The 57,671-nt window shown below is 54.1% G+C and carries 52 protein-coding genes and 1 tRNA gene (2 of these 53 running past the window's edge); 16 read left to right on the forward strand and 37 right to left on the reverse strand.

All coding sequences use genetic code 11. From position 1 onward, the window contains the following. Positions 1–1,302: the 3' portion of a chloride channel protein gene (locus QP400_RS05775; RefSeq protein WP_004805291.1), read on the forward strand. It extends 510 nt beyond the left edge of the window; only the last 1,302 of its 1,812 coding nucleotides appear in the window; its start codon lies beyond the left edge, outside the window; it ends in the stop codon at positions 1,300–1,302. A gap of 46 nt (positions 1,303–1,348) precedes the next feature. On the opposite strand, the gene QP400_RS05780 is transcribed toward QP400_RS05775, so the two are convergent. Next, complete coding sequence (locus QP400_RS05780; RefSeq protein ID WP_004805293.1) at positions 1,349–2,566, reverse strand: class I SAM-dependent RNA methyltransferase; 1,218 nt, start codon at positions 2,564–2,566, stop codon at positions 1,349–1,351. Next, the gene (locus QP400_RS05785; RefSeq protein ID WP_004805297.1) at positions 2,566–4,533 is read right to left on the reverse strand and encodes an APC family permease; all 1,968 of its coding nucleotides are present in this window, start codon (positions 4,531–4,533) and stop codon (positions 2,566–2,568) included. The genes QP400_RS05780 and QP400_RS05785 overlap by 1 nt, the downstream gene beginning before the upstream one ends. Positions 4,534–4,667: 134 nt before the next feature. On the opposite strand from QP400_RS05785, the gene QP400_RS05790 reads away from it, so the two are divergent. Continuing rightward, positions 4,668–5,333 carry a potassium channel family protein gene (locus QP400_RS05790; RefSeq protein ID WP_004805298.1) on the forward strand — a complete coding sequence of 222 codons (666 nt, stop codon included), beginning with the start codon at positions 4,668–4,670 and terminating at the stop codon, positions 5,331–5,333. Beyond that, positions 5,334–6,035 (forward strand): potassium channel family protein, encoded by a 702-nt coding sequence (locus QP400_RS05795; protein WP_004805299.1) that lies wholly within the window; start codon positions 5,334–5,336, stop codon positions 6,033–6,035. Here QP400_RS05795 and QP400_RS05800 read toward each other — a convergent pair. The 4 genes from QP400_RS05800 to QP400_RS05815 are packed head-to-tail and all read right to left on the reverse strand — an operon-like array spanning position 5,980 to position 7,948. Then, positions 5,980–6,615: a DUF3159 domain-containing protein gene (locus QP400_RS05800; RefSeq protein ID WP_004805301.1), complete on the reverse strand. Its 636-nt coding sequence runs from the start codon at positions 6,613–6,615 to the stop codon at positions 5,980–5,982. The genes QP400_RS05795 and QP400_RS05800 overlap by 56 nt on opposite strands. Beyond that, complete coding sequence (locus tag QP400_RS05805) at positions 6,612–6,989, reverse strand: OB-fold nucleic acid binding domain-containing protein (protein ID WP_004805303.1); 378 nt, start codon at positions 6,987–6,989, stop codon at positions 6,612–6,614. The genes QP400_RS05800 and QP400_RS05805 overlap by 4 nt, the downstream gene beginning before the upstream one ends. Further along, positions 6,986–7,627 (reverse strand): DUF3710 domain-containing protein, encoded by a 642-nt coding sequence (locus QP400_RS05810; protein WP_004805305.1) that lies wholly within the window; start codon positions 7,625–7,627, stop codon positions 6,986–6,988. The genes QP400_RS05805 and QP400_RS05810 overlap by 4 nt, the downstream gene beginning before the upstream one ends. Positions 7,628–7,645: 18 nt before the next feature. Then, positions 7,646–7,948: a DUF4193 domain-containing protein gene (locus QP400_RS05815; RefSeq protein WP_004805307.1), complete on the reverse strand. Its 303-nt coding sequence runs from the start codon at positions 7,946–7,948 to the stop codon at positions 7,646–7,648. A gap of 193 nt (positions 7,949–8,141) precedes the next feature. On the opposite strand from QP400_RS05815, the gene sepH reads away from it, so the two are divergent. Further along, positions 8,142–9,014 (forward strand): septation protein SepH, encoded by an 873-nt coding sequence (sepH, locus tag QP400_RS05820; protein ID WP_004805309.1) that lies wholly within the window; start codon positions 8,142–8,144, stop codon positions 9,012–9,014. Here the strand turns inward: sepH and QP400_RS05825 are convergent. Continuing rightward, complete coding sequence (locus QP400_RS05825; protein WP_004805310.1) at positions 9,011–10,105, reverse strand: alkaline phosphatase family protein; 1,095 nt, start codon at positions 10,103–10,105, stop codon at positions 9,011–9,013. The genes sepH and QP400_RS05825 overlap by 4 nt on opposite strands. A 62-nt stretch (positions 10,106–10,167) precedes the next feature. On the opposite strand from QP400_RS05825, the gene QP400_RS05830 reads away from it, so the two are divergent. After that, complete coding sequence (locus tag QP400_RS05830) at positions 10,168–12,588, forward strand: DNA gyrase/topoisomerase IV subunit A (protein WP_004805312.1); 2,421 nt, start codon at positions 10,168–10,170, stop codon at positions 12,586–12,588. On the opposite strand, the gene QP400_RS05835 is transcribed toward QP400_RS05830, so the two are convergent. The 3 genes from QP400_RS05835 to QP400_RS05845 form a co-directional block, all read right to left on the reverse strand. Further along, positions 12,577–13,512, reverse strand: coding sequence for a GNAT family N-acetyltransferase (locus QP400_RS05835; RefSeq protein WP_004805315.1), 936 nt, complete (start codon positions 13,510–13,512; stop codon positions 12,577–12,579). The genes QP400_RS05830 and QP400_RS05835 overlap by 12 nt on opposite strands. 1 nt (position 13,513) lies before the next feature. Beyond that, positions 13,514–14,335 carry a GNAT family N-acetyltransferase gene (locus QP400_RS05840; protein ID WP_048707307.1) on the reverse strand — a complete coding sequence of 274 codons (822 nt, stop codon included), beginning with the start codon at positions 14,333–14,335 and terminating at the stop codon, positions 13,514–13,516. A 234-nt stretch (positions 14,336–14,569) separates the two neighbouring features. Next, complete coding sequence (locus tag QP400_RS05845; protein ID WP_004805318.1) at positions 14,570–16,684, reverse strand: DNA gyrase/topoisomerase IV subunit B; 2,115 nt, start codon at positions 16,682–16,684, stop codon at positions 14,570–14,572. Positions 16,685–16,814: 130 nt separating this feature from the next. Between QP400_RS05845 and QP400_RS05850 the strand changes: the two genes are divergently transcribed. Continuing rightward, the gene (locus tag QP400_RS05850) at positions 16,815–17,018 is read left to right on the forward strand and encodes a DUF7455 domain-containing protein (RefSeq protein WP_040314675.1); all 204 of its coding nucleotides are present in this window, start codon (positions 16,815–16,817) and stop codon (positions 17,016–17,018) included. A gap of 69 nt (positions 17,019–17,087) precedes the next feature. Here QP400_RS05850 and QP400_RS05855 read toward each other — a convergent pair whose 3' ends face one another. Beyond that, positions 17,088–18,332: an RNA polymerase sigma factor gene (locus tag QP400_RS05855; RefSeq protein ID WP_004805321.1), complete on the reverse strand. Its 1,245-nt coding sequence runs from the start codon at positions 18,330–18,332 to the stop codon at positions 17,088–17,090. Positions 18,333–18,474: 142 nt separating this feature from the next. On the opposite strand from QP400_RS05855, the gene QP400_RS05860 reads away from it, so the two are divergent. Continuing rightward, positions 18,475–19,530 (forward strand): polyprenyl synthetase family protein, encoded by a 1,056-nt coding sequence (locus QP400_RS05860; RefSeq protein WP_285462575.1) that lies wholly within the window; start codon positions 18,475–18,477, stop codon positions 19,528–19,530. Here the strand turns inward: QP400_RS05860 and QP400_RS05865 are convergent. Then, a complete protein-coding gene (locus tag QP400_RS05865; RefSeq protein ID WP_004805325.1) occupies positions 19,527–19,871 on the reverse strand; it encodes an Rv2175c family DNA-binding protein in 345 nt (114 codons plus the stop codon). The genes QP400_RS05860 and QP400_RS05865 overlap by 4 nt on opposite strands. A gap of 74 nt (positions 19,872–19,945) precedes the next feature. Here QP400_RS05865 and pknB point away from each other — a divergent pair, with 74 nt between their 5' ends. Further along, complete coding sequence (pknB, locus tag QP400_RS05870; RefSeq protein WP_004805326.1) at positions 19,946–21,961, forward strand: Stk1 family PASTA domain-containing Ser/Thr kinase; 2,016 nt, start codon at positions 19,946–19,948, stop codon at positions 21,959–21,961. Between the two features lies 1 nt (position 21,962). Here the strand turns inward: pknB and QP400_RS05875 are convergent, their stop codons facing one another. The 3 genes from QP400_RS05875 to QP400_RS05885 all read right to left on the reverse strand — a co-directional run bounded on the left by QP400_RS05875 (position 21,963) and on the right by QP400_RS05885 (position 25,446). After that, a complete protein-coding gene (locus tag QP400_RS05875; RefSeq protein ID WP_004805329.1) occupies positions 21,963–23,300 on the reverse strand; it encodes a class II 3-deoxy-7-phosphoheptulonate synthase in 1,338 nt (445 codons plus the stop codon). A 61-nt stretch (positions 23,301–23,361) separates the two neighbouring features. After that, entirely contained in the window at positions 23,362–24,582 is a 1,221-nt protein-coding gene (locus tag QP400_RS05880; RefSeq protein WP_040314676.1) for a pyrophosphate--fructose-6-phosphate 1-phosphotransferase, read from the reverse strand. A gap of 81 nt (positions 24,583–24,663) precedes the next feature. After that, the gene (locus QP400_RS05885; RefSeq protein ID WP_081499147.1) at positions 24,664–25,446 is read right to left on the reverse strand and encodes a lysophospholipid acyltransferase family protein; all 783 of its coding nucleotides are present in this window, start codon (positions 25,444–25,446) and stop codon (positions 24,664–24,666) included. A gap of 3 nt (positions 25,447–25,449) precedes the next feature. Here QP400_RS05885 and QP400_RS05890 point away from each other — a divergent pair, with 3 nt between their 5' ends. After that, positions 25,450–25,857 carry a hypothetical protein gene (locus QP400_RS05890; RefSeq protein WP_004805333.1) on the forward strand — a complete coding sequence of 136 codons (408 nt, stop codon included), beginning with the start codon at positions 25,450–25,452 and terminating at the stop codon, positions 25,855–25,857. Continuing rightward, positions 25,857–27,602 (forward strand): DEDD exonuclease domain-containing protein, encoded by a 1,746-nt coding sequence (locus QP400_RS05895; protein ID WP_004805336.1) that lies wholly within the window; start codon positions 25,857–25,859, stop codon positions 27,600–27,602. The genes QP400_RS05890 and QP400_RS05895 overlap by 1 nt, the downstream gene beginning before the upstream one ends. On the opposite strand, the gene trpD is transcribed toward QP400_RS05895, so the two are convergent. Next, positions 27,592–28,638 (reverse strand): anthranilate phosphoribosyltransferase, encoded by a 1,047-nt coding sequence (gene trpD, locus QP400_RS05900; protein ID WP_048707301.1) that lies wholly within the window; start codon positions 28,636–28,638, stop codon positions 27,592–27,594. The genes QP400_RS05895 and trpD overlap by 11 nt on opposite strands. Continuing rightward, positions 28,635–29,039 carry a response regulator gene (locus QP400_RS05905; protein WP_004805341.1) on the reverse strand — a complete coding sequence of 135 codons (405 nt, stop codon included), beginning with the start codon at positions 29,037–29,039 and terminating at the stop codon, positions 28,635–28,637. The genes trpD and QP400_RS05905 overlap by 4 nt, the downstream gene beginning before the upstream one ends. 197 nt (positions 29,040–29,236) lie before the next feature. On the opposite strand from QP400_RS05905, the gene QP400_RS05910 reads away from it, so the two are divergent. Further along, positions 29,237–29,860 carry a superoxide dismutase gene (locus tag QP400_RS05910; RefSeq protein WP_004805344.1) on the forward strand — a complete coding sequence of 208 codons (624 nt, stop codon included), beginning with the start codon at positions 29,237–29,239 and terminating at the stop codon, positions 29,858–29,860. 70 nt (positions 29,861–29,930) lie between these two features. On the opposite strand, the gene QP400_RS05915 is transcribed toward QP400_RS05910, so the two are convergent. The 4 genes from QP400_RS05915 to QP400_RS05930 form a co-directional block, all read right to left on the reverse strand. After that, on the reverse strand, positions 29,931–30,881 hold the full coding sequence (locus QP400_RS05915) for an FKBP-type peptidyl-prolyl cis-trans isomerase (protein ID WP_004805345.1): 951 nt from the start codon (positions 30,879–30,881) through the stop codon (positions 29,931–29,933). Positions 30,882–30,901: 20 nt separating this feature from the next. Next, positions 30,902–31,255, reverse strand: coding sequence for an iron-sulfur cluster insertion protein ErpA (erpA, locus tag QP400_RS05920; RefSeq protein ID WP_004805348.1), 354 nt, complete (start codon positions 31,253–31,255; stop codon positions 30,902–30,904). A gap of 73 nt (positions 31,256–31,328) precedes the next feature. Further along, positions 31,329–32,345 (reverse strand): glycerate kinase, encoded by a 1,017-nt coding sequence (locus tag QP400_RS05925; RefSeq protein WP_048707299.1) that lies wholly within the window; start codon positions 32,343–32,345, stop codon positions 31,329–31,331. Next, the gene (locus tag QP400_RS05930) at positions 32,342–33,691 is read right to left on the reverse strand and encodes a dipeptidase (RefSeq protein ID WP_004805352.1); all 1,350 of its coding nucleotides are present in this window, start codon (positions 33,689–33,691) and stop codon (positions 32,342–32,344) included. The genes QP400_RS05925 and QP400_RS05930 overlap by 4 nt, the downstream gene beginning before the upstream one ends. Before the next feature lie 62 nt (positions 33,692–33,753). Here QP400_RS05930 and QP400_RS05935 point away from each other — a divergent pair, with 62 nt between their 5' ends. Further along, a complete protein-coding gene (locus QP400_RS05935) occupies positions 33,754–34,347 on the forward strand; it encodes a DUF3043 domain-containing protein (RefSeq protein ID WP_048707298.1) in 594 nt (197 codons plus the stop codon). A gap of 35 nt (positions 34,348–34,382) precedes the next feature. Here the strand turns inward: QP400_RS05935 and QP400_RS05940 are convergent, their stop codons facing one another. Beyond that, complete coding sequence (locus QP400_RS05940; RefSeq protein WP_004805355.1) at positions 34,383–35,396, reverse strand: quinone-dependent dihydroorotate dehydrogenase; 1,014 nt, start codon at positions 35,394–35,396, stop codon at positions 34,383–34,385. A gap of 17 nt (positions 35,397–35,413) precedes the next feature. Continuing rightward, a complete protein-coding gene (locus tag QP400_RS05945; protein WP_162488997.1) occupies positions 35,414–36,025 on the reverse strand; it encodes a hypothetical protein in 612 nt (203 codons plus the stop codon). A gap of 9 nt (positions 36,026–36,034) precedes the next feature. Here QP400_RS05945 and QP400_RS05950 point away from each other — a divergent pair, with 9 nt between their 5' ends. After that, positions 36,035–36,871, forward strand: coding sequence for a TrmH family RNA methyltransferase (locus QP400_RS05950; protein ID WP_040314826.1), 837 nt, complete (start codon positions 36,035–36,037; stop codon positions 36,869–36,871). Here the strand turns inward: QP400_RS05950 and QP400_RS05955 are convergent. The 4 genes from QP400_RS05955 to polA all read right to left on the reverse strand — a co-directional run bounded on the left by QP400_RS05955 (position 36,840) and on the right by polA (position 44,623). Beyond that, positions 36,840–37,595, reverse strand: a complete 756-nt coding sequence (locus QP400_RS05955; protein ID WP_004805361.1) for an HAD-IIB family hydrolase — start codon at positions 37,593–37,595, stop codon at positions 36,840–36,842. The two genes, QP400_RS05950 and QP400_RS05955, sit on opposite strands and share 32 nt — an antisense overlap. A gap of 188 nt (positions 37,596–37,783) precedes the next feature. Beyond that, positions 37,784–40,030: a S8 family serine peptidase gene (locus QP400_RS05960; RefSeq protein ID WP_082149285.1), complete on the reverse strand. Its 2,247-nt coding sequence runs from the start codon at positions 40,028–40,030 to the stop codon at positions 37,784–37,786. A 346-nt stretch (positions 40,031–40,376) separates the two neighbouring features. After that, the gene (gene rpsA, locus QP400_RS05965) at positions 40,377–41,849 is read right to left on the reverse strand and encodes a 30S ribosomal protein S1 (RefSeq protein WP_004805365.1); all 1,473 of its coding nucleotides are present in this window, start codon (positions 41,847–41,849) and stop codon (positions 40,377–40,379) included. A gap of 107 nt (positions 41,850–41,956) precedes the next feature. Then, the gene (gene polA / locus QP400_RS05970) at positions 41,957–44,623 is read right to left on the reverse strand and encodes a DNA polymerase I (protein WP_285462578.1); all 2,667 of its coding nucleotides are present in this window, start codon (positions 44,621–44,623) and stop codon (positions 41,957–41,959) included. On the opposite strand from polA, the gene QP400_RS05975 reads away from it, so the two are divergent. Then, complete coding sequence (locus tag QP400_RS05975) at positions 44,616–45,044, forward strand: PaaI family thioesterase (RefSeq protein ID WP_231288172.1); 429 nt, start codon at positions 44,616–44,618, stop codon at positions 45,042–45,044. The two genes, polA and QP400_RS05975, sit on opposite strands and share 8 nt — an antisense overlap. A 96-nt stretch (positions 45,045–45,140) precedes the next feature. Here the strand turns inward: QP400_RS05975 and QP400_RS05980 are convergent, their stop codons facing one another. Both QP400_RS05980 and QP400_RS05985 read right to left on the reverse strand, forming a co-directional pair. Beyond that, complete coding sequence (locus QP400_RS05980; protein ID WP_285462579.1) at positions 45,141–46,058, reverse strand: DMT family transporter; 918 nt, start codon at positions 46,056–46,058, stop codon at positions 45,141–45,143. A 531-nt stretch (positions 46,059–46,589) separates the two neighbouring features. Further along, a tRNA-Leu gene (locus QP400_RS05985) sits at positions 46,590–46,666 on the reverse strand. Positions 46,667–46,705: 39 nt separating this feature from the next. Here QP400_RS05985 and QP400_RS05990 point away from each other — a divergent pair. Together QP400_RS05990 and QP400_RS05995 are read left to right on the forward strand one after the other, a co-directional pair. Further along, entirely contained in the window at positions 46,706–47,317 is a 612-nt protein-coding gene (locus QP400_RS05990; protein ID WP_004805374.1) for an ANTAR domain-containing response regulator, read from the forward strand. A gap of 427 nt (positions 47,318–47,744) precedes the next feature. Next, positions 47,745–49,271, forward strand: coding sequence for a hypothetical protein (locus QP400_RS05995; protein ID WP_004805377.1), 1,527 nt, complete (start codon positions 47,745–47,747; stop codon positions 49,269–49,271). 359 nt (positions 49,272–49,630) lie between these two features. Here QP400_RS05995 and pyk read toward each other — a convergent pair whose 3' ends face one another. From pyk to pafA, 8 genes are all read right to left on the reverse strand, one after another. After that, positions 49,631–51,043 carry a pyruvate kinase gene (pyk, locus tag QP400_RS06000; protein WP_004805379.1) on the reverse strand — a complete coding sequence of 471 codons (1,413 nt, stop codon included), beginning with the start codon at positions 51,041–51,043 and terminating at the stop codon, positions 49,631–49,633. 9 nt (positions 51,044–51,052) lie between these two features. Then, entirely contained in the window at positions 51,053–52,003 is a 951-nt protein-coding gene (gene lgt, locus QP400_RS06005) for a prolipoprotein diacylglyceryl transferase (protein WP_004805380.1), read from the reverse strand. Continuing rightward, positions 52,000–52,800, reverse strand: coding sequence for a tryptophan synthase subunit alpha (trpA, locus tag QP400_RS06010; protein ID WP_004805382.1), 801 nt, complete (start codon positions 52,798–52,800; stop codon positions 52,000–52,002). The genes lgt and trpA overlap by 4 nt, the downstream gene beginning before the upstream one ends. After that, positions 52,797–54,062 carry a tryptophan synthase subunit beta gene (gene trpB / locus QP400_RS06015; protein WP_004805384.1) on the reverse strand — a complete coding sequence of 422 codons (1,266 nt, stop codon included), beginning with the start codon at positions 54,060–54,062 and terminating at the stop codon, positions 52,797–52,799. The genes trpA and trpB overlap by 4 nt, the downstream gene beginning before the upstream one ends. Position 54,063: 1 nt before the next feature. Further along, a complete protein-coding gene (gene trpC / locus QP400_RS06020; protein WP_004805386.1) occupies positions 54,064–54,897 on the reverse strand; it encodes an indole-3-glycerol phosphate synthase TrpC in 834 nt (277 codons plus the stop codon). 44 nt (positions 54,898–54,941) lie between these two features. Continuing rightward, positions 54,942–56,468: a chorismate-binding protein gene (locus QP400_RS06025; protein WP_004805388.1), complete on the reverse strand. Its 1,527-nt coding sequence runs from the start codon at positions 56,466–56,468 to the stop codon at positions 54,942–54,944. A gap of 91 nt (positions 56,469–56,559) precedes the next feature. Continuing rightward, on the reverse strand, positions 56,560–57,498 hold the full coding sequence (locus QP400_RS06030; protein WP_004805389.1) for an FKBP-type peptidyl-prolyl cis-trans isomerase: 939 nt from the start codon (positions 57,496–57,498) through the stop codon (positions 56,560–56,562). A gap of 3 nt (positions 57,499–57,501) precedes the next feature. Then, positions 57,502–57,671, reverse strand: the 3' portion of a protein-coding gene (gene pafA, locus QP400_RS06035) for a Pup--protein ligase (protein ID WP_004805392.1). The gene runs 1,183 nt beyond the window's last position; the window shows 170 of its 1,353 coding nt (coding positions 1,184–1,353); the start codon falls outside the window, past its right edge — the gene reads right to left on this strand; it ends in the stop codon at positions 57,502–57,504.

Raw genomic sequence — 57,671 nt, forward strand, 5'->3', positions numbered from 1 at the left:
CTGGCAGGAGTGGGCGCCGGCGCCGGAATCGCTGCCACCTTTAACGCGCCCCTGGCAGGAGCAATGTTTGCTCTAGAAGTGATCCTAGTAAAGTTTTCTGCCGAGACCTTCGGCATGGCCGTGGTGGCATCTGTCTCCGCTTCAATAGTTTCACACTATTTCATCGGCAATACTCCCGTGGTCGCGCTTCCTCAAAATTTGTCTTGGGACAGTGACATTGCACTGGCCCCCGCAGCAGCGGTGGGGATTCTTGCAGGCCTGGCAGGGCTAGCATTTTCAAAGATTCTGTACGCACTTGAGGACGCGGTGAACTGGGTTTATCGCGGTCCCGAATGGGCTCGTCCGGCAATTGGATCCGTGCTGCTAGGACTGGCCCTACTGGTCTTCCCTTACATGTACGGTTCTGGTTACCCCATCCAAGTGAATGCGCTGACAGGCAAATATACTATTGGGATGCTTGCCGCCCTGCTCGTTGCACGCATACTCTTCACCTCTTACACCATTGCAATCGGCGGTTCTGGCGGAGTCTTTGCTCCTTCCCTGTTTGTCGGTGCAATAACCGGAGCCATCGTTGGCGAGCTGATCTCTCCGGACGATCCACTATTCATCGGGACCCTGGGCGTAATTGGAATGGCCGCAGCATTCGCAGGGGCGGCTCGAGCACCGATCACAGCGGTTCTAATTATTGTCGAGATGACCGGGCAGTACGACCTGATCCTGCCCGTGATGCTAGCCGTGGTGATTGCTGTGGGAATTTCGCGATTCCTAACCCGCGAAACGATCTACACAGCCAAGCTATTTAGGCGCGGCGACACTCTTGACGAGCCGGTCGACCACACCCTTGTCGGTAGGCACGCTGCCAAGGAGCTGATGGAACCGGTGCCCCTCACACTCGATTCCGCAGAATCAGTGAAGTCTGCCCTAACCCAGCTTCACCGCACCGGGGAATCAACGGCCCTGGTAACCGACAAGGAAGGCAATTTTGTCGGTTTGGCGACCCCACTAGCCCTCAGTGCTGCGCAGGGAGCCGATGAGGATGCGGTAATCGGCGAAGCCCAACTCGATACTTCTCACGTTCTGTCAGCAGATCTGCCCTCGGAAGTGCTGTCCGTGATGCTAAATTCCCGCATGAGCGCGGTACCCGTGATCGAGGACGGGAAAGCTATCGGGTGGATTTCCCAGCGTGCGCTAGTCAGCAGGATGTATCGCGAGCAAAGGCGAGCAATCGCAGCGGGCAAACAAAGCTCGTGGGGTTCCAGGTGGCTCGAAAAGCACCCCGGCGCTCGAAAATACTTCCGATAGGCATCCGCTCCCAAGCTGGGGTGAGCACTGTCCAACTTGGACAGTGCTACTTTTCGAAGACGCTCACCTGCTCGACATGGTGAGTGTACGGGAACAGGTCAAATGCCTGCGCTCTCGTCCAGGAATAGCCTTCTGCAAGGTAGTAGCTTGCATCTCGGGCCATTGCTGCGACGTCGCATGCAACATGCACAATCTTCTTCGCTCCCGCGGTTGCCATGGCATGGATCAGCTCGCGTCCCGCTCCCGCACGGGGCGGATCCAGCACGAAGGTATCTGCCTGCGAATTAGCCAAGGTCTTCGCATTTATGCGCGCTTGCACAACCTGCGCCTGCAAGCCCAACGCACGTAGATTCTTCTGGGCAGAAGTTACTGCGCTTCGTCCTCCTTCAAAGGTTTGCAGCGACTGCGCCCTATTGGCAAGGCCAACCGTAAATAGCCCGGAGCCGGAAAATAGCTCAATCACCCTCCCGGGATCTTCTCCTACTGCCTCCATAACCTCACTGAAAAGCAGGTGAGGCGCATTGACATGGGCCTGCCAAAAATCGGTGGCCATTGCCCGAAGAATTACTTCATCTTCCCCGCCGGGGTGCACAGGTCCACTCAGGGGATATTTCACCACCGGGGTTGCAGGCTCACCGTCCGGTCCCCAAACGTTCTTATTCGCAACAATCTTCGGAGCATCTGCGCTGGAGGCAACGACGCGTATACGATCACCGGGCACGAATTCCCACTGGTCTGTGCCGAACAGCCCAAGTGCGTTGATCTGCTCGTTTGCAAGGGGCATGGAATCAATTGGGACTAGTTCATGGCTGCCAGCCCTATACATACTGGCTTGCCCTTGTTCATTGACCTCAAACTCCACCCTTATGCGCTGGTGAAGTCCCTTAGAGGCACCCGGCTCTATCTGCATGTCTAGCTGCTTCAGAGCCGCTGCAGCATCACTGCCGCCTATTCTCCGAGTCTGATCGGCAATCACGGCTTTCTTCCATGCCATTCCCCCTTCGAGGGAGACATGCCCTAGCTCGACTCCGCCGATCCCCTCTTTCTCTGCCAGAGGCCAAATGTGGCTGATTCGCTCCGGAGAAGCAGACAGTACCTCCACTGTCTTTGCCCACGCTAGGTTCTTTTTAGACTTTAGAATCCGAGCTCTTACGCGCTCCCCGGGAATAGCACCGGAAACTAGAATGACTTTTCCATCTAGTCTCCCGATGCACTCGCCGCCATGGGCCGGGCTTTCAATCTTAAGTTCTACAATGTCGCCCATTAGGCTTCTTTCCTACTTTGTTCTGGGGGATTAATGGTGGAGTTGGCGCCCGGCTTAGCAACGTGGTCATAGGCACCAGTCAGCTGCCAAGGGACTGTCGCCATCACTACACCTGGGACAAATTGTAGGCGCACGCGCAGCCTTGTCGCCGAATGGTTATGAAGCGCAGACTCCCACCAGTGTGCTACTAGGTATTCCGGGATATAGACCACCACGAGGTCCCGCGGGGAAGACTTGCGAAGGTTTCGCACGTATTGGACCACGGGTCCGGTTATATCTCGGAAAGGAGAGGCAAGCACGGTTAGTGGCACCGGCACTGCTGAGGCCTTCCACTGTTCCTTCAATCCCCTTGTGCTATCCGGATCAATGTCGACGGTAAGCAATTCTAAGGTAGAGGGCGATGTCGCCCTCGCATAGGAGATGGCGCGCATTGCAGGTTGATGCAGGTTCGATACCAGGACCACTGCGTGTACGCGTGAGGGCAAGGCCAATGCCCCCTGGTAGTCGGGAACTTCAAGCTCCTCATTTGCCGTCCGGTAATGCTTCCGTATGCCCATCATGATGGCAAACACCAAAGCCATAAGAAGCAATGCCATCCATGCCCCGTGGATGAACTTAGTGGCCATGACAATGATTAGCACCGCACCAGAAATCAAGAAGCCAATAACGTTCACGACCCGGGAGCGCTTCATGGCAGTCCTGGCATCGGCATCTGTAGATACCGACAGCTCACGGCTCCAGTGCACGACCATGCCCAACTGGGAAGTAGTAAAGGCGATGAACACCCCAACGATGTACAGCTGGATCAGGCGAGTCACTTGGGCATCGAAGGAAAGAACCAAGACAATTGCCCCGGTTGCTAGGACCAAGATGCCGTTTGAATAGGACAGGCGATCGCCACGATTGTAGAGCTGCCGAGGTAGGAAGGAATCCCGCGCCAGTACCTGCGCCAGCTGCGGAAAACCATTGAAAGCGGTATTCGCAGCCAGAACCAGGATCAGACCAGTGACGATAGTAACCAGGTAGAACATCGGCTTGGCATTGGCAAAAATGGTAGCTGCTAGCTGCCCAATGACCGGATCCACGCTGATCCCTGTGCCCACAGGCTTGCCGTTAACGAGTAGATCGGTAGCTGGGTTTTCAACTGACCGTACACCGGTCTTACCTGCTAGCAGCAGAATTGACATGAGCATAGCCGCCGAAATGGTCCCAAGTAGCGCTAGCGTAGTGGCAGCATTTTTCGACTTTGGCTTCTTGAAGGCTGGAACACCATTGGCAATCGCTTCCACCCCCGTCAAGGCTGCACAACCTGACGAGAAAGCGCGGAGCATCAAAATGGCTCCCCCGATGCCAACTAGACCAGCGGAGTATTGAGCCTTGGGCGCAATCTCATACATCGCGGTAGGTGCATGTCCGATGGATCCTGTAGCCCACTGGAATATACCTGTACAGATCATCGCGCCGATCGCTACCAGGTACAGATAAGTAGGAATAGCAAATGCCTTGCCCGACTCGCGCATACCGCGCAAATTAAGCAACGCTAACACTGCGATAATAAGCGAACCAATGAGCGCCTCACTGCCGGCTAACACAGGAAAAGTGGCGGATAGGTACTGTGCACCGGACGAGATTGAGACCGCGACCGTCAATACGTAATCCACCAGTAGTGCAGACGCTACTACTAGCCCGGCAGTTCCGCCCAGATTCTTTGTAGCCACTTCGTAGTCGCCACCGCCGGATGGGTAGGCTTTCACGGTCTGGCGGTAACTAGCTACTACCACCACCAACAGAACGACCACCGCAAGTCCTACCGCTGGTGAAAGCGCAGTCACGCCGAGCCCGGCAAAGGAAAGTGTCAGTAAGATTTCATCCGGCGCATAGGCAACCGAGGAGAGCGCATCCGAGGCAAAAACTGGCAGCGCGATCCTCTTTGGCAACAGAGTATTGCCCAGTGCGTCCGAACGCATGGGCCTGCCTAAGAGGACTCTTTTTATCCCGTCTAAGTATTGGGTCACGCCGATAATCTACACTCTTCCCAACGCAAGTGAAACAGCGCGGCATTTTGCTTTTGTTTTTGCAATCCCCAGGGTAGGTTAGAGCCGTGCATTTTGTGATCATGGGATCCGGCCGTGTTGGTGCGGCAATGGCAATAGAGCTTGACCGGCAAGGCCACTCAGTTGCCGTAGTCGATCAGAACCCCGCCGCATTCCGAAAACTCAAGAAAGATTTCTCTGGCCAGAAGGTCAAGGGAGTGGGATTCGATAGAGACACGCTCCAGCGTGCAGGTATCGAAGACGCGTATGCCTTCGCGGCAGTATCTAACGGGGATAACTCCAACATTTTGTCTGCGCGGGTGGCTCGTGAAACCTTCGGGGTAAAGCGGGTTGTTGCCCGTATCTATGATCCTCGAAGAGCTGAGCTTTATCAGCGTTTAGGGATAGCCACCGTCGGGCCAGTGAAATGGACCTCAAGAGCAATGCTGCGCCGCATGCTCCCTGACAACTCTGAGGTGATTTTTGCCGACCAGACGAACGGCATGGAGATCTTGCGGGCTCGCCCCGCCAAGATGTGGCTCACCCGGCCCCTAGCGGAGCTCGAAAAAGCGTTGGGGGTACGAGTCGCATATGTTTCACGCCTGGGAAATGCCCTTTTAGCACGCCCGGATTATGTGGTGCAGGAAAACGATGAGCTTTTCATAGCAGTACAGCACTCCAATCTGACAGACGTGTCCCATCAGCTTGCCAACGGTCAAAGTGAGGAAAAATAAATGAGGATCGTCATTGCCGGGGCCGGTTCAGTCGGACGCTCGATCGCGGCGGAGCTCCTGTCCCACGGCCACCAGATCACACTTATGGACAAGTCCTCCGACAAGATGAGGGTAGCCTCTGTGGCCGAGGCCGACTGGATTTTGGCGGATGCCTGTTCTCCAGATGCGCTCTCGCAGGCGAAGGTAGACGAGTGCGATTTTATGGTTGCCGCTACTGGCGACGACAAGGCAAACCTGGTCATCTCGCTTCTTGCCAAGTCCGAGTTTGGAGTCCCCCACACCGTAGCTAGGGTAAACAATCCAAAAAATGAGTGGATGTTCGATAAGACTTGGGGCGTCGATGTGTCGGTGTCCACTCCTCGCATGATGACCGCTCTAGTAGAAGAGGCCGTTGCTGTTGGTTCGCTGGTCCGGATCTTCTGGTTCCACGAATCAACCACTTCAATGTATTCGGTCACCATCCCCAAGGACGCCCCAATTCAAGGGATGCGCTGCAAGGACGTAGCACTGCCTCCAGATGTAGTTTTGGCAGCTATCCTTCGCGATGAAAGGCCGTTCAATCCGACTGACGATGACACGGTTGAGGCAGGCGACGAGTTGCTGCTGCTATTCGGTGACCGCCAGGGCCCAGATGTGTTGGCCGAAGTCAGTGCGCTAGTGGCTTCTCCCGCTTCAGATAAGGAGCCAGAAGACGCCAACTGAGGTAGGCGACCAAAATATATGGTGGCAAGCCAAGGGCAAGCCTAGCGCTGCCTAAGGCTGCCACCTGGTCCGCAAGGTACAGAGGTGTCTCTACTGCCAAGCGAAGTCCAAATAGAACTACCCAAAGCCATGTTGCCCACGCCCCGGCCCGCCTGAGGCGCTGTGATGCCCCACTGACCTTTTCTCCGCGGTACAGGCAGACCAGCGCTGTACCAAGAGGGCGACGCACAAGTATAGAAATTAGGAATATCCCGCCATATATGGCGTTCAGCCATAATCCGAAGGCGAAGAAATCTGCGGGATTGCCGGTGAGTAGCGCCCACACTAGCCCTATCCCCACTCCAGCTAGGCCAACAAGTGCCTGCCTTATTGATTGCCGCTGTACTAAGCGAGCAATGAGGGCTATAGCACCACAGATGCCAGATCCAATTAGCGGGGCCTTCAAGGAGAAGGTCAGCACGTAGACAATGACGAATACCAATCCCGGAATAACCGATTCGAGGGTACCCCGCACTCCCCCAAGAGCTGCACCAACCGAAAAATCGCCCTCGTCCGTTACTCCAGGTAGTCTCGCACTCATTTTGCGCTCGCCAGTAACGAGTAGGCAGGATTTACGATACGCAGATGGTCGCGGTCTTCACTGACCATTCCTTCCAAAACCATGTGCGCTCCCGGCGCAATGCCAGGAATGTCATCTCGGCCCATCCAAACGAGTTCAATCGTGCCGGTGCCATCTGACAAGGTTGCCGAGAGGTCAATGGCTCCCGGCCGAGCGGGATAGGTGACGGATGTCAACACTCCACCAATACGCACTTCGTTTCGAGCCGAAACCGAGCGAATAGCCCGAGTTCCAAGAGCCTCGGAGATAGCCTTCTCGTCTTCAGCACCAATGTCTACACGAGACTTCCGGACCTGGTTAAACTTTCCCTTCAGCCAGGTAAACACGTTAGTCACTGTTCCGGTTCGTTCTGCTCGGCAATCTGCTCGACGAGTTCGGCCGGCAAAGTTAGCAAGAGCCGATCCCCGGGAGCCTTCGCTTCCGAGCCGCGGTCTATCACAATCCCATGCAAGACCGAGTCAAGGCTTCGCCTGGCAGCTTCATCAGTAGCCGCAGAGCCAAGATAGCAAACCCGCAAGAGCCACCGCGGTCCCTCGACGCCGACAGTCAAAGACGGAAGCTGTTCTTCCCCTTCGGGCGGAGTAGCGAGGACGGCATCGCCCTCGGGCAAAGACACTTTCTGCGCCTTCCACCCCATCTGCGCGAATCCTTCCAGCATGGCCGGAGCAGACGCAGCCCAGGCTCCGCCAGACCGTGGAGCGGCAAAAACACCCAGTTCAAATGCCGCATTATTAAGAATTACGCGTAGGCCAATCAGCTGATTCTGGTGCGGTAGCGGATTTATCTGCATGCCCTGCACATACGGCAGCTTGATGGGACCAAAATCAACAAGTGGCTCGTCGCCCTCAACCTGCGAAATGTCGAAGGGGCCAACTGTCTTTGCTAAAGGAGCCGCATCTGCCTCCTGAGCTACTGGCTCAGGCGACACCTCTGCTTGGCTGACCTTCTTTTTCCGTCGCGAAAAAAGACCCATTGCATTCTCTCTTCAGTGTTAGTCTGCGCAGTCTGTGCAGACTGGTTGTCCATCCTCTTCGTATGCTAGCTGCGAAGTGTGGTGGACCAAAAAGCAAATGGAGCAAGTGAATTCGTCGTCCTGACGCGGAACGACCCTGACGGACAGTTCTTCGCCGGAAAGGTCAGCACCGGGCAACTCGAAAGATTCGGCAGCTTCGTTTTCATCCTGCTCGACTTCGGAAGAACCGGCAGCATCGGCACGACGCGCCTTTAGCTCCTCGATGGAGTCTTCATTGTTGTCATCATCGCGCTTGCGAGGGCTGTCGTAATCAGTTGCCATGAAGGGTCCTTTCGGTCCTACGTAGTAAATTGGGTGCGCCGGGATATTAGCACCTATTTTTGCGCTAATCTACTCCACTTTTATCCAGGTGCTTTAGACTCGCCGAATTCTTTGGTAAAAATACCCTAATTGTGTGGCAATATCGACGGTATCGAAGCATCGGTAACACTCACTGAGTAGGACGGTTTTTGCGATGGTTGATTTGGAAGTTTTGGGCGCTACCCCCGATGGAACTGCGGTTATCCTGACCGACAGCGAAGGGGCTCGCTACAGCCTTCCCATCACCGAAGAACTACGAATCGCAGTCCGGCGCCCTCTCCGCGACCTTGCCTCCACTAGCGGAATTTCAGCTAATAAAAAGATTCGCCCGAAGGAGATCCAGACTTTGATGAGGGCGGGCGTATCAGCAGCTGAGATCGCCGCCAACCATGACATGGAGGTCGAATCCCTCGAGCGCTTTGAAAGCCCGATCCTTGCTGAGCGTGCTTACGCAGCTGAACAGGGGCGCAATGCTCGCATTTCCCGCGAGGCCACAGCTCCTACTCTCGGAGAACTAGTAGTGAATCGCCTGGCGGCACGCGGCATAGACCCGGAGCACACCACCTGGGACGCTACGCGCAATCCAGGCGAGCCCTGGCACGTAAACGTCACATTCGTGCAAGACGCTACTGAGCACATCGCCACGTGGAAATTGAACCAGGCAGGACGCTCGGTAGAGGCTATTGATCAAGAGGCTACCTGGCTAACCGAAACTACAACGCCTGCAGGGCCGCAGCGGGGCGCAATCCCCCTGCATCCCGCGCCTGAACCAGCCGAAACCGAAGAGGTCGAACAGGTGCAGGGAACGGAACAGTTACTTGACGAATTGAACGCCAGACGCGGGCAGCGCGTAGAGCCCGCTACCGGGGAAGAGCCCGAAGACGAGGAAGATCCCGATGCTCTCCCAGGGATGGAGCATATCGAGTCTGCCCCGAAGCCTGACCGCGCCGAGGAACGTCCTGCCAAAAAGAAAGGTAGGCGCGCTATGCCTAGTTGGGACGAAATCGTGTTTGGAGCGAAACCCTAAAACGCTCTCAATACTGGAATGCGCATCTCCTCACTAGTAAGGGACCCGTGCACCCCCACAAGCGATCTAGCACCTTCAGAGTGTACTCCTCTTACGTAGCATACCCAGCGCCCGCGCATCCATACCTGGACTGATCCGGCAACCCCGTCGCGGACGGGGCCTATCGGAGATTCTTCGGCAGTGGTAACCCAAGCCCGCTCCGCAAGCCTTTCCCGCCAGCGCTCGACCGTTAGGATGGGATCCTCGCAGTGCAAGTGCAGCGCGCGTGGCTCCCCCGCTACTGCGTACACGCCCTCTAGGAGGTCTGGATACGCATCGGCTTCAATAGCATGGTCTTCATCAGTATTAACCATGCCATGGTCGGCAGTAACTACCAGGCAGGCGCCCTCGGGCAAGCTCCGACTCAAATTAGAAACTGTAGAATCTATCTCTTCTAATTGCCCTAGCCATGACTCGGAGCCCACTCCTTTGCCGTGCCCCGCATGATCCAATTCGGACCAGTACATGTAGACCACGTCAGCTCCTGCACGGAGCGCACTCAAAGAGCGTTTGGCAGTTTCGGTCAAAGACCGAGCCGGCAGAAAATCACTGCCGCGCAGCGCTGCTTTGGTAAGGCCAGAACCGGCAAATTTGGGTTTACCTACGAAGACCGCCCTCTTTCCGGCTTGCGCCAGTCGTTCGAAAAAAGTGGGCTGATCCTGCCATTCTTGGGGATTTTTGCCGTGGGCGAAGGTGATCAGGTTTTCTCGCCAGTTCCGCCCTGCCACTTCGTATCCTGCCATGCGGGTTTGTCCGGGAGTCTTGCCAGTAGCGAAGGACGTAATAGCAGCTGCGGTAGTGGAAGGCACGCAGGTTTGACAGCGCTGCACAGAATCGAGCTGGCGCATATTTCGCACATGCCCCCGGTAGTGCTCAAGCTGAGAAAGGCCCATGCCATCGACCAGGAAGAAAAGTACTTGCTTGCAGCCAGGCAGTAGCCAAGTGTCGTTTCCCTCCAAAGATTCCACTGCTGCGCTAAACAAGTCGTAAATACGAAAACTAGGGTAACCCGTACCCCAAGCATTACCTTGGCGCGGAGTGGAAATGGTCATTTAGCGCTCCTTTCCGGCGTGGGCTACCAACTGGCGATGGTAATAGTTCCGATAATAAGCCCATGAAGTCTCTAGAGCACGAAGATACTGACACCATCGTCGATATTGATGTTTCCCAGGAGATGCAGACATCTTTTTTGGAATACGCCTACTCGGTGATCTACACCCGTGCTCTCCCTGATGCCCGTGACGGTCTCAAACCTGTTCAGCGACGCATCCTTTACACGATGTCCAACATGGGACTACTTCCCACCAAAGGTCATGTCAAGTCCTCGCGAGTGGTCGGCGAAGTCATGGGTAAACTCCACCCTCATGGCGATTCAGCAATCTACGATGCCATTGTTCGACTTGCCCAGGATTTTACGATGCGTCTACCGCTTGCCGACGGGCACGGCAACTTCGGTTCGCTAGACGACGGGCCGGCTGCCTCCCGTTATACCGAGGTGCGCATGGCGGAGGCTTCCTTGGACATGGTCTCCAACATCGCTGAAGACACCGTAGACATGGAGCCAAACTATGACTCCACCTTGACTCAGCCCAGTGTTCTTCCTGCGGGGTTCCCGAATCTACTGGTGAACGGGGCCTCTGGCATTGCCGTTGGTATGGCTACCAACATTGCCCCGCACAATCTCGGAGAGGTTACCGCCGGCGCGCGCTATCTGCTGGCAAATCCTGACGCTACTACAGAGGATCTGATGCGGTTTATTCCGGGTCCGGACCTTCCCTGTGGCGGAATCATAGTTGGCCTGGATGGCATTCGTGATGCCTACGAAACTGGCCGCGGCGTGTTTAAAACCCGAGCGAAGACATCCATCGAGCGAGTCAGCCCACGTAAGCATGGGATAGTCGTCACGGAACTGCCCTACCTGGTAGGTCCCGAACGCGTGATTGAAAAGATCAAGGAAGGCGTAAAGCGAGGCCGCATCAAGGGCCTCTCGAACGTGTCTGATCTGACCGACAGGAATCACGGGTTGCGGATCGTTATCGAGGTAAAGAATGGTTTCAATCCGGAGGCTGTTCTCTCTCAGCTCTTCCGGCATACTCCCATGGAGGATTCTTTCGGAATCAATGCCGTCGCTCTTGTCGACGGCCAACCGCAAACGCTCGGCCTCAAAAAGATGTTGCAGGTCTTCTTGGATCATCGCATGGAGGTAGTACTGCGTAGGTCCAAATATCGCCTTAACAAGGCCCAAGAGCGGCTGCACTTGGTAGAGGGCCTACTGATCGCGGTCTTGGATATTGATGACGTCATAGCCATCATTCGTGCCTCCGAGGACGTAGCTTCAGCTAGGGAGCGTCTGAAGACGGCATTCGACCTCGACGACGTGCAGGCAGATCACATCCTGGCGCTGCGTCTTCGTAAACTCACAAAGTTCTCCCGGCTAGAACTAGAGGGCGAACGCGATGAACTAATGCGCGACATCGCTACTTTGCAGGAAATCATTGAGAATGACCAGGTCCGTAAGGACTTGGTATCCAAGGAACTTGCTGAGGTCTCGGATCGGCTTTCTACACCGCGCCGAACCCTTCTGCTGGAAGACGCAGGGGCTGTGGTCCCCACGGCATCGGCGAAGGCCAACTTGGATCTGGAAGTTGCCGACGATCCCTGTCAGCTCCTGCTATCTACTACCGGCCGCTTGGCCCGTGTCAGTGGCGAAGAGTCCGTAAGTCGCACGGGATCCCGATCTCCTCACGACGCGTTGGCTGCCACTCTCGGTACAACTGTTAGGGCCGAAGTCGGGCTAGCCACCTCTAAAGGCAGGATGCTCCGGTTTAACGTTCTGGATACTCCATCTTTGCCGCGCACCCAGGATGCGCCTTCTCTCAATGCCGGCATGCCGGCGGAATCATTGGTGGATCTGCAAAAAGATGAGCGCGTCATCGGTTTGGCATCACTCGACCCAAACTCCACGATCATGGGTGCTATATCACGGAGCGGTCAGGTGAAACGGATACGGCCGGAATATCCTGTTAGCAAGGATGAATGGATCTACATGGGGCTAGAAGATTCAGACGAGGTGTTATGCCTGGTACCCGCCCCAGATGAGGCCGACGCTGTCCTAATTTCCTCTACGGGGCAACTGCTTCGTACCCCCGGCCAAAAGATCCGCCCTCAAGGCACATCCGGACATGGCGTGGCGGGAATGTCCGTGCAAGACGGCGCAGTAATCGCCGGTACTTTCACTGCCGAGCAAGACGCGTTGGTTATAACCGTTGCTGCCCTGAGTACTGCGCTACCTGGCACCGGTCAAACTTCAGCTAAGGTAACCCCCCTCTCAGAATTTCCCACCAAGGGGCGCGGTGGCCAGGGTGTGCGCGCACAGCGTTTCCTAAAGGATGAGGACTGTCTTGAAGTGGCAGGGGTTCTAGCTGATCCGAGGGCGGTAGATTCTGCCGGTTCGCCAGTTGAACTGCCGGATATCAATCCAAAGCGTGACGGTTCCGGATCTCCGCTTTTGAACCAGATAGCCTCAATCGGATAGGTGCACCGTGTATGCCCTAGTTCGGGCAACCGTGCGGAACCCCAGCGAATGGTATAGGTCTAGGGCTCCAGAATCGTTTTCGGAACTGATGCCAGCTCCAATTGCATCCAGCCCGTCTTCGGCACACTGCTGCATCACCGCTGTGAGCAGTCTGCCTCCCACATTGGTCTGGCGCCACGGCTCGGCTACAGCAAATATGTCTACGTAGCATTCCTTCAGCCCAAGTGCCTGCCAGTCTTGCTTGTAGAGCGAGCACATTACCAGACCAGCTATTTGCGCCCTATCAGTGGATTTGTCTAGGGCAATAAAGGAATGCTGCTCCGAAAAGTGAGGGCGTCCTTCTTCCCATTCCTGTTCGCTAAGAGGGCTGGAGCCCCATTTCTGTCCCGTAACGTCGTTTACCGCAAGACGCAATTCATCATCTAGATCTGCGCTCCAGGGCACAATTGAGATAAACGGATCGGCCTGCAGCGCGGGGAACGAGTCTAAGCTAGCCCGCAGTTCATAGTAGGTCTTAGTCCAGGTAAAACCTCTTGAGGCCAGCACATCTACGAGCTCTGCCATTCCCTCGTCGACATGCATAACAACGTCACCTTCGTTGCCGCCAAGGAGTTCTTTTCCTGCCTGCAGTTGCAAGTCAACTATGCGCCCGCCCAACTTTTGCCTGCGATAGTCAGGATCTACTCCCCCAATGCAGAGCACCCGCGGTGGTTGAGACGGGCGAAATAGAGCATGGCCGAAAGCCACCAATGTCGCTCCTGCAAAAGCCCCAAACGCGCGCCATCGCTGGTCCGCCGCGAAATCGGCCTCTATCTCGGCACGGCTAGTCCGGTACGGAGGGTTATCGACATGCTGGATCCGCTCAGTTAGCTTTGCTACCTGAGCCGAGTCCTTGCTGTTTAGTTCCCTCCAGGTGATGGTCATGTCACAACTCGATCGAATAGACTTTCCTAGCGCCCACTTTTTCGAACTTCAACTGAGTGAGCATGGGATCTAGTGCCCATTTCGAGGCTTCGTCCAGTTCTAAGGCTATTCTTTGCCCACCTTGACGCGCGGCCTTATCGCAGATGACCGACATGAGCTCTGCAAGAGCCGCCCCCCTCTTCGGCTTTCTAGCGGCAGTCACCTGGCACTGCACGTCTGCTTCTTCCTGGCCAAGACGCAAGCCCTCTTCCTTGGTAACGAGCACAACTGCCTTCAGTTCGCCGTCCTCGAGCAGAGCTAAAGACAGATCTGTATCCATCCTGTCGCTTACCTGCTCTGCCCAGCCACGCACTTGGTCAGCAGTAGCTCCAAGAGAGGTACGCTCCGAGACCACAAACTTCATTAGTTCAGATTTTTCCAGTGAGGATGCTGGCACAATCTGCCCAGTTGCATTGGCGAAATCGGCAGGCAGCTCCTGCAGTGACCTGGATAGGCACAGCAAGGTCGACTTGGCCGAAAATCCGCCAGCAATGTACATCCGGCGCCGGTCCTGCAACTTCTCGTCTACCACGTTCAAAATCGAAGCTGGAGCATCAGAGAGGTCTCCGAAAACCTGCACCAGCAGCTGCCTTGCCCGAGCATCCTGCCATGCCAACAAGGCCCGCCCGATACCGCGGCCGCGCCAGGTAGGAGAAGTTACTGCAAACAGCTCGGCACGAGCAGGTAACTGATCTTTGTTTATCAAGGTAACCGCAGCAAATGCTGCAATGTCTCCACGGGCATCTTGCCCCACGATGGCATCCTGATAATCGTTCGGCTCCACGAGGCGCTCTAGCCTAGCCGGCGGCGTAGGCCGTACAACCTGGTCGTGGTTTTCACAAAAGTATACGAACCTGGAAAGCGCCGGCAGATCGCTGGCCGAGGAAAAACGCCAGGACAGCCCTAGGTGCGGGCCTGGTATAGAAGCCCGAAACGGCGGATGCACTCGATTAACTAATGGTTGGGACACGTCTCTCATTGTAATAGGTCTTTAGTCTTTACCGGAAACTCATATTGTTTAGGCATCAATGCGTTCGCGGTCGAACTCGTGCGAGCCCGCCACTATGAAATCGCGTCTAGGGGCAACGGTAGAACCCATAAGAAGCTCGAATACCTCTTCGGCTTTCTCTACTGCCTCTTCATCATCTAGCGTTACTCGCCGCAACGTCCGATGCTCAGGTTCCATAGTGGTTTCAGCAAGCTGATCCGCATCCATCTCGCCGAGTCCCTTGTAGCGCTGAATTGGTTCCTTATAAGTGCGCCCACGTCTCTTCAATTCAGCCAACTTCCGGTGCAGTTCAGCTTCGGAATACGTGTAGATGAATTCGCGCGGTTTGCGCCCCTTTGCCGCCACCTCAATGCGGTGCAGCGGAGGAACCGCCGCATACACTCTTCCCTGTTCGATCAGCGGTCGCATGTACCTGAAGAACAATGTGAGCAGCAGAGTGCGAATATGCGCCCCATCAACATCAGCATCCGTCATCATGACGATCTTCGAATACCGAGCCGCGTCAATATCAAAGCTCCGCCCAGAGCCAGCGCCTACCACCTGAATAATGGCAGAGCACTCGGCATTCGACAGCATGTCCGAGGTGGAGGATTTTTGCACATTCAAAATCTTGCCACGAATGGGAAACAGGGCCTGAAATTCGCTATTGCGCGCTACTTTGGCAGTGCCAAGTGCGGAATCGCCCTCGACAATAAAAAGTTCAGAACGCTCTACATCGTTGCTTCGGCAATCCGCCAGTTTGGCAGGCAATGAAGAAGTTTCCAGAGCGTTCTTACGGCGCGAGATTTCCTTCGAGACCCGGGCACTCACGCGCGCCCGCATCTCGCCTACAACCTTCTCGAGAATCGTAAAGGTCTGAGATTTATCCTCGCGTTTAGAGGAAGTAAAACGAGCTTTTAGGCCCTCCGTAACGATCTTATTTACCGCCCGGCGTGCCTGCGGGGTACCCAGTACTTCTTTAGTCTGCCCTTCAAATTGGGGCTCGGGGAGCGAAACCGTGACCACCCCGGTCAGCCCAGCTAGAACGTCATCTTTTTCGACCTTGCCGTCCTTCGCACCGACTTTCAGCTTTCGAGCAGACTTTTCTATTTGGGCGCGAACCACCTTGAGGACAGCCTGTTCAAACCCCGCCACGTGGGTGCCGCCCTTGGGCGTGGCAATGATATTTACAAAACCGCGAATGTCCGTGTCGTAGCCGGTACCCCACCTAAGGGCGACCGAGACGTGACAGTTACGTTGCCGCTCAATCGGTGCCAGGTGCCCAGTCTCAGGACTAATCTCTTGGACAACTTCCTGGTAAGGAAAATCCCCTTCTATAGCCCAGGTGTCACAAACCGGGGTGTCCTTGGCATTGAATTCCACAAAGTCGCTAATCCCGCCAGAAAAGTGAAAGGACTCCACAACCGGTTCCTCGCCGCGCTCATCCCTACACTCGATCGTCACCGTAGGCACTAAGAAACAGGTCTGCCTGGCCCTGTTCAACAGCTTTTCCCAGTCAAAAGTTTCAGTCGGCGGAAAGATTTGGAAGTCATCCCAAAAGCGCACCCGGGTGCCAGTGACTCCCCTCTTGGTTTTTCCTACCACATCAAGATGTGATCCCTCAGTGAATGGGGTGAACGGCGAGTTTGGGGTGCGCCCTTTTGAATCATCAAATACGCCCGGTTCACCCCGACGGAAACACATCTGATAGGTCTTGCCACCGCGATCGACCTGAACGTCCAAACGTGCCGACAGGGCATTAACTACCGAGGCTCCAACCCCGTGCAAGCCACCTGCTGCGGCATAGTTACCCGAATCAAATTTTCCGCCTGCATGTAGTTTCGTGTATACAACCTCAACGCCTGATCGCCCGGTGCCCCGGACCTCGTCCACGGGAATACCGCGACCATTATCAAAAACGGAAACAGAGCGGTCTGGGTGCAAAGTGACAACAATCTTGTCGCAGTATCCTTCGACAGCCTCATCGACCGCGTTATCTACGATTTCCCATACGCAGTGCATCAAACCGCGCCTGTCCGTAGAGCCGATGTACATACCTGGACGTTTACGCACCGCGTCCAAGCCCTCCAACACGGTTAAGTGTTGGGCATTATATTCCTGTTTCTTCTGTTCAGACGCACTCACAGAAGTAGTCTATTAGCTTAGTGACGTCATGGCCGGTAGCGACTCGAGTCCCACAGTTACCTGTTGCGCCTCTGGCGTAAAAGCGCCACAAAGTTGGAATCTGCCCCAAGACACCGTTCACAATAGGGGTATGGAAACAACAATCGAAAGAACCGAACAGACACAGACTTTCACCGCTGCTGATCGCTGCGATGCCTGTGGTGCTGCAGCTCAGGTTCGAGCGAACCTTATTTCCGGAGAACTATTGTTCTGTGGCCACCACGCCCGCCAATTCCAAGAAAAGCTGGTGCAGCAGGCGGTCAGCCTAGACGATCCTCAAGGTCTGCTGAAATAAGTAACCTTTGACTTATTTGACTTAAAAGTTTTGGGGCCCGCATTTGCGGGCCCCAAAACTATTTCAGTTCTAATCCAGGTAGTCGCGCAGAACCTGGGAACGGGACGGATGGCGCAACTTGGACATGGTCTTCGATTCGATCTGGCGAATGCGCTCGCGGGTAACTCCGTACACCTTGCCGATCTCGTCAAGAGTCTTAGGCTGGCCGTCACCAAGCCCGAAACGCATCGATACTACGCCCGCTTCACGCTCGGACAGGGTATCCAACACTCTGTGTAACTGTTCTTGCAGCAGGGTGAACGAGACGGCATCCGCTGGCACTACGGCCTCAGAATCCTCAATTAGATCGCCGAACTCGCTGTCGCCGTCCTCGCCTAGCGGAGTATGCAAGGAAATAGGTTCGCGACCGTATTTTTGAACCTCAACGACCTTCTCTGGAGTCATGTCCAGTTCCTTAGCCAACTCCTCGGGGGTGGGTTCACGACCAAGATCCTGCAACATCTGCCGCTGCACACGCGCCAGCTTGTTGATTACTTCGACCATGTGCACGGGAATTCGAATAGTACGAGCCTGGTCAGCCATTGCCCTAGTGATAGCCTGCCGAATCCACCAAGTCGCGTAGGTAGAGAACTTGTAGCCCTTGGCATAGTCAAACTTTTCGACCGCGCGAATCAGGCCCAGGTTGCCTTCCTGAATCAGGTCGAGGAACAGCATGCCACGGCCTGTGTAACGCTTTGCCAGTGAAACAACCAGACGCAGGTTCGCCTCTAACAGGTGATTCTTTGCATGCTGGCCGTCGATGCTTATTGCTCGCAGATCACGCATCTCTTTTGAAGTCATGGTCTGCGCATCCTGCTTCATCTTGTAATCGGCATACAGTCCCGCTTCGATGCGGCGAGCCAAGTCGACTTCCTCTTCAGCATTCAGCAACGGCACCTTACCGATTTGCTTCAGGTAATCCTTAACTGGATCAGCCGTTGCGCCCGCTACCGTAACCTGCTGTGCCGGCTCGTCACCCTCATCCTTTTCGGAAAGAGTGAAGCCGCTCTTTTCGTTGCGCTTCTTGCGACCGCGGTGAGCCTTCACTGCTGCCTTCCCGTGATGGGCCTTGACAGGCCCGTAATTCGGCTGGCCGGCCTGGGTCTTCTTTCCCTCTGCAGCGGGCTCGGCAGTAGCTTTTGCGGTGGCCTTGGTCTTCTTCTTAGCCGCTGATTTCTTTGTTGCTAAACCCTTGTTAGAGCTGGTTTTGCTGGTAGCATTGGCTTTGGAAGCGGATGCCTTGGAAGCGGTGTTCTTAGAACGCGAAGTTGACACGAATGCCCTTTCGTAAGCCAGTTTCCGCTATGCGGATGAAATCTCTATCTCTTCGCCATACGGCGTGCTAACACAATTATAACAACGAAAATCTCTTTGTCTTTCTGGGATCCCTCTAGCCAGGTACGATAGGGTGTTTAGCGTGACTTTTAATAGCCAGAAATTAAGCGACCTGTTAAGTGCAGAATTGGCTCAATGGAGGGCGAAGTGGCCTTCCACCACCGTTCTTAACGGTCTTGCCGACGGGCTTGTTCATTACACCAAGGGCGGAAAAAGATTGCGTGCCCGCGGAGTGCAGCTAGGCTTTTCGCTTGCAGACGGAGCCAGCCAGCTGGAAGATGCCTGCCTAACCGGCCAAGTTGCAGTAGAGCTGTATCAGGCCAGCGCACTAGCTCATGACGACATAGTTGATAACGCTGATTTGCGGCGGGGCGCCCCCTCCCTGCACCGTTTCTACGAGAGCTGGCACAAATCGCACAACTTTCGAGGCAACGAGCAGACATTCGGCCAGAACTGTGCCATTTTGGTAGGCGACCTGTTGCTCTCTCTTTCTCAGCAAGTAGCAAACAGGGCGGCAGATCTTGCTAATTCAAAGTCTGCGCGGGATACCTTCGCCCAGATGACTGCCGAGGTTGCTGTCGGACAGTTCCTCGACTGTGCGCTGGAGGATACCCCTGTTATGGACAATCCTGGCTACGCGCTCGAAGCTGCCCTTGACGTGGTGAAGCACAAGGCTGCCCGCTACTCGGTTGCCCTTCCTGTAATCTTCGGCGCGCAACTTGCCGGCGCCTCGGAAGCGCTAACCAACGGGCTCGAGAAGGTGCTAGAGCCTTGGGGCAGCGCCTTCCAGCTACGTGATGACCAGTTGGGGGTATTCGGCGATGATCAAATTATGGGAAAGGCGACAGGCGCAGACCTGATCGAAGGAAAGCGCACTGTACTCGTAGCTCTCACTCTAAAGCGGCTAGGAAAGAATGCCGAAGAATTTCTTGCTGCGCTGGGAACCGACCTATCCGAACGTGAAATCGACAAGATGCGACAGACTATATCCGCCTGTGGAGCCTACGACGACCACGAGCAGTTGATCGCCTCTTTGCTGCAGGATGGAGAGCAGCATCTTGCGCAGCTGGAATTGCCGGAAGCCGGCAAGGAATCGCTTCGCCAGTTCCGCAACCTACTTGTGAACCGGCAGGTCTAGAAAGCTAGCGAACGGGCGTAGGAATTAACTTGCTTCTTGCGCCCCTGCTTTAGCGCATCGATCGGGCGACCGACAAAAGTGTCATCGCCTTCCAGTAGCCAGGTTGTAGCCTGCACTAGATCCATTCCAGCATCCTGCAAGACTGTAAGTGTCCCGCTAAGCCCGTCCACCAGAGTCCACGATCCGTCCTGGAAGGACAGGAAGTCTTCTGGAATACACAGCACACCATTTTCGCTGCGTAGTGCCCCTACTCTCCCCTCGCGCACCGCCGAGCGCAGCCTAGAGTAAGGCACGGACAACATTTCGGAGACATCGGGCAGGGGAAGTAGTTTTTTGCTCATGCGCTTAAGACTACATTGCCCTCTGGGGCGTGTGTAAAGTTCGCCAGCGCGGTTTATACACGTAGAATGCAACCATGGAAGGACCTCGGGGGATCAAGCGCGCCGATTCGAAGAGAGCGCTGCATCTTCCATTTAAGGCCAACAAATCTAAAGGGGACACAAAGCCCCTTGCAGATGCGGAAAGTTCTGCCCCTTCAGCCCCGGCGGGCGATCCTCTAGTCGGCAAGATCGTGGACGGTAGGTACATGGTCTTGGACAAGATTTCCTCCGGCGGTATGGCAACTGTCTACAGAGCCCGCGACGAACGACTTGATAGGCCGGTAGCACTAAAAGTGATGCACCCGCACCTGTCCGGTTCTCCCGATCTAGTCGCTAGATTTAGACGCGAGGCAAGAGCTACTGCCCGGATCAATCACCCCTCGGTCGTATCTGTGTTTGACCAGGGAATAGTAAATGGTGCTGGCTATCTGGTAATGGAACTTGTCGACGGCACTAACCTGCGTGAGCGGCTTCGCGAGGAAGGCTCTCTTAGCCTAGGCGAAACGCTCTCCATTATCGACTCCGTCCTAGAGGCACTCGCTCCTGCCCACCGGTCAGGCCTTATTCATCGGGACGTGAAACCTGAAAACGTCCTTCTAACTAAAGATGGCAATGTTAAGGTTGCCGATTTCGGTCTGGCTCGTGCCGTATCAGATGCAACCATGGCCACCACCGGTTCCGTCCTCGGAACGGTCGCTTACATTCCTCCGGAACTAGTCACTTCCGGCGAGGCGGATGCTCGCTCTGATATCTACTCGGTTGGCATCATGGCCTATGAATTACTCACAGGTAAGCCACCTTATGTTTCGTCAAGCGCTATCGCGGTGGCTTGGTCGCACGTGCACGAGGACATTCCGCGCCTTTCCGACACAATTGAGTGGATCCCATCCGAGGTGGATGATCTGCTTTGCGCTCTTGCTGCCCGGGAACCGGCAGATCGCCCTCAAGATGGGGCTGCCGGAGCACACTACGTGCGTGAAGTGATTGATGCCTTAGATCCAGAAACGCTGGCAAAGAAGTACACTGTCCTCCCACAGCAAACCAAGGAAAAGAACAAAACAGAAGTTGCCCCGCGTTCTTCATCCACCGCAGCAATTGATTACGGTTCTGGCACTTCTGCGCTGCCGATTGGAGCAATTGATTCCCCCGCAACAATCCGCAAGTCAAAGAACTGGGCGGTAATCCTCGGGGCCATAGTGATCGTGCTGAGCCTAATTTTGGGCACCATCTGGTACTTCATCTATGGCCCTGGCAGACGCGTTGATGTTCCTAACGTGGTTGGGCTCCAGGATTCCACTGCAGAAAAGCTGCTTGTAGACACCAACCTGGATCCGAATAAGAAGGCAGAATTCTCGGACACGGTCCCAAGCGGCATTGTCATTTCTACGAAACCGTCAGCCAAACAAAAGGTGAAACCCGGTACCAAGATCGCTTTGGTTGTATCCAAAGGTGTGCAGATGGTGCCCCTGCCGGATGTAGTCGGAAAGTCCAAAGACGAGGCGATAGAGGCACTCAAGGCGGCTCCACTAACGATCGGAAAGATTTCCGAAGAATACTCGGGCACCGTTGCCAAGGACAAGGTAATATCTACCTCCCCTGCGCCTCCGGCCACACTTCGCCACCATACGAAGGTCTCCCTGGTCATTTCAAAGGGGCGCGAGCCCATAAAGATTCCTGATCTTTCAGGTAAAAGCGCTGAGGAAGCGGCCAAGGAGACTTCCCAACTTGGTCTTCGCGCAACCGTTACAGAGCAGCACTCCAATGACATCGCCGCAGGCAAGGTGCTCAGCCAGGATCCAAAGGCTGGCACTGACGCCTACCGGGGCGACCCAATCTCCTACGTGCTCTCGCTCGGGCCAGAAAAGAAAGAAGTTCCCAACCTTCGTGGCATGAAGATGTCAGAGGCAAAGGCCCAATTGGAAAAGCTAGGCTTCAAGGTTGAGGTGCGGGCCAAGCTCCTTGGCATTGACCCACACCGCGTATATGACCAAAGCCCGAAGGGCGGCAAGATGGCCAAGGTAGGCTCTACAATTACGCTGATCCACGTGTAGATCAGGAATTTAGCAGAGAAGCTACCTGGAAAGCCATCTCGAGGGATTGCTGATGATTCAGCCGCGGATCTACCAAAGTTTCGTATCTAGAACCCAGATCGGCCTCACCGACTGGCTCAGATCCACCGATTACTTCGGTAACGTCATCGCCGGTTAGCTCGACATGAATCCCACCCGGAATGGTGCCGAGGGCGCGGTGTACTTCGAAGAATCCCTTCACCTCGTCCAAGATTGTGTCAAAGCGCCGAGTCTTGTATCCACCATAGGTAATGGTGTTGCCGTGCATGGGGTCAGTTAGCCACGTATATGGACGTCCATCCGCCTTCACTGCCTCAACTAGTTTCGGAAGCTTCTCGCGGATATTCTCAGCGCCCATTCGCGTTATTAGCGACATGCGCCCAGGCTCGCCCTCTGGATTGAGCTTGTCGGTCAGGGCGAAGATGTCCTCCGGCTTTGCGTTCGGACCTATTTTGACGCCTATAGGATTCTTTACCTTGCTAAGAAGCTCGACGTGAGCTCCCTTCGGGTCACGAGTCCGCTCCCCAATCCACAACATGTGTGCCGACGTGTTGTAAAGATCGTCGGTACGGGAGTCGGTTCTGGTTAGCGCTGCTTCATATTCAAGTAGCAATGCCTCGTGAGCGCTATAAAAGTCAACATATTGCAATGCGTCAAAATCAACCCCGCAGGCTTTCATGAATTTAAGGGCGTGGTCGATCTCGGCCGCCAATTGCTCAAATTTCTTGTACGCGGGATTGGAAGTAAAACCGCGGTTCCATGCATGCACTTCCCGCAGATCTGCATAGCCACCCTGCGTGAATGCCCTAATCAGGTTAAACGTGGTACCGGAATGCGTGTAAGCTCCCAGCAGCCTGGCCGGATCCGGGGTGCGTGCTTCTTTCGTAAACTCGTGCGAGTTGACAGAGTCGCCGCGGTAAGACGGCAATGTAACCCCGTCGCGTTCCTCAAAGTCGCTACTACGCGGTTTTGCGTACTGACCGGCCATCCTGCCTACTTTGATGACGGGGATACCTCCCGCGTATGTGAGCACGATTGCCATCTGCAGGATTGTCTGCATCTTCAGGCGGACGTGGTCAGCGGTAGATTCAGCGAATGTCTCGGCGCAATCTCCGCCCATCAATACAAACGCTTCACCTGCGCCTGCCTGCCCCATCTGGGTCTTTAGCTTATCTACCTCGCCAGCAAAAACTAGTGGGGGCCGAAGCTCCAAATCTGCCAATACTGCTCGTAGGGCTTCTTCATCCGGATAGGCCGGTTGCTGCAGGGCAGGAAAAGCCCTCCAGGACTGTTTAGGATCTTCGGTAAGCATGCAACACATGATAGAGCGCAAACGCCCGCCTTATCGGAGTGTTCCGACAGACGGGCGCACGTGAGTAAAACTACTTTGCTAGTTTCTTGCCTCGGGGCTGGCCAATCTGCTCTAGCAGATCCACGTACCAGTCAACGTCCACATTGAAGGGCTTGCCGCCCTTGATGCGGGCGAAGTCGATGACTGACAGCTTGTCGTCATTGTCTTCATCATGACCGATAACGCCAGGTTTGCCTTCCTTAGCGCACTCCACTGCCAAGTCGCACATGGACTTGATTAGATCCAGGTCTTCCTTATTTGCAGCAGCCGAGCGAGAGAAGTAACCAGACTTCTGCACCATCACCTTTTCAGCGCCAATCCGCTTTGCAAACTGCTTGGCGAACCAATTGCCCGGATTGATAGTGTCCAGCTTTACGTGCCCGAAGGCGTCTCGCTGTACCTCTTCGCCGGCCTCTTCCAATTCGCGGACGATGTCATCTACACCAGCACCCTCCGACAGGAAAATGTTCACGTTTCCGAGCTCGTCCATGATGCCCTTCAGACGTTTCGACTCCGCATCAATGTCGATCGATTCCTCTGGGACGTAAACAGCATGAATGTCCCAGCGTTCCTTAGACAGGCCAATCGATGGCACCCAGTTGCGCTGATCCAAGCGCTCGCGGTAAACCTTGGCGGTCTGGGCAGTCAGGTAACCACAGTTACGGCCCATGACCTCATGAACAATGAGCATACGCGGGCTGACTCGATGTTCGCCGATGATATTAGCGGCGAAAGTTGCCCCCTGCTCAGCTGCAGTCCAAGCACCGAGCGACTGTCGGATCGGATATACGTCGTTATCGATAGTCTTCGGCAGCCCGACAACTGTCAGCTCATAATCGTGCTCGTGCAGATACTCCGCAAGATCAGCAGCAGTGGTGTTAGTGTCGTCGCCACCAATGGTGTGCAGTACGTCAACGCCATCATCCTTAAGCTTTTCGGCGGCATACCCAAGCGGCTCTACGCCCTCGGGAATAAGCCCTCGCTTTAGGAGGTCTTCCTTGTTAGTGAGCTTCACACGCGAGTTACCAATAGGCGATCCGCCAAACTCAGTCAGATGCAAGGCGTTCTTACGAGCCTCATCGTCGACCACAATGTAGTTCCCAGTTAGCAAGCCGTGGTAGCCATTCTGGTAAGCAATGATTTCAACATCTGGATTTTGCTTAGTGTAGTTATCGATCAGGTACCCAACGGCAGCTGACAGACAGGGAGCGAAACCACCGGCAGTTAGCAGGGCTACGCGACGCATAGTCATCAATTCCTTCCAAGAGATTTAATCTGTGTCACGGTCTATTGTAAAGGTTTTACGTTACTGGGCGCACACCGCCCATTTTTACTACTTCTGCTTTCCACCAGGCACGGGACCGGCAAATTTACCCTCTTCAGAGAGCTTGCGCTTTACATCAGCTGCGTACTTGTCCACATATTCTTGCCCGGAAAGACTCATTAGCGAATACATAATCTCGTCTGTGATTGCACGCAACACGAAGCGGTCGTTTTCTAGCCCCCGGTACCGGCTAAAGTCCAACGCCGGACCGACTTTGATGCCAACCCTGTGAGGGCGAGGAATCACAGTACCAATAGGCTGGGCCACGTTGGTGCCAATCATTGCTACCGGCACTACCGGAGCTCCCGATTCCAGTGCCATTCGGGCAACCCCTGTTTTACCGCGGTAAAGCCGCCCATCGGGGCTACGGGTACCCTCTGGGTAGATACCGAACAGGCCGCCCTCGTCTAGTCGGCGAAGCCCGGTACGCAAAGCAGCCTGCGACTTCTTGCCACCTGTTCGATCTACAGGAATAGTGCCAACGGCCCGCATGAAGCGAGCCACAAGCTTGCCTTTGACGCCTTTCCCGGTGAAGTAGTCGGCCTTTCCCATAAACACAACTTCCCGTTCAATCATCAAAGGCAGAAAGAACGAATCAATTACGGCCAGGTGATTGGAGGCCAAAATGGCGGGCCCCTCAGAGGGAATGTTCTCGGCGCCCTCTATCCAAGGTTTATAGACAATCTTTAGTATCGGGCCTAAAATCGCCTTCAGCAGTCGATAAAACACGTCTTTCCCTTCAAGTTCGCATCTGCCAGCTTTCACCTGTGGGTGGCAAGCGCTAGTCTTCATCGTATGACGGGAAAGCAAAACTTGGGGCACGGCGGGCCGGAAGACATGTCAAAAAAGGAATTAAATCGACGCTTCCGCGACATTGTGGAACAAATAGATATTTCCGATGCCCCCGGCATGGGAGTACAGATGGGCAAGAAAGCGCCCTCTCCTGGGGCAATGGCAATGCGCGGACCTCGTGATTACAGCCTCGAGGAAGAGCGTTTTACACCTCCAAGGCCCCAGGGGAAAATTAGCCTCTCTCTGCCTGTAATCATCTTCATCGCCATGTGGGCTATGGTTATTATCACAGCCACAATATTCTTCTTTATGGGAAGGACCATGCCTGCTTTCTTAGGTGGTGTCCTCATAGTTATTGCGCTCGCTACGCCGATCCCGCTTACTATTGCGCTGCGCTCCAGGCGAAGGTAATGACAGCCAGGCTATCGACAGAACTAGCGAAACTGCGCTCCCTAGATTCCACCAGTGGAGTTCAGTCCTCTTTTGAACAGATGGGCACCCCGCTCCAACAGGTTACGTTCGTAGTAGTTGACCTGGAGACTACAGGCATGGGCGCTGGTGCGGCAATCACAGAAATTGGGGCGGTGAAAGTGCGGGGCGGCGAAGTTCTGGGCGAGTTTTCGACGCTAGTAAACCCAGAGCAATACATTCCCCCCAAGATCACCGCTCTCACCGGTATCACAAATGCTGCTGTCAGCAGGGCACCAGTCATAGCATCGGTGTTTCCCACCTTCTTAGAATTCGCCTACTTCTCGGACCAGACTGTCCTAGTTGCACACAACGCTGCCTTTGACGTCGGGTTTCTAAAGAGGGCGGCATCTCGCCTCGCCTACCCCTGGCCTTCTCCGACAGTGCTGGACACCCTCGCTTTAGCCAGGTTGGTACTGCCCCGCCCACAGGTGCGCAATCATAAGTTAGGCACCTTGGCCGGGCTATTTTCGACCTCTACAATTCCTGATCACCGGGCACTGTCAGATGCCCGAGCAACCGTTGACGTGCTGTACGGACTGCTTGAAAAGGCCGCTCCTCTAGGCCTTACACATCTAGAAGATGTCCGTACTATTTCAAAGCCCGTCCCTTTGAAACGCAGGCGCAAGGTAGCGCTGGTACAGAATATTCCCGCCTGCCCAGGGGTGTACTACTTTCGTTCGCAGATAGGCGATGTCCTTTACGTCGGTTCTTCTAAGAACCTGCATTCTAGGACCCGCTCATATTTCACTGCAGGGGAAAACCGTGGTCGAATTCGTGAAATGCTGGATATAGCCGCCTCAGTCACCTATACGCGGACGCCTTCGGAACATCAGGCACGAATCCTGGAACTACAAGAGATCGCCAGACTTTCGCCTCCATACAACCGGGCCTCACGCAATCAGATGCGGCATTGGTGGGTCGAGCTCACAGTGGAAGAAGTGCCCAGGCTCAAAGTCACCCGTGTTCCTAAAGGGAAGCGAATGGGACCCTTCTCGTCCAGAAAGCGAGCGCAAGCAGCGTCTTTGATACTCTCTAGAGCGTCGCGACTACGGCAGTGCACCTCCCCTTTGCGGCGAGTAGCCCATCCCTATGCCAAGGATTGCTACCTGGCTGAGACTGCCGGTTGCACAGCACCCTGCCACGGATTCTCAAAGAAAGATGAAGAGGCAATCGTTGATGCGGCCAATCTCTTGGAGGGGCATCTTTCGACACTCGTTAGCTCTTTCATAGAAACTATCGGAGATTTTTCAGCCGCCGAGCAATATGAGGATGCCGCTATGGTCCGCGACGACCTAAAATCGCTTCTGGATGGTGCTTTTGCAAATCTTTGGACGAAATCGGTGCGCCGCTCCCCTAAGATCATTGCCGCTCGTAGGAGGCCGCAAGGAGGCTGGGAAATCTTAGGGTTTTCGCACGGAAGCCTGATAGCGAAAGCATTAAGCGCACCCAGGACTTCTCCCCTACCCGTCCTCGACTCGCTAACAAACATGTGGCCTGCAAAGGAAGATGAAGCGAAAACTTCGTTTTCCCGTGAGGAGCTATTGGCAAACTCTAAGTGGATTCTGCGGGAGGGAACCAGAATAATTTCTTGGCAAGGAAAAGACTCCGACCCCGCCTCCTGGGATGTTGACGGGGTCGGAAAATACTTAGGTTTGTACAAAAAACTTAAGCTGGCTACTTCGTAAGTTCAATCCACTTTTCCAAAAGCTCAGCCGGCTTGCCAGATTCCAACGTCTGCCTAGCAATTTGCAGGCCTGCCTTCAATCTATCGACCAGATCACCCTGGCTGACCTGTTCATTCAGACCATAAGCAACGATTCCACCTGCGGCATTCAGTAACACCGCGTCTTGGATCGGACCTTCCTGGCCGTCCATGATCTGATGGAAGACCTTGGCGTTGTGGGCAGGATCGCCGCCGCGTAGGTCTTCTAAACTAGCCTGTTGGAGTCCCAGCTGCGTCGTAGCGTCAACCTCGGAATATTCGACCTTGCCGTCTCGGATATCCCAGATCTGGTTTGGCTCAATTGCGGAAAGCTCATCCAGGCCCCGGTTGATGCCACGGAAGACCAGTCCACGCATTCCCCTGGCTGCAAATACGCCTGCTACAAGCGGGGCATTCTTTTCGCTCGCTACTCCCACCGCGCATGCCTCTGGTGCTGCCGGATTAGTAAGGGGGCCCAGTACGTTGAAAGCCGTTGGAATACCAAGCATCTTTCGGACAGGGGCAGCGAAACGCATGGACGGGTGGAATAGGTTGGCGAAGCAGAACGTAATTCCGATCTTCTTGAATACCTCAGCCACTTGCTTCGGGTTCAGGTTCAGATTGACACCCAGCGCTTCGATCACATCAGCAGCGCCACATGAAGAGGTCGACGCTCGGTTTCCGTGCTTTACCAGCGGTACTCCGGCTGCGGCGATGACCAGGGATGCCATAGTTGAGATATTTACGGTATGTGCCTGGTCGCCACCGGTGCCGACAATGTCTAAAACGTTAGTTGGCACATCGAGTGCCACTGCATGGGATTGCATCGAGTCAGCCAAGCCACGGATTTCCTCTACCGTGGCTCCCTTGGCGGCTAGCGCCGTTAGGAAACCCGCAAGTCGGGCGTCTCCGGCTTCGCCGGTCATTACCTGGTCCATTACCGAGTTTGCTTGTTCGTAAGTTAGGTCCTTACCGGCGACCGTTGTTGCCAGAATCTCTGGCCACTTCAATTCGTTCATTGTTTCTGTCTTAGTACTTCTGCTACTGCTTCTTGCATCTGTTTTGGATCAATAGGTAGGGGCACGCATGCCGCAGCTTTGGAAAAGTTAGCTAACCACTGGTCCTGGGGACGGGCGATTGTAAAAATAAACGCCGGGATGTGGTCTTCGTCAATCGTGTCTGCAATTGTCTTTGCCAGCACCAATCCAGAGGTTTTGGCTGTTTCACCGTCTAGTACGGCTACGGGGAATACTTTTTCTTCTACAGCCTCAAGAGCGGCTACGGGGGTAGCTACCTCATGCCAACGTACCGGGGGAAGGCCTTTGCCTGGCCTGTGTCCAACTGCCGTAATGATGGTTTCACGGGTTTCTTTGTCATCAGAGTAAACCAGCAGCTCCACCGGATTCTGTTCGCTAGCCATTTTCTTCCTCTCGCATACGACTGTGACGGACTGTGCCCGTAAAGAACATCTTAGTAGGAAACTTGCTGACCCTGCTTAACTGTCTAATGTTTAGTGACTGTGCGAGAAAAATATCCTGTTCACAGATAAGGTTGAATGTACCGGGCCTTTTGGCCCACCGGTTCATTCCGGAACTTCACAACGAATAGGAGGCAAGAATGGCCGAATACACTCTGCCCGATCTTCCCTATGACTATGCAGCCCTAGAGCCGCATATCTCTGGCAAGATCATGGAACTACACCACCACAAGCACCACGCCACTTATGTGAAGGGTGCTAATACCGCGCTAGAGAAGCTGGCTGACGCTCGCGACAAGGAAGATTTGGCCGCGATCAATCAGTTCGAAAAGGACCTGGCGTTCAATCTTGGCGGACACACCAACCACTCCATCTTCTGGACTAATCTCTCTCCGGATGGTGGGGATAAGCCCGAGGGCGAGCTAGCTGCTGCCATCGACGAGTTCTTTGGTTCGTTCGAAAAATTCAAGGCACAGTTCACTGCCGCAGCCACTGGCATCCAGGGCTCCGGATGGGCAATCCTGGCGTGGGACACCATCGGCCAGCGCCTAGTCACCTTCCAGCTATACGATCAGCAGGGCAACGTTCCCGTTGCAACCGTTCCACTATTGATGCTGGACATGTGGGAGCACGCCTTCTACCTTGACTACCAGAATGTCAAGGGAGACTACGTGAAGGCCTTCTGGAATATCGTCAACTGGCAGAACGTGGCACAGCGCTTCGAATCGGCTAAGACGAAATTTGATTGCCTGGTCAACCTGTAAGGTGTAGACCTACCGCATAAAGTTTTGGGAGGCACTTAGTGCCTCCCAAAACTTTATCTATCTAGCGACGTCACTTTGTAGCCAATTTACCAGTTAGGTCCAGGATCACGACGCGCGCATCCTGGGTAGCTCCCCCGGCTCCTTTGGCAGCAGGCATTTGCACTAGAACCCTTGAGCCAATTTTCTGGCCTAGGAATAGCTTCATCATGTTCGGATTGGTACCGATCGACTGCTGAGTATTTTGGATACCCCCCATTTCCCATGAGGATTGTGGGGAATCCTTGGGGCCATCCTTGCCAACAAGTTGGGCAGTGATGTGGTAGCCGACAATATCGTCAGCCTGGATCGGTTCTCCCTTGCCCTCATTCAGAACCGTGACCTGGAATTCAGTGGGTGCCTTAAACTCTTTGCTGATCTTGAGTTCCGGCTTTGTTCCTGGTTTGCCAGCTACAGACAGTCCCTTCCCCAGTTCCGGGTTTAAAGGCTTGGCACTAGCTAGTGCTGAAGTGTCAGTCATATTCGCCGAGTCTTTGATGTCTACGACAAATACCAGTGTAGATCCGGCAGGAATTGGACCATTTTCTTTGTCGCCATACCCTTTATCAGGCGGGATCACCAGCTGTACGCGGTCCCCCACGTGTTTTCCTGCTAGTCCTTCTTTCCACCCGGGTATCACCTGGTCCAGCCCAAAGGATGCAGGCCCTCTGTTGTTCTCCCAAGTAGAATCGAAGACCTTGCCGTTCCACAGCTGGCCGGTGTAAGAGGCAAGCACTGTATCTTTCTTGCCCACCTCATGCCCATCGCCCTTATGCAGTACACGGGTCTTCAACTCTTTAGGAGGCTGCCCTGTTCCCTTAGCAATTGACGGTTTCTGGCCAGCTTTCCCGGTGACAGCCGGAAAGCCCTTTTCAGCTTGAGAGCCGTCACCGGAAGAACAGGAGGTAAGGACTATAGCAATGATCGAAAAAACGGCGAGGATCGCCAGTAGCCGGTTGATTCCGGCAACGGTTCTGTTGCGCATATTTCCTAGTCTTTGTTGAGTTAGTGGAAGGACTGCCCGCACGCGCAGGAATTTGCCGCGTTCGGGTTGTCGATGGTAAACCCTTGGCGTTCGATAGTGTCTGCGAAGTCGATAGTGGCTCCAGCCAAATATGGAACCGACATCTTGTCCACGACTACCTCAACGCCGTCGAAGTTCCTGACTGCGTCTCCGTCGAGGAGACGCTCATCGAAAAATAGCTGGTAGATCAGCCCTGAACAGCCGCCCGGCTGAACGGCGACGCGAAGACGGAGGTCATCGCGGCCTTCCTGTTCTAGTAGAGAACGGACCTTCTGGGCAGCAGCCTCAGTTAGAGTTACCTCATGAGTGGGAGCCTCAGTTGCGCTCTGAGTCATACTTTCCTCCACGTTAGACATGTGCGGATGCACTCTTACCCCAATACCCTATGGCTTTTAGCCCAAAGTGTCGCTATGGATGTGACCAGGTACGCGCTAAGCGTAGGCCAACCTCACTAGCACTGAGCTCAGGGTGGCTAAAGATTGCATTTATTCCAAAGTGGGCGACCTCTGGCCTAGACAAAGAACATTTCTGCGGGACCATTACAGTTGGGATAGCTGCCTCTTGGCCGGCTTGCCCCACGTAGGCACTAAGTGAGGAAGCCAATACTTGTGAATGAATTTCGTCCTCGAATACTACTGCCAGGTCGCAACCATTTAGGACCGTGGGAATATCCTGCAGATTTGCGAGCCAAGAGGTGGCTCGCGCTAGCTTAGCTCCCATCAGGCGAAGCACCTCAGCGGCTCCTGCCCCGCTTCCCGATCCTTCTGCTGTGCCAACCGCCGAGATCAGGACGGCCTGTTGCAAGCTATGTTCCTCCAGTGAGCGAAGGAAGGCTGCGCCCTCCTTTACTCGCTTTTGCAGGCGGAGTGCCTCGGAGCGGTGCTCCCCGCGGAAATCACTTGCGGTACCGGACAGGCCCAGCAGTGGCCTACCATCCTCAGTAAGTACGGTTACAGGTACCGGGAGTCGTTCATACCCCGCTTTAGCGAGCTCTTCAAAAGCAGCTCTCCCTAGATCAACAGCGCACGCCGGACCCAAAGCCACGTATAGCTGCTCCGGAGTTAACTCCAGAGCGTGAACTAACGCAAGGCCTATCCCCTTCGAACCCGGACCAGACCGAAAAGCCTCCTCGTGACCGGCAGAACGAGGATTAGCTACACCGGCGCAGTCAATGTAGATCTTTCTTCCGCTTCGCAGACTCGGTACGGAGACGAGGTTACCCATACAGTCCTCGACAGCAAATGCTGGGCCTTCTTCCCATCCCAGTGCCTGCAGTCCCAAAGCAATCTGTGTCCCTCTTGGTCCCCCGACGAAAGGGACTACCTCGTCGCCAGGGGCAGCCTGCTTCCACCCAAAGACGGCGTCCGCGCAAACTTTACGCGGATCGCCGCCTTCGATGTTAGAAGAAAATACTGCTACTTTCACTTGGCTGTTTTTACAAGCAACAGTGCCTCGGCCAAGACAGCATTGTGCAGATCACCCAGGTGGACGGACTCGTCCTCGGAGTGAGCGTGGGATTCAGGATCCTCAACACCGGTTACCAGCACGTCAGCTTCCGGGAAAACAGAAGCAAAATCGGCGATAAACGGAATGGAACCACCCTGGCCGATGTTCACGGACTCAGTCTGCCAAGCTTCATCCAAAGCCCAGTGTAAGTCCTTAATTGCCTGCGAATCCGCAGCCTTGTACGACGGCCCCATCTCGTTGTTAGTAATTTCGATGTGCGCACCAAAAGGTACATGTTCACGCAGGTGCTTTTCGAGCGCCTCATTTGCGGTCTTTGAATCTACTCCCGGAGCAGTTCTCATAGAGATCCGGAAGGTCGTCGTGGGAGCCAAAGTATTGGAGGCAGTTTCTAGAGGGCGTACATCCCACCCGATAATGGAAATTGCAGGCTTCGTCCACAAACGGGCAGCCAGATCTCCTGTTCCAGCAAGTTCAACACCGTCCAGAAGACCGGCGTCAGCACGGAAATCCTCTTCTTCATATGTAACGTCAGCCTTGTCCGAACCGCCAAGACCCTGAACGGCTACATCACCATTCTCATCGAACAACGACGCAATCAGTATCGAAGCCACCGTAACAGCATCTAACAGTGGTCCACCGAACTGACCGGAGTGCGACGCATGCTTTGCAACCGAAATAGTTACATCCGACTGAACTACCCCACGCAGAGTCGAGGTCACCGCCGGCGTGCCCACCTTCCAGTTACCAGAATCGGCGACAATGATCCGGTCCGCCGCTAGCCTATCCTTGTACTTCTCGAGGAAATTGCGGAACGATCCGGAACCTACCTCTTCTTCGCCCTCCACATACACGGTCACGTTCACAGGCAGATCCCCGCCTAGTGTGCGAAGAGCGCCAAGATGAGCGATGATGCCAGCGCCGTCATCAGCCGAACCGCGTCCGTATAGGCGGTCCCCCTTCTGAACCGCCTGGAATGGATCTGTAGACCACCTATCGATCTCGCCTACCGGCTGCACGTCGTGATGAGCGTACAGCAGCACAGTCGGGGCCTCAGAATCAACCTGCTTGTGCGCCAGCACTGCTGGTCTGCCCTGGGTGCCGTCATCGTAATTTGCGTAGCAGATCTCGGCATCCAGTCCCGCAGCCTCAAGCTGTTCCTTCACGAATGTGGCGCTCCGTAAAATCTGATCCTGATTCTCCAGGTCAGAGCTCACCGAAGGGATGGAAATAATGGTTTTAAGTGTCTCCACGAGCTCCGGGAAAAGCTTGTCAACGCGGGCTCGTGCTTCAGATGTTTCGATCATAGAACAAGCTTAGCGCGAGAATGCTTTTTGGTTCTAAGGCGTCCTCCTATAGTCTTCACTATGTGAGTGAGCCAATTAATAACAACGACCAGGAGCACGGTTCCACAAAGAATCGAGAAGCTCGGCAAAAGAGTAAGCCGACCCCTAAGCGGCGCGACGCACAAAAGCGAAATGAGCGCCCTCTGGTGGTGGGTAACAGGAAGCTAACTAAAGAGGAAAAGGCAGAGCGCAAGAAAAAGCGTAACGAAGTCCTAAATAAGCAGCGGTTGGCCATGGACGGAAAGGCACCCGAGCGCTACCTTCCCGAGCGAGACCAGGGTCCCCTGCGAAAGGCGACCCGCGACATGATCGATACCCGGTGGACACTATCTGAGTTCCTAGTGCCGATCATGTTCGTTGCATTTATTGCCACCTTCTTCCTGCCCCGGGGCGGGAAGCTGGCTTTCATTCCACTGGGAATTATTTACGCTATCTTCTTCAGCGCCATGCTCGAAATGTTCATAACCAACAGGCAGATCAAATCGAAATTGGCAGAGTTGTTCCCGGGCAGGCCGATTCCAGCGGGACAGGGCATGTATGTTGCGTCAAGGATGATGCAACTGCGCCCTTGGCGCCAACCGAAACCCGGTATAAAACGCGGCGAATCAATTCGCTAGAAAAATCCCCGGCTTAGGCCGGGGCTTTTCTTCATCTACTGGCCAAGCGCTCTATTGATGCGCCCTGGCCAGGCAGGACCGCCATAGATTAGAGCGGTGAAGCCTTCCAGAAAATCCGCACCAGCGGCAAGCATCTGCTCGGCATCGGCAACTGACGATATACCGCCGCAACCAATAATGGTGAACTCAGTCCCCAATCCTTCTCGGAGACGAGCTACAACTTCCAGTGCTCGCTGCCTCACTAGAGGACCCGACAGGCCCCCCTCGCCCAAATCATGGTTGATAGTGGTGTTTGTAGCCACTACCCCGGCAAGCGATTGTTCCCGCACCAGTTGCGCGACCGCATCTACATCCTCGTCAACCAAATCGGGAGCTATCTTCACAAAAATCGGAATATCTCTAGGATCAGTTTGCTTTGCCCCTTCTCGGGTTGCAGCAAGGATTGGCCCAAGTGATTCCACTGCCTGCAACGACCGTAGCCCTGGAGTGTTAGGAGAGGACACGTTTACCACCAAAAAATCTGCATAAGGGGCCAGTTTGGAAGCACAGTAACGATAGTCCTCTGGTGCCTGCTCTAACGGAGTCCACTTGTTCTTGCCAATATTGGCTCCGACCACACAGGCTCTGCCCTCGGGGGTGGAGCGCAATTTAGCCAGGCGTTTTGCTGCAGCCACAGCCCCTTGATTATTGAACCCCATCCTATTTCTGATGGCCCTAGACTCTAGCACTCGCCAGAGCCTAGGCGCATCATTTCCAGGCTGCGGTTTCGGAGTAATTGTTCCAATTTCAACGAATCCGAACCCTACCGCACACATGCCCAACACCGCTTCGGCATCTTTGTCCATGCCCGCAGCAAGTCCCAGAACTCCGGGAATCGGCCTAGGCAAAAAGCTCTTGGAAGCTGCTTTTCGCCCTCTGCCGAAAACTGACAGAAGCGCTCGGGTTGGACCGAATGTGCCAGCGTATTTCAGGGCAGTTATGGTCAGATCGTGGATTTTCTCGGGATTTGTCCGCTTCAGGACAGTGTCATATAGGAGTTCGTATAGCACCCCTATAGCTTATTAGGCTAGTCCCACCAAAGCCACCACCCACCCAACCCATTATGTCCACATACTGGCGCTATCTCGTCTGGCGGAGATACCTCCTCGTCACCAAAAAGCTCCTCCTTCAGCCATTCCCAAGGTGAGACGTGGGGTTTTACGGGTGGATCCGAGGGACTAAGATTCCACGTTAATGCCTCAATTGTTACCCGCTCATCGGGTCGTTCCGGACCTATCATGTACCCGTCTAGACGGACCTGGTCAGGATGGGCGCCAGCGGCAGTAACCATCTGTAGGAAGGTTGGCGAAAAGTTCTGACGATCCGCAAATTGGCTCTTGGGCACTGCTAACGCTAGCTCAAACGCTGTGTCAGCCTCCATGTCAAAAAACGGTAAGTAGTCGTCGGAACCAACACAGAAGGGACGCACCCTAGCTCCAGAAAGGATCAGCTCTTTTACTCTTCCCTGTGTCCACCCGCGTTCTCCGTAGAGTCGCGATTCCTCATTAATGATTGGTGAAGTCATTGTTGCCTTTCCGGTGAGCGCCTCTTCAGGCTGCCATTTCAGTTCCACCGGTACCAGTCGAATATGCCACGCCTGTGGAGTACGGGAATAGGAGTATTTGTGGATAAGTGGCACACTTGTAGCGTGCTAATTCCGGTTGACAACATAGAAGACCCGCGGCTGAACGACTATACGAACATGACGGACGTGGCGTTGCGCAGAAAGATCGAACCCGAACGTGGCCTCTTCATGGCCGAGTCGAAAAACGTTATTGAACGAGCAGTTGAAACCGGGCACAAGCCGCGTTCATTCCTAATGGCCCGAAAATGGCTGGAGTCGATGGCACCCGTAATTACAGCCGCAACCGGTGCTGCAGATGGCGGAGATATACCAGTTTTCTTAGCTGATGAAGATACCTCTAGGAGGCTGACTGGATTCCGCCTACACCGAGGTGCACTCGCGGCTATGCAGAGGCCTAAGCTCCAGTCTTTGACACAGACATTGCGCTGTGCCCACCGCGTCGCGATTCTCGAAAACCTCGTAGACCACACAAATGTCGGTGCCGCGTTCCGATCCGCTGCGGCACTTAACGTGGACGCCATCTTGGTGACTCCCTCCTGCGCAGATCCCTACTACCGCAGGAGCGTTCGAGTCTCAATGGGAACCGTTTTCCAGGTTCCTTGGACCAGGTGGGCATCGTTTCCAGATGTATCTGAGCTCAAGAAACTAGGCTTTCATCTGATCGCTATGGCGTTGAGTGATAATGCCGTGTCTCTAGATACCTTAGAAAACAGTGAGCTCGTCAGAAATCCCACTTCAAGACTAGCGATCATGCTGGGAACAGAGGGCACCGGGCTGACGCAAAAGGCTATAGATGCCGCGGACACAGTCTGCAAAATACCTATGGGTCATGATGTAGACTCGCTCAATGTCGCAGCGGCCGCCGCGGTCAGCATGTGGGCGCTGCGTCGCAGGTTGTAATAAAACGGTCAATCCAACGACAGGTATCCTCAGGACCAGTCACACTTACGCATTTAATACCCGTGGAAATCACCGGGTAATCATTTCCGCCTTCATCAAGCCGGTCCCCTACGAAAACCATCTCCTCTTTAGGAATACCCGTATGCTCAATGAGCTTATTCATTCCGTATGCTTTGTCGACTCCTTTTAGCGTGATGTCAACGCTGGTGGATCCTCCCGAACGAACTTCTAACTCACTAAGTATCGGGGCCAAAGCTGCTGCTAATTTTGCCTTCTTCTCTCCAGTCGGGTCCCACGCCCGCTTTTCTGCAATTGGCGCATTCTGCCCAAGAGCGGAGAAAGTGATCTGGGAACCTCTATCTTCAATTCGAGGCCCCCAGGTGCGGCCCTCCCACAGGCCGAGTCTCTTGGCATTGTCCTCAATGGAAGCAACAGCTTTATCCCTGGCGTCCTCCGAAAGATCAAAAGCATAAATGAGCTCCCATTCACCGTTGTAGCGGTAGTAGCGGGTCCCACACGTAGGCAATAGATGCAACTTCCTAAGGTCGCATCCCGAACCCAGGTTAGAGATCAACTGGCTATCAAATTGTTCAAAACGACCGCCAGAAATGACCGCAACCTCTACACGCTCTAATAGTCGCTCTAATACCTCAGCCATCTTGGGGGACAAAGGTGACTTGGAAGGAGCCAAAGTATCATCCAGATCGAATGCAACTAGGCGCATGTATCCTACTTTCTGATTGCCAGTGCGCCTTCTGAGCGCGGGAGCATTTGTTGGAAGTAAAGCCACCCTCGAAATTACCACGGCTAGCTCAATGCTTCTAACGTTTCGCCTTTCACTCAACTAACCACACTTTTAAAGGAGCGTGGCGCCCCACCTAAGTGGAGCGCCACACCAGATTAGTTGAAGTTCTACTTCTTGCTGGTACGACGAAGAGCTAACGTCGATCCCAAAGCGAGAAGTCCAACCGAAAGAATTCCCAACGCGTCACCGGCTACACCCGTAGCGCTCAACGACTGACGAGTCTTATGGACAACCTGCGTACGGTTTTCTACCTTGTCTTTCCTGGAGGCACCTTCTTTGTCTTTCCTGGAGGCACCTTCTTTGGCGGTGTCTTCCTTCCCGCCCTTGCCAGGCACGGCAGGTTCCGCTGGCGTGGCAGGTTTAGTTGGTTCAGCCTTGGGGGAGGGAACCTCTACCGAGAAGGTAACTTCACCCGAGGCGTCGTCATTTGCCCTCTCATCGTTATTTCTACCGTTGGCGGTGATCTTCAAAGAAGCATCTTTGGCGAAATCCTTCGCTTGATACTGATCGGATTCAACCCAGTAATCGCCATCAAACGCACCGTCAGCGCTCTTAGAGAATGCGAACTTGGTCCCGGAAACAGAAGCGTTTATCTCGGTAGCTGGGCCGGTCACATGTACACGAATCTTGAAGTCCTTATCGATCTTGGCACCGGCAAGTGGAGCCCAATGGGTCCCGTCTGTGGAGTACTCAACCTCATTGATAGTTGGGGCCGGCTGGTCGTCCAGTACAGCAGACAGTGCGCTAATAAACCCGTTGCCACGGTATTCCTTCTCTGCAGGAGTCTGTCCCACTTCAGAGAGCGTGACGGCTCCTCTATTTCGAGCAGACACACGCGCGAGTTCTTCTGCAGGAGTCTCTAGACGGTTGTAGGCCTTCTTAGCGTGCTTCTTCAAGAGCCCTGCCGCCTCGTCGGCAGTTAGGGTTGGGTTCACTGCCCGCAATAGAGCAGCTACACCTGCCGTATGTGGCGAAGCCATCGAGGTTCCGGAGAAGGTATCGTATTCTTTCCCACCGGAGGCCGCCTTAGAAACCGTGGAGTAAATGTCTACGCCGGGGGCAGCCACATCAACATTTGTCGCACCATAGTTCGAGAAATAAGCCCTGCGTAGCTTGGCGGTTTTCGGATCAACCTTCGACAGATCTGCCTTCCGCTTGCCCGGTTCAGGCTCCAAACCAACTGCCGAAACGGTGACGACTCCGGGCAACATGGCCGGGATATCCAAACCGCCTTCAACATTTCGATTCTCAATGATGTTCTCGTCACCATTATCGTTTGGCGAGCCGTTATCGACTTTCACATTGTCTAGATCTGCATTGGAGTTACCCGCAGCAGCAATATTTAGTACTCCCTGTGTCTGCGAGAACTTCACCGCCCTAGTTACCGCTTCAAGGCCTGCCGCCTGATTTCCTTCGGAAGGAACCCAGTATTCCCACGGGTCAACGTAGTAGGAGTTATTTGTTACGTCGAATCCCTGATGGCCGGCCCACATAAAGCCACACGAGGCATATTCGGGATAGATAGAGCCATCGCGGTTCACGACCTTGACCGCAGCTAGACGAGCCTTAGGTGCTACGCCCTCGACCCCTACTCCGTTTGTCGCTGCCCCAATGGTGCCAGCAACGTGGGTACCGTGGTCTGATCCGGGAGTATCATCAGGCTGCCATGCCTCGTAACTGGTATCGGCGACACCATTCGTGCTGCAACCGACGGACTTAGAGGCATCGATCTGATCCTTCAGGTCCTTGTGGCCGCCTTCAATGCCCGAGTCGATGACCCCGACTGTAACAGGGGCTAGTTTTACATCTACCTTCGCAGCTTCATCCGCGCCAGTCGCCGCTATACCCCACGCTTTAGGAGTATCCGGATCAGACTGAAAATTTCGTTCTGCAACGAATTGGCTTTCCGACTCGGCTGCGTAGGAAGCCGCTCGATCACCAGTTGCGCCATTTGGCTTCGGAACCACTACCTCCTTGCCAGAAACCTCCTTCGTTCGAGTAGGTCCTACGGAGTGCAGGCCTATTCCGGCAGCAGTAAGCTCTTTCGCATACTTCGCTGCAAAATCCTTTGCCGATGCCTGCACAAAGAAAGTATTGATTTCTGGATACTGAGCCAGAACCTTACCTAGCCCATTTGCTCGGTTAACTGCTTCATCTAGTTGTGCGCGTGACGCATCGCGGTTCAGGTTGACCGCATAATTCATAACCCTGTCGGTTTTCTGATCAGCAGCAATAACAGGCTGGTCCGCAGCAAAAGTCGGAGTCGCCGCCCCGATTCCAAGAAGGGACACCGACATAACCGCCATAGTACCGGTCATCATCCGGAGTGCCCTGTGGGAGCTCATTCTGCTCATGTGTGGTCCAATCAAATAGGGGACAAAAAATCGGAATACATCCGCACAAAAAGTAACGATATTTACATGCCGTTTACTTTTCCATTAGTTTACACATACCCATAGCAGGCAAATCCCTTAATGCGCCCTACATTCGGGTAAACCATTCATATGATTACCCAAAATCTTTACCGCATCCATCGTAGAGAATTCGCATATTTGCACCACTTTCCCTCCATCGGAAGTAAACATGCGCCCTAGAATCCAGTAGCCTATTTCTGATTAGAAAATCATTCTTGTATATCTCAAGGTTTGGAATACATACAAAAAGGCCCCGGACCGTAAGTCCGGGGCCTTCTATCTAAGACTAGTTGTTAGTCAGCTTCTCGCGGAGCGCAGCAAGCGCCTCGTCGGAAGCTAGAGTACCGCCGTTGTCCGCCGGCGCTGCGTCATCAGCGCTGGAGGAATAAGAAGCGGTTTCCTCGATCGGAGCCTCAGCGGCAGCTTCGCGATCGGCTTCGAGAGCCTTAGCGACCTGAGCCTTGTGAGCCTCCCAGCGGGACTGTGCCGCGGCGTACTCATTCTCCCAGGCTTCGCGCTGAGCCTCGTAGCCCTCAAGCCACTCGTTAGTCTCAGGATCGAAGCCCTCGGGGTACTTGTAGTTACCCTCTTCGTCGTATTCGGCAGCCATACCGTACAGCGACGGATCGAAATCTTCAGAGTTCGGATCCACACCCTCGTTGGCCTGCTTCAGCGACAGCGAGATGCGACGACGGTCTAGATCAATGTCAATTACCTTGACGAAGATCTCCTCGCCAACCTTGACGACCTGATCGGGTAGGTCAACATGGCGCACCGCCAGCTCGGAAATGTGCACAAGACCCTCGATGCCATCTTCGACGCGGACAAACGCACCGAAGGGAACAAGCTTGGTGACCTTGCCCGGAACGACCTGGCCAATGGCGTGGGTGCGGGCAAATGCCTGCCACGGATCTTCCTGAGTAGCCTTCAGGGACAGGGACACGCGTTCGCGATCCATGTCGACATCCAGCACCTCGACGGTTACAGGCTGGCCAACCTCGACGACCTCGGACGGGTGATCGATGTGCTTCCAAGACAGCTCCGACACGTGGACCAGGCCGTCTACGCCGCCCAGATCGACGAACGCACCGAAGTTGACGATAGAGGAGACGACGCCGTTGCGAATCTGGCCCTTCTGCAAAGTCTGCAGGAAGGAAGAGCGAACCTCAGACTGGGTCTGCTCAAGCCATGCGCGGCGAGACAGGACGACATTGTTGCGGTTCTTGTCTAGTTCAATGATCTTAGCCTCGATCTCGCGACCTACGTAAGGCTGCAGGTCACGCACACGACGCATCTCTACCAAAGAGGCCGGGAGGAAGCCGCGCAGACCGATGTCTACAATCAGGCCGCCCTTGACAACCTCGATGACAGTACCAGTGACGACGCCATCTTCCTGCTTGATCTTCTCGATGGAGCCCCAAGCGCGCTCGTACTGGGCGCGCTTCTTGGATAGAAGCAGGCGGCCTTCCTTGTCTTCCTTCTGAAGAACAAGGGCCTCAATCTGGTCCCCTACTGCAACAACGTCATCGGGATCAACGTCATGCTTGATTGATAGTTCGCGCGTAAGAATTACGCCTTCAGTCTTGTAACCGATATCGAGGAGAACCTCGTCTCGGTCGACCTTTACAACAGTGCCTTCGACGATGTCGCCATCGTTGAAGTACTTGATCGTCTCGTCGATTGCGGCGAGTAGGTCTTCTTCAGACCCGATGTCGTTTACCGCGACCTGCTCGATCTGCGGCTTGCTAGGGGTAGTCATATGGTTTATAGACTCCGAAATGGACAGATTGACAATATGGACATGGTGCTAAAACACACCGCTGTTCAGATTAGCATGAATGCCCGCCATTTCGTCAATTGAAGCCGTTAGTGAGCTGCATCTCGCCAGGTTGGCCCTCTCCCTTCCGAGACTTCAAGAGCAACGTCAAGCTTGATAGGTTCAGCCATCGCCTGCCTGATCAATTCCGCTACCTTCTCTCCTTCACCAGGGAAAACTTCTACCACTAGTTCGTCATGTACCTGTAGCAGTACCCTCGAGCGAAGAGATTGCTGTTCCAAGGCTTCATGTACCTTTAACATGGCCAGCTTGATAATGTCTGCTGCCGATCCCTGAATGGGAGCGTTTAAGGCCGCCCGCTCTGCCATTTCCCGCCGCTGCCTGTTACTCGAAGTTAAATCCGGCAGATACCGGCGGCGACCAAGAATGGTTTGCGTGTACCCATCCTTGCGGGCAGCACGAACCAACGACTCTAGGTATTCGTGTATGCCACCAAAACGTTCGAAATACCTATCCCTTAGTGCGGACGCCGCGGGCATGTCGATTCCCAATTGTCTGGATAGGCCATATGCAGATAGTCCGTACGCGAGACCATAGGAAGTTGCCTTAACTTGGGAGCGCTGGGCCGGAGTTACGTCCTCAGCAGCAGTTCCGAAAACCATCGCCGCCATGGTGCGGTGGATATCCTCGCCCTCCGCAAAAGCTTCCAACAGTGCCGCATCACCTGACATATGCGCCATTAGTCGCATCTCAATCTGCGAGTAATCCGCAGTCAAGAGTGACTCATATCCGGTTCCCGGAATAAACGCGCCTCTGATAGCCATCCCCATAGGCGTACGGGCAGGAACATTCTGCAAGTTAGGCTCTGTCGACGACAGGCGACCGGTAGCAGCGACTGTTTGCTGGAACGTCGTGTGAATGCGCCCATCTTCCTGGACCGCTTTCCGCAGCCCCTCCACGGTCTGACGAAGCTTTATGCGATCGCGATGCGCAAGAAGCGCCTCTAAGAATGGGTGATGAGTCTTCGCAAATAGTTCTGCCAAAGCTTCTGCGTTAGTGGTGTAGCCCGTCTTTGTCTTACGAGTCTTAGGCATGTCTAATTCGTCGAATAAGACAACCTGCAATTGCTTAGGACTGGAAAGATTAACTTTATGACCAATCGCCGCGAAGGCATCTTCCGCCAACTGGTCTACCTCAGCACTAAGCGAATCGTATTGAGTTGCGAGCTCATCAAGATCCATCGCGATGCCGACATCTTCCATCTGCCCCAACAGGCGCTGAATCGGCAACTCCAGATTGTTCATCAGATCAACAGCATCTCGGGAACGCAACTGATCGTTTAGGGGCGCGTAGAGGTCGCCGATTGTCCGTGCTTCCTCGGCTAGGGCATCGTCGATTTCGCCAGGAATCTGAAGCAGTCCCTCCTGCCTTGGAGCAGCTTCTATTTCACGCTTCAGGTACAAACTAGCTAGAAGCGCGGTCTCATATGAACGAGCGTCCGGCTTGCAAAGATACGCCGCAAGCTGCACATCCGAGCTGAGGGGACCAAGCTTGATGCCACTCCCCTTCAGCGCGTGTGCCAGCCCCTTACCATCAGAGGCAACGAGAGGCTCAGTCGGGTGTTTGAACCAATCCCTCAGAACGGCAAATTCAGCCTCTGATAGATCAGCAATATCGACCTGGACAGCCTTCTCTCCTTGGCAGAGCGCAAGCTTATCTACCTCGCCTCTACCGGGTTGACGAGTTCCCGTCACGGCGATGCCAACAGGAATGCCAGGGGACAAATTTGTAAGCCACTTCTTAATCCCCCCTTGCAAGTCAGAAGAAAGGACTATCTCCAATTCACTAAGCGGCTTCGCCTCTTCAACCTCAGCGCCCTCGCCTATTGCATCAAGGACTTTCAAGCGCAATCTGTTGAACTCTAGCGTGTCGAAAAGACGAGTAATCTCTTTCGCATCGGCGGGCGCCATTTTCAGATCTGAAATACCTACCCCAAGATCCAGATCATCAACGAGCCGGTTCAGCTGCCTATTTCGCCTGACATCGGCAACGTGCTCACGCAACGCTTGCCCACGTTTCCCTCCAATCTTGTCAGCATTTTCCAAAACGCCCTCAAGACCGTCATATTTATTGATCCACCCCGCAGCCGTCTTCGGACCTACCCCAGGTACTCCTGGAAGATGGTCTGCACTTTCGCCCACCAACGCGGCAAGGTGTGGGTAGCGCTCAGGCGGTAGCCCGTATTTTTCCTCCACAGCTGCGGGAGTCATTCGCCTAAGATCCGACATCGATTTGCCCGGATAGAGCACAGTTACCTGATCAGTGATCAGCTGGAAGGCATCTCTATCTCCTGAAGAGATAAGTACCTCTAGTCCGTCTTCGCGCCCCATCCGCGCGAATGTCGCAATTATGTCGTCAGCCTCGTAGTCTTCCTTCTCAAACCAACGGATCCCAATTGCCTCTAGGACCTCTTTTATCAGGGGAATCTGATTCTTGAACTCAGCCGGCGTCTCAGCTCTGCCGGCCTTGTAATCCTCATAAACCCGCGTCCGGAACGACCTCCTGGATACGTCAAAAGCTACGGCGACGTAATCGGGCTGCTCCTCCTGCAGCATTCTCACTAGCATCGAAGTAAAACCGTAAATCGCGTTAGTGTACTGGCCCGTCGCAGTCTGGAAATTCTCTGCGGGGAGGGCGAAAAAGGCGCGAAAGGCCACCGAATGACCATCTAGAAGAAGTAGGCGTTGCTTGCTCACATATGAAAGCCTATTAGCTATGAAGGAATTAGACGAACCCAACTGGGACGGAACGCTCATGGAGCGGATGGGAATAAAAGCTGTTAGCTACAGCGCCGAGCGTGCCGAAGTAGAGATGGATATAGCCGGAAACACACAGCCGATGGGGATCTTGCATGGTGGAGCTAATGCAGTCCTAGTCGAAACCGCCGCCTCTTTGGCAGCTGCCTATGCCGCTCCCAAGGGAATGGCAGCGGTCGGCTCAGAGCTATCGGTATCGCATCTTCGCCCCGCAACCACAAATAAGGTGAAAGCGGTAGCGAGCGCTCTTCGCATTGGTAGAAGCCAGGCAGTTTATGCCGTAAAGATCTATGACGAAGATGACCAACTGACAGCCTGCGGGCGTATGACCGGACATTTTATCCCGATAGATGAAAAGTGAGAGGCTAAGCGGCGGAGGCTGCACGCATATTCAGACCGCTTAGCCCCAAGCTCCTTTTCATCCAGTCAGCACTGGGTAGGTCCGGGCGCTACCCGCCTACACCGATTGCTTCGCTGCAGCCTTCGAATTACGCCACTTATTCCACGAATAACTGCACTTTGGGCCAATTTCTGAAACTACCATAGCTATGATCATCAGCGCTCCTCCCAGAGCAAGACGGAAGGTGAACCTTTCACCCCCGAAAGCTATGGCGAATGCAGCCGCAAAGAACGGTTCCGTAGTCAGAATCAAGGCTGTAGCCGTGGCGCTGATATGTGACTGCGCCCAGGTTTGAGTGACGATTGCCAGCACCGCGGCAAAAATGACCATATACAGCATTTGGCACCATTGCTTGCCTCCGCTGGGAAGCACAATGCCACCGCCAGAGGCGCAAATTGTGCAGAAGATGCCGAGGGTTATTAGCTGTATCGTGCCTAGCTCAACCTGGTTCCCCTTGGGTGCCCAGTACCCCATCAAAGCAATGTGCAACGCGTAGAACAGAGCTCCAATAAAGGTGATCCCTTCCCCTGTACCGGCGGACAGGCCTTGTAAGCTAAGCACTCCCAAAGCAACGGTTGCAAGAAAGACAGCCAGCCAGGTAATCGGTGGTATGCGAGTGCGGAAGAGTGCGAAAAGAACCACGGGCGTTAGCACTACGTAAGTTGCAGAGATAAAGCCTGATACAGAGGCATGGGTATAGCCCAATCCGATAGTCTGACAAACCTGTGCAAGGCCGTAAATCAAGCCTAGAATCATTCCCCTTCGCCAAACTCGCCAGTTCACCCTTAGGAGCGAGCCGATTCTAAAAATCGCTATTATGGCTCCTGCCAGGAAAAATCGCACACTTAGGAAATCTAACGGCGGAATAATACTTACCAGGTCCTTAATGATGAAAAAAGTAGACCCCCATACCGCTGATACGACAACCAGTGCAGCTGCTGCCACGAGACTTAGCCTTTTAGATTCTGAATGCATCTTGGCAATTTACCTATTTTAGAAAGCAGTTACTTATGCAGTAAGTGTCGAATATAGAAACTAAGATAAATCGATGCCTGTCGCCCTCAATATGACACTACGCCTTCCGGCAAGCTGTCCCACATAGACAAATTCACCGGCCGTCACAGGAAAAAGATGACGAGAGATTAATAGGTTGCAAAGATTCGGCAGACACAGTCGGGCTCACACCGCCCACCTAAGTACAAATCCTCTTCGCACGCTCGCGGCCGGCCTCGATATGCCAGAGAACTCAGCACCCCGCTAACTATCCGCGGACACCATGGCGATAGCTCACCAACCAAAAGGAGAAAATCAAGACTCGTCAACTACATTGACTTGCCGTGAGCCGTTCTCGAATCCATAATTTCTCCCTCAAGAACACATCCCACATGCTGAGAACCTACGTCAACGTAAAATCAGGAGCTTACTCACAAACCGGACGCGGGTTGGCAAATATAGCTAGCAATACGCTACTCAATCATTGCACCCGAGGAGCCAATTGGTCCTTGTTGGTAGCTCAGGTGGGATTCGAACCCACAACATGCCGATTTTGAGTCGACCGCCTCTGCCAGTTGGGCCACTGAGCCATGGAAGAAAACTTCCTTGGAACATATTAGAGTATAAGGGTGACTGAATCTAAATTGAAATCGGAATCCAGCAAATCCAACGGCCGTAAGGTCTTGGTAGTTGAGGACGAAGCGCTCATCCGACTGGACATTGTCGAAACATTGGTGGACGCCGGCTACGAGGTTGTAGGCGAGGCCGCAGACGGTGAAGAAGCAGTTCAGAAGGCACTTGAGCTAGAGCCTGACCTATGTGTCATGGACGTCAAGATGCCTAAGATGGACGGCATAACAGCTGCAGAGAAGATCATGACAGAACTTAGCTGCGCAGTGGTAATGCTCACAGCTTTTTCTCAGACAGAACTAGTTGAAAGAGCTCGCGACGCTGGAGCTATGGCTTACGTCGTGAAGCCGTTCACGCCAGCCGAGCTATTACCTGCCGTTGAAATCGCCTTCTCTAGACACGCTGAGCTTATCTCCCTAGAAGAAGAGATAGCGGACATGACGGAGCGTTTCGAGACCCGGAAGGCCGTCGACCGCGCCAAGGGCCTACTAATGGACCGCATGGGAATGACAGAGCCAGAATCCTTTAGATGGATCCAAAAGACCTCAATGGACCGTCGCTTGTCGATGCGTGAAGTCGCAGACGCGGTTATTGACCAAGTCGGAGAATAATAAAAATAGGCGTGGGGCAGGCTACATAAGCCCCACGCCTTTTATTCTCTGCGGCTGCCCAACAAAAGCGCTCCCTCCCACCCCCTCTTCCACACCTGCTACATTACAGCGCAATTTTTCATTTTTAACCCCCTAAGCATGTTTTAAGTAATAGTAGACTTAGTACGACCTAGGACTAAATAAGGCAACTGCGCGTACCGTTTTATTCGGCCTGAATATTTCATTCATTTAAGCATTTTATTCTTTGTTGCATTTTTAGTAGTCGCATCTGGAAAATCCCCTTTAGCTGTGGTAATCCTGTAGCTGCTGATTTTCACAAGTGGAATATTTCGGAATTACATAGACTCACTATGGCGATTCCGAGACGTTCTTCTAACCTATCTCAATACAGAAAGACTACCCCATGAAAAATAGTCGCTGTTTGTTAATGTCTACTGCGACGATGGCCTTAATTTCTTTGATGTCATTGACCGGCTGCTCAGTCTCTTCATCACCTTCCTCTTCTTCGGATCAGGGGGCCTCTGCAGCGCAGGCACAGACCGATTCCAGCTCTGATGCCTCTACCCCGTCTGCGCCTTATGACAAAGGCAAGACCAACAAAGAGTCAACTAAGGACGCTCAGAAGACAGATAAGAAGGGCTCTGCCGCAGCTGCTTCCGACTCGTCCTCTTCTAAGAAGAAGAAATCTTGCTGCGATGGGAAGAAGGACAAGAAAGAGGCCGTGAAATCAGCCTCATCCGCTAACAAAACCGGTAAGAAGAAATCCTGCTGCGAAGGCAAGGGCCATGCGTCTGCTGCCGCAAAGAAGGCAGGAGCATCCACAGCCGGAAAGAAGAGGTCTTGCTGCGAAGGCAAGCGCCACGCATCTTCTTCCGGAAAGAATAGCGGTGCGGCCACTTCGGGACGGCACACTGCTTCGACCGCATCCGGTAAGAAGAAATCCTGCTGCGAAGGCAAGAAGGCTCCATCACGTGCAGCAAGCAAGGCGCATGCTGGAGCTAGCAATGGCCGCGTAGGTGGGTCCCCGGTACATCATGCCGCGGCCGCACGGCCCGCACGTCACGGTGGAGCCCCAGCAGCCACCACGCATCATGCTGCGGCTCCGCACCACAGCTCCGCTCAGCCGGGACACTCTGGTCACTCAGTCCCCGCAGCCCATACCGCGAAGCACGCCGGTACGCCTGGCCATCAGACGGCAGCAGAGGCACTGCGCAAGATCGAAGCGCAGATTGCTAAGAATAATAAGACAATCAAGTACATCGAGTCCATCAACATGGTAGATTGCCCCCACCACGGGCCGATCTACCGCAAGGCCAAGGCAGACAACGCCAGGCTCGCTGCCAAGAAAGCCAAGTTGCAAAAGCTGATCAAGGCAGCAGATGCAAAGCTTGCCGCAGCACACAAGCCTCAGAAGGTTGTAAAAAAGCCTTCTGCAGCCAAGCCCGCACCGGCGGATAAGAAGGAAGAGCCCAAGAAGGCCGAACCGGCTAGGCCCGCCCCGTCTCCTGTCGACGCCCGATCTAAGCTGGATAAGCTAGTCGATACTCGCAATGAGATCAAGAACCAGCTAGACGCAGCTAATGCAGCTCTTGCAGCGTCGCAGCAGAAGCAGGCCGATGCGCAAGCTAAGCTAGACGGTGTGAAGGAACAGATCGCCAAGAATGAAAAGACGATCAAGTACATCGAGTCCATCAACATGGTAGATTGCCCCCACCACGGACCGATCTACCGCAAGGCCAAGGCAGACAACGCCAAACTTGAGGCCGACGCCAAGCAGCTCGAGGCAGAAGTAGCTACCGCTAAGCAGAATGCAGATGCAGCTTCTGCGGATGTTGCAGAGCTTCAGAAGAAGCTTGATAAGGCGAACAGCGACGTTGAGAATGAGCGCGCACTGATTGATATGTACGGGGACTCCTCCTATGGTCACGAGAACGACGGTTCTTGCTGCGGCTAGTAAGTAGTCATCTATATTGAGGGATGCGGGTGCGAAAGCACCTGCATCTCTTGCTTAATAAACGCATTAGTTTGAAGAATATGCCAACAAATGCCAGGTGGACTGGCCTCCATTCGCCTCTACCGACACCGGGGCATTCATTGAGCGCTCCAAAGGACTGACCCTATCTGTTCTGGTCCTAACGTATACAGAAGCGCGTACCCCCAACAATCTAGAAGCTACGGCAGCCTCTAGGCCTCTTAGAAGGTGACCTCGCTCCTTCAACCGCGCCCCCCGACAGCCTTGTGGCCCCCTATAAAACTGTGGATTTGCATAGAAAAAGGACCAACCTATCAGGCTGGTCCTTTTTCTGTATACCGCTAATCCTCAGAGATGGTGTGGACGCGGATGGAATTAGTAGATCCAGGGGTTCCTGGTGGCATGCCAGCAACGATCACAATATCGTCGCCAGGATCTGCCAAATGCGATTCCTTCAGTAGCTGATCGACCTGGCGCACCATATCGTCAGTGTGGCGAACTTCAGGCGTGCGATAGGTCTGCAATCCCCACGACACTGCTAGCTGTGCCCGAGTAGATTCGAGAGGCGTGAAGGCTAGCATAGGGATGGGGCTGCGCAGCCGGGATAGGCGGCGTGCTGTGTCACCGGATTGGGTGAACGTAACCATGAACTTCACGTCCATCAACTCTCCGATATCAGCAGCTGCCTTCGTAATCACGCCCCCGCGGGTGTGAGGGTAAGAACCTAGAGGAGCAATACGCTCCCCACCGTGTTCTTCCACGTTCTCGATAATTCTTGCCATAGTCCGAACAGCCTCGATTGGGTACGCACCAATCGAAGTCTCGCCGGATAGCATAACCGCATCAGCACCGTCGAGGATGGCATTTGCGCAGTCAGAGGCTTCTGCACGAGTAGGACGCGGATTGTGGATCATCGAGTCAAATACCTGAGTGGCAACAATAACCGGTTTGGCGTTCCTACGTGCCAATTCGATCGCTCGTTTCTGGACAAGCGGTACAGCTTCCAGAGGCATCTCGACCCCCAAGTCACCTCGAGCAACCATAATGCCATCAAACGCATTTACGATCTCGATTAGGTTCTCGACTGCCTGAGGCTTTTCGATCTTCGCAATTACAGGCACATGGACGTTCTCCTCGTCCATAATCTGGTGCACGTCCTTGATGTCATCAGCGCTACGCACGAACGATAGTGCGATGATATCGGCACCAATTCGCAGGCCCCAACGCAGGTCCTCACGATCTTTTTCAGAAAGTGCGGGGACCGATACGGCAACGCCCGGAAGATTCAGTCCCTTGTGGTCCGAGACGTGGCCTGGAACATCGACCGAGGTAACAACGTCAGTTTCAGTTACATCAGTTACGCGAACCGAGACGTTTCCGTCGTCGATTAGTAGGACATCGCCAGGGCGGCAATCGCCGGGAAGCCCTTTAAAGGTGGTGCCGACCTCAGTGGCCGTGCCCTCGACGTCTCGAGTGGTAATGGTAAAGGTGTCGCCCTTGTGTAGTAATTCCTTACCGTTCTTGAAGGTGCCAAGGCGGATTTTCGGCCCCTGTAGGTCAACAAGAACAGCTACCGACCTGCCAGATGACTTCGCAGCAGCTCGGACGCTAGAAATGACTTTTTCGTGCTCTTCAGCAGTACCATGCGACCGATTGATGCGGGCAACGTCCATGCCAGCGTCTACCAGCGCTTGAACCTCTTCCGGCGAATCGGTAGCCGGACCAAGTGTGCAAACAATTTTCGCTCTTCGCATGTTCTAAGGTTATCGGTTTTCGAGCTTGTCTGTCTGATTTATCTGCAGACGCTGCTCAACCGTATCCCTATCCTCCTCTATTTGGGTAGAACGTGTCATATCCTTCGCGTGCGCAATTGCGCCAGCATTTTGAGGAGCGGCGCTTACTTCAGGTTGGACTGTAGTAGCCGCCGCTTTACGCCCCAAAATTATATACGCAACAATGCCGGCCATTGCTATTGCTGCGGTAGTCCACACATTCAAGCGCAAGCCAAGGATTATGTGCGCTTTGTCAATTCTGAGCATCTCCACCCAGACACGCCCTAGGGCATAAAACACAACATACAGGGCAAAAACTTGCCCACCAGCAAACTTCTTCTTTCGGTCCAGCCAGAAAAGTAATGCCGCCGCGCCAAGGTTCCACAACATTTCATATAAGAACGTTGGGTGGAATGTGGTTCCCGGAGCGTACCCCGCTGGCAGGTGAACGGGATCTATTTGCAGGCCCCATGGCAAAGTTGTAGGCCCGCCGAACAGTTCCTGATTAAAATAGTTACCCAACCTGCCTATGGCCTGGGCAAGTAGAATCCCTGGAGCAATAGAATCGGCAAACGGGCCAAGAGCCACTCCCCTTTTGCGAAGGTAAAGTGCTCCCGCAAGTGTTCCTGCTCCTACACCACCCCAGATACCTAGGCCGCCATTCCAAATTTTCAATGCATCTAAGGGATTCGCGCCCTCGGAAAAGTAGAGCTGCCAGTCAGTAATAACGTGATATGCCCTAGCACCTATGATCCCAAAAATGACTGCCCACAGGGCAGTATCCAGTACAAGCTCATCGTTCCCACCACGTTTCTTGTACCGCACTCGTCCAACCAAAATAGCTACTACAACACCGGTAAGAATTGCGAGGGCGTAAGCGCGAATTGGCAGCGGGCCCAGATGCCATACGCCCTGAGACGGTGAAGGAATTGCTGCCCTCAAGCGCGCGCCCCCTTTACGCCCGCCACAAGGTCGTTAGCTAGTGCCTCAAGATCTTTCAATCCCTGTTCTTTAGGCTTATCCATGAGTGTCTTGATTAGAGCTGAACCTACAATCACGCCGTTTGCATATTGGCCAATCTTGCGAGCCTGTGCGCCATTTGATACTCCGAACCCGACATTTACAAGTTCCGCACCAGCTTTCCGGCATCTATCGACCAGTCCCCGAGCAGAGGCGTCAATATCGGTACGTGCACCAGTCACCCCCATCGTCGAGGCAGCATATACCCACCCCGTTGAGGACTGGGCTATCTTTTTCAACCTGTGCTCTGGCGAGGACGGAGCAGCGAGGAACGTCGTTTCCAAACCGTGCGCAGCAGCTACCTTCTCCCAGTCTGCGGCCTCCTCTGGGGGCAGATCAGGCAGAATCATGCCACATCCGCCTGCATCCGCAAGAGCAGCAGCATAATTCGACAGCCCCATGTGGTAGACCAAGTTGTAATAGGTCATGACCATGACAGCTACTGACTCCTCAGCCAACGCCCTACATGCGGTAAACGTATCTGCAGTTACCGTTCCCGACGCAAGCGCTGCACCCGCCGCCTTTTGGATAGTTGGTCCGTCCATAGACGGATCGGAATAAGGCTGGCCTAACTCGATGACATCAAAACCTGCACGAGCAAGTACTTTTCCTGCCTCAATAGACGTCTCCAGGTCTGGGTATCCAGTAGTTAAATACCCTATTATCGCAGCGTCTGAGCGCTCGTTAGCCTGCCTAATCGCTTCTGATGCTTTCTTCATTTCGCTGCCTTTGCCGCCGTTCCAGATCCGTCAGATTCAATCGGGTTTCCAAGATCGAACCAACTCATGGCTGTCTCTACGTCTTTGTCGCCTCTACCCGAGAGGTTCACAATTATTACAGGAGGCTCCCCGCCTTCCTGTTCTTCTTGTACCTTTCCCCATCGAATAGCGCCTGCTAGCGCATGAGCCGATTCAATAGCGGGAATGATACCCTCAGTGCGACACAGCAATGCGAACGCATCCATTGCTTCTTTGTCCGTGATCGCATAGCAAGTCTCACGTCCCTGATGCGCCAGGTAGGCATGCTCGGGGCCAATGCCCGGGTAGTCTAAGCCAGCCGAAATAGAGTGCGACTCTATGACCTGACCGTCCTCGTTCTGCAGCAAGTCCGCCCTCGAGCCCTGGAAAACCCCAATGGTGCCGCCGTTGATCGAGGCGGCATGCCGCCCGGTCTCAACCCCGTCTCCCCCGGCTTCACAGCCGATAAGTTCCACATCTTTGTCGTCCAGGAACGCGGTGAACATACCAATCGCATTAGATCCTCCTCCTAGACAAGCACAAACCGCATCTGGAAGACGCCCAATTTGTTGCTGGATCTGTTCACGCGCCTCATCACCGATGATCCGTTGCAGATCGCGGACGATCGTTGGGAATGGATGAGGCCCTGCAGCAGTCCCAAAGAGATACAGAGTGCTACCTACGTTGGTTACCCAGTCCCTGAAAGCCTCGTTGATAGCATCCTTCAGGGTGCACGATCCTGCTGTCACAGAAACGACCTGTGCACCTAACAATTCCATACGGGCAACGTTTAGTGCCTGTCGCCTAGTGTCTTCAGCTCCCATATATATGGTGCAGTCGAGCCCCATTAGGGCTGCAGCGGTAGCGGTAGCAACACCGTGTTGCCCTGCCCCGGTCTCGGCGATAATACGGCTCTTGCCCATACGCTTGGCAAGCAGCGCCTGCCCAAGTACGTTGTTGATCTTATGAGCCCCGGTATGATTCAGATCTTCTCGTTTCAAGAAAACCCTGACGCGTCCACAGTGCTCCGCAAACCTAGGTGCCTCGGTCAATAAGGAGGGCCTACCAGTATAATTCTTAGCTAGCTCGCCTAACTCAGCGATAAAAGCTGGATCCTCACGAAATTTGTACCAAGCAGTCTGGACTTCTTCCAACAAACCCATCAGTGGCTCAGCTACGTACTGACCACCAAAATCGCCAAAGTACGGGCCGTCTACGAACGGCCCCTGCAGCACCTTCGCCATTTTAGAAATCCTTTCCTACTCTTCTATTTCTAGACTTAGCCAGCGCTGGGTGTGCGCCGGCTGCAACCATCTCGGCTACAGCGGTTCGTGGACTGGAACTCTTCACCAATGCCTCACCAATTAGCACCGCATCAGCTCCCTCCGCAGCATAATCGCGTACATCGGAAGGGCTGGACACACCGGATTCGGCCACCGCAACAACCCGCTCAGGGATGATGTCCACAATCTGCGCAAAATTGTCCATATTCACCTCTAGCGTGGTTAGGTCGCGGGCATTCACGCCGACCACTTTTGCCCCAGCGTCGAGGGCGCGTAGGGCCTCAAGCCGAGAATGAGCCTCAACCAAAGCTGTCATTCCCAGCGAATGTACCCTTTCAACCAGCGACACGAGCGCATTTTGTTCGAGCGCCGCAACGATGAGCAATACTAAATCGGCGCCGTAGGCTCTGGCTTCATGAATCTGATAAGGGGTAACAATGAAGTCTTTCCTTAGGACAGGAATATCGACGGCCGAACGCACCGCTGAAAAGTCTGCCAACGACCCATTGAATTTGTACCGCTGAGTTAGGCATGAGATGACTGAGGCTCCACCGGCCTCGTACTGGCTAGCTAATGCGCCTGGATCAGCAATGTTGGCAATGGGGCCCTTCGAGGGCGAAGATCGCTTTACCTCTGCAATTACTGATACTGCCCCATCCCCTCGCAGAGCTGCAAGCCCATCTAAGGCCTCTGGCTGCTTCAAGCAACGCTGCTTGAGCTGATCTAAGCTGACGTGGGCTTCCCGCTCTTTGGCGTCAGCTACTGCCGCTGCAACTAAGTCATCAAGTACGTTCACAGTTGGAGTCCTTCCGTCTTAGCTAATGGTACCCAGGTTTTCGGTTATGCCCTATCCGTGTCCAAAGACCGTGCCCCTTGGGCTAGCCGGACTGCCTGAAGAACCGCAGCTGCCTTATTACGAGTTTCGATATATTCGGTATGTGGATCGGAATCGGCGACTATGCCAGCTCCGGACTGTACTGAAGCGGTTCCGTCGAAAATAACCGCTGTCCGAATCGCAATCGCTAAATCGGCGTCTCCATCAAGATCCAATCTGCCAACTACACCGCCGAACACGTTTCTTTGGGCAGGTTCAAATTCACTAATGATTTGCAGTGCTCGCGGCTTAGGTGCACCAGATAAGGTGCCCGCGGGGAAAGTGGCGGTAAAGGCATCAAGCGCGCCCATCTGCGGCAGCAGCTTAGCGCTAACCGTGGAGCAAATATGCATAATGTGCGAAAACTTCTTGATAGACATGAAGTCGTCGACGGTTAGCGTTGCCGGGTCACATACTTTCGATAGGTCATTTCTCGATAAATCGACAAGCATCGTATGTTCGGCGCGCTCTTTCGCGTCTGCCAGCAGAGACTGTTCCATCTGTAGATCTTCCGCCGGCGTCTTCCCTCTAGGACGCGATCCCGCAATCGGGAAGGTCGTCAGGATGCCCTCTTCGAGTCGCATCAATGTCTCGGGCGAGGATCCTACTACTGCAAAGCTGCCCTTGGGACCCGGCATGTTGAGCAAGTACATGTACGGGGACGGGTTTATCTGACGGAGCATTCTGTACACGAGGAGTGGATCAGCATCCGTATCCATGTCGATTCTCTGGGACAACACCACTTGGAAGATATTCCCTGCGCGAATATGTTCCTTGGCGCGCACCACCATTTCCTCGAATGCCTTTTCCCCCACCCGCTGGCGGATTTCACCTTTCTCTGTACCAACCTGCCAGTTCTGCGGTTTCAGCGGCTCGCATATTTGCTCCTGCATCTGCTCTATGGCCTGAAGAGAGCGCTCATAGGCATCTTTGGCACCACTTTGCTCGCCATTGAAATTGATCGCGTTAGAGACAAGCCATACGGAGCCATCGTAGTGGTCAACCGCGCAGACCTCTCCGACAAGGGCCAAAGTCGCGTCTGGGATGGGAAATTCCGAGGGCGTTTCAGCCTTTCCAGCAGGTTCCCATTCAGTAAGTGTGTTCCATCCCAGTGACCCCACGAAAGCTCCGGTCAAGGGGGGTAAGCCAGGAATCTTCTCTGTTTTCAGAACGGAAAGAGCCTGCCGCAAGGTTGCTAGTAGAGGTCCCGTCGTAGGGATCCCCTCCGGCACCTCACCATGCCACCTCGCCTGCCCATCGATGGCACTCAGTATCGCGCGGGAACGCACGCCAATGAATGACCACCTGTTCCATGACCCATCGAATTCGGCTGATTCTAGAAGAAAGGTGCCTGGCCCTCCACACCCAAGTTTCCGATAAAGGCCAATCGCGCTAAACTCGTCAGCCATTATTTTTCGCACAACAGGAACTACACGCCTATTCTTCGCCAGCTCCAAAAATTCGTCTTCGCTGGGCCAAGTTTCAAACTGCATAGTGTCCCCTTTGTGCTTGAAGCAGTCCTATAAAAGCCAAGATGGTAAACACCTATTAAACAGGGTATTTACTTTTCCCGCTCGTCCCGTCTTACTTTCTGGCCTCTTTCTGTCTTGCTCTTGCCTGATCTGGTTGGGCTAGAAGATCCATGACCACTATCAGGGTATCCGTTCCACTCGCCTGGTCAGCTGGGATGACTAGCAATAAACGCGACCCCAATGTTTGGTCCGCCACCAGTTCTCTCACACCTGGAAAAGTCTTCGCTATATCCACCAGTTGTGGCCCGTTCTGCCAGGTGTAGGCGGTTTGCTTTTTATCCGACCAATTCCAGACCCCATATTGGACGACTACCTTATCGGTTGAGGAAATCTGGTTTCCCTCGCCCTTAACCAGTACTCCCAAATAGGGGCTGTCTGGGCTCTTATCCACACGGGAAACGAGCTGTGGTAAAGAGTTCTCAATTGCTATTTTTGCTGGCGCCCCAGGTGGATCAAGTTTTTCGCCTATAATTGCGGTGGGAAGAATATCTAGCACCGCAATTTCCATCGTATCTTTGCCCGAGCGTTTCGCAGGTCTAGAAACAACTACTCGTGACCCCTCTGTTCGTCCTATTACCAGAGGAGCCATTTCTCTCGTTAAGTCGTCAGTTGTAGCGCTCGCCTGAATAAGCTGCGGTCGTGAATCCGGTGACAAGATCTCGCCAGTTTCTCCAGAAAACACGGTGAGGTTTAGTAGTACAGGTTGGCCCGGTTTTACGACCTGGCCACTGCCACGGATCGTCGTCCTCACCTTCTGTTTTCCCTCTGGATACGGGATGGGAAACTCTGCAACCGGAGCAGCCCCAAGCCTGCCTTCGACTTTTAGGGTACGAGGCTTAGCATCTCCACCCGGCAACACAAACACTGCGAGGACGATAGCGACAATGGTGACTGCAGCTACAGCAAATGCCGGCCACATTCGCAGCAATCTTTTCTGCCACGACAAACTGGCTCTTCTTCTTCCGGTCGCAACCGATGAGTGCGCTCCCACTTGCTACCCTTCTATATCGCAAATTAGTTGGTCAACGCGGTCATCCTGAGTTTTGAGTGGATCACCCAGTCCAATTGTGCCGTGTGAACCGTCATCCAGGCGAAGATGCGACCAGTCGGCTGAAAGATCTCGCCGCATCGCTTTCGCTGCTCCAATTGCGGCTCCGCGCAAAC

It is taken from the genome of Winkia sp. UMB3158 (assembly GCF_030217145.1).
Classification (GTDB): Bacteria; Actinomycetota; Actinomycetes; order Actinomycetales; family Actinomycetaceae; genus Winkia; species Winkia anitrata.

What these genes read in the sequence shown, in the direction of transcription:
- QP400_RS05780 (WP_004805293.1), bottom strand. Translation starts at nt 2,566, where the DNA reads ATGGGCGACATTGTAGAACTTAAGATTGAAAGCCCGGCCCATGGCGGC.
- QP400_RS05785 (WP_004805297.1), bottom strand. Translation starts at nt 4,533, where the DNA reads ATGCGTTCGGACGCACTGGGCAATACTCTGTTGCCAAAGAGGATCGCG.
- QP400_RS05795 (WP_004805299.1), top strand. Translation starts at nt 5,334, where the DNA reads ATGAGGATCGTCATTGCCGGGGCCGGTTCAGTCGGACGCTCGATCGCG.
- QP400_RS05800 (WP_004805301.1), bottom strand. Translation starts at nt 6,615, where the DNA reads ATGAGTGCGAGACTACCTGGAGTAACGGACGAGGGCGATTTTTCGGTT.
- QP400_RS05810 (WP_004805305.1), bottom strand. Translation starts at nt 7,627, where the DNA reads ATGGGTCTTTTTTCGCGACGGAAAAAGAAGGTCAGCCAAGCAGAGGTG.
- QP400_RS05815 (WP_004805307.1), bottom strand. Translation starts at nt 7,948, where the DNA reads ATGGCAACTGATTACGACAGCCCTCGCAAGCGCGATGATGACAACAAT.
- sepH (WP_004805309.1), top strand. Translation starts at nt 8,142, where the DNA reads ATGGTTGATTTGGAAGTTTTGGGCGCTACCCCCGATGGAACTGCGGTT.
- QP400_RS05825 (WP_004805310.1), bottom strand. Translation starts at nt 10,105, where the DNA reads ATGACCATTTCCACTCCGCGCCAAGGTAATGCTTGGGGTACGGGTTAC.
- QP400_RS05830 (WP_004805312.1), top strand. Translation starts at nt 10,168, where the DNA reads ATGAAGTCTCTAGAGCACGAAGATACTGACACCATCGTCGATATTGAT.
- QP400_RS05835 (WP_004805315.1), bottom strand. Translation starts at nt 13,512, where the DNA reads ATGACCATCACCTGGAGGGAACTAAACAGCAAGGACTCGGCTCAGGTA.
- QP400_RS05850 (WP_040314675.1), top strand. Translation starts at nt 16,815, where the DNA reads ATGGAAACAACAATCGAAAGAACCGAACAGACACAGACTTTCACCGCT.
- QP400_RS05865 (WP_004805325.1), bottom strand. Translation starts at nt 19,871, where the DNA reads ATGAGCAAAAAACTACTTCCCCTGCCCGATGTCTCCGAAATGTTGTCC.
- pknB (WP_004805326.1), top strand. Translation starts at nt 19,946, where the DNA reads ATGGAAGGACCTCGGGGGATCAAGCGCGCCGATTCGAAGAGAGCGCTG.
- QP400_RS05875 (WP_004805329.1), bottom strand. Translation starts at nt 23,300, where the DNA reads ATGTGTTGCATGCTTACCGAAGATCCTAAACAGTCCTGGAGGGCTTTT.
- QP400_RS05880 (WP_040314676.1), bottom strand. Translation starts at nt 24,582, where the DNA reads ATGACTATGCGTCGCGTAGCCCTGCTAACTGCCGGTGGTTTCGCTCCC.
- QP400_RS05885 (WP_081499147.1), bottom strand. Translation starts at nt 25,446, where the DNA reads ATGAAGACTAGCGCTTGCCACCCACAGGTGAAAGCTGGCAGATGCGAA.
- QP400_RS05890 (WP_004805333.1), top strand. Translation starts at nt 25,450, where the DNA reads ATGACGGGAAAGCAAAACTTGGGGCACGGCGGGCCGGAAGACATGTCA.
- QP400_RS05895 (WP_004805336.1), top strand. Translation starts at nt 25,857, where the DNA reads ATGACAGCCAGGCTATCGACAGAACTAGCGAAACTGCGCTCCCTAGAT.
- trpD (WP_048707301.1), bottom strand. Translation starts at nt 28,638, where the DNA reads ATGAACGAATTGAAGTGGCCAGAGATTCTGGCAACAACGGTCGCCGGT.
- QP400_RS05905 (WP_004805341.1), bottom strand. Translation starts at nt 29,039, where the DNA reads ATGGCTAGCGAACAGAATCCGGTGGAGCTGCTGGTTTACTCTGATGAC.
- QP400_RS05910 (WP_004805344.1), top strand. Translation starts at nt 29,237, where the DNA reads ATGGCCGAATACACTCTGCCCGATCTTCCCTATGACTATGCAGCCCTA.
- QP400_RS05915 (WP_004805345.1), bottom strand. Translation starts at nt 30,881, where the DNA reads ATGCGCAACAGAACCGTTGCCGGAATCAACCGGCTACTGGCGATCCTC.
- erpA (WP_004805348.1), bottom strand. Translation starts at nt 31,255, where the DNA reads ATGACTCAGAGCGCAACTGAGGCTCCCACTCATGAGGTAACTCTAACT.
- QP400_RS05930 (WP_004805352.1), bottom strand. Translation starts at nt 33,691, where the DNA reads ATGATCGAAACATCTGAAGCACGAGCCCGCGTTGACAAGCTTTTCCCG.
- QP400_RS05955 (WP_004805361.1), bottom strand. Translation starts at nt 37,595, where the DNA reads ATGCGCCTAGTTGCATTCGATCTGGATGATACTTTGGCTCCTTCCAAG.
- QP400_RS05960 (WP_082149285.1), bottom strand. Translation starts at nt 40,030, where the DNA reads ATGAGCAGAATGAGCTCCCACAGGGCACTCCGGATGATGACCGGTACT.
- rpsA (WP_004805365.1), bottom strand. Translation starts at nt 41,849, where the DNA reads ATGACTACCCCTAGCAAGCCGCAGATCGAGCAGGTCGCGGTAAACGAC.
- QP400_RS05980 (WP_285462579.1), bottom strand. Translation starts at nt 46,058, where the DNA reads ATGCATTCAGAATCTAAAAGGCTAAGTCTCGTGGCAGCAGCTGCACTG.
- QP400_RS05995 (WP_004805377.1), top strand. Translation starts at nt 47,745, where the DNA reads ATGTCTACTGCGACGATGGCCTTAATTTCTTTGATGTCATTGACCGGC.
- pyk (WP_004805379.1), bottom strand. Translation starts at nt 51,043, where the DNA reads ATGCGAAGAGCGAAAATTGTTTGCACACTTGGTCCGGCTACCGATTCG.
- trpA (WP_004805382.1), bottom strand. Translation starts at nt 52,800, where the DNA reads ATGAAGAAAGCATCAGAAGCGATTAGGCAGGCTAACGAGCGCTCAGAC.
- trpB (WP_004805384.1), bottom strand. Translation starts at nt 54,062, where the DNA reads ATGGCGAAGGTGCTGCAGGGGCCGTTCGTAGACGGCCCGTACTTTGGC.
- QP400_RS06025 (WP_004805388.1), bottom strand. Translation starts at nt 56,468, where the DNA reads ATGCAGTTTGAAACTTGGCCCAGCGAAGACGAATTTTTGGAGCTGGCG.